The organism is Flavobacterium cyclinae, assembly GCF_021172145.1.
Taxonomy (GTDB): Bacteria; Bacteroidota; Bacteroidia; order Flavobacteriales; family Flavobacteriaceae; genus Flavobacterium; species Flavobacterium cyclinae.
The window spans coordinates 402,767-460,437 of the sequence record NZ_CP089095.1 but is presented as its reverse complement, the minus strand read 5'-3'; the positions used below and the strand labels follow the sequence as shown (position 1 = coordinate 460,437).

Annotated in this window: 47 protein-coding genes (2 of these 47 running past the window's edge); 9 read left to right on the top strand and 38 right to left on the bottom strand. The window is 31.4% G+C overall.

What is annotated here, in order from left to right:
• The 5 genes from uppS to murI form a co-directional block, all read left to right on the top strand.
• A protein-coding gene (gene uppS, locus LOS86_RS02185; RefSeq protein ID WP_231843028.1) for an undecaprenyl pyrophosphate synthase crosses the window boundary here: on the top strand, positions 1 to 343 show its 3' portion. Its footprint begins 401 nt before the window's first position; only the last 343 of its 744 coding nucleotides appear in the window; the start codon falls outside the window, past its left edge; the stop codon is at positions 341 to 343.
• Positions 273 to 2,966 (top strand): outer membrane protein assembly factor BamA, encoded by a 2,694-nt coding sequence (gene bamA, locus LOS86_RS02180; RefSeq protein ID WP_231843027.1) that lies wholly within the window; start codon positions 273 to 275, stop codon positions 2,964 to 2,966. The genes uppS and bamA overlap by 71 nt, the downstream gene beginning before the upstream one ends.
• Before the next feature lie 108 nt (positions 2,967 to 3,074).
• The gene (locus LOS86_RS02175; protein ID WP_231843026.1) at positions 3,075 to 4,121 is read left to right on the top strand and encodes an OmpH/Skp family outer membrane protein; all 1,047 of its coding nucleotides are present in this window, start codon (positions 3,075 to 3,077) and stop codon (positions 4,119 to 4,121) included.
• A gap of 24 nt (positions 4,122 to 4,145) precedes the next feature.
• Positions 4,146 to 4,649 (top strand): OmpH/Skp family outer membrane protein, encoded by a 504-nt coding sequence (locus LOS86_RS02170; protein WP_231843025.1) that lies wholly within the window; start codon positions 4,146 to 4,148, stop codon positions 4,647 to 4,649.
• A 76-nt stretch (positions 4,650 to 4,725) separates the two neighbouring features.
• Positions 4,726 to 5,505 (top strand): glutamate racemase, encoded by a 780-nt coding sequence (gene murI, locus LOS86_RS02165; protein ID WP_231843024.1) that lies wholly within the window; start codon positions 4,726 to 4,728, stop codon positions 5,503 to 5,505.
• Position 5,506: 1 nt separating this feature from the next.
• Here the strand turns inward: murI and LOS86_RS02160 are convergent, their stop codons facing one another.
• Complete coding sequence (locus LOS86_RS02160) at positions 5,507 to 6,022, bottom strand: gamma carbonic anhydrase family protein (RefSeq protein ID WP_231843023.1); 516 nt, start codon at positions 6,020 to 6,022, stop codon at positions 5,507 to 5,509.
• Positions 6,023 to 6,084: 62 nt separating this feature from the next.
• Positions 6,085 to 7,086 (bottom strand): PorP/SprF family type IX secretion system membrane protein, encoded by a 1,002-nt coding sequence (locus LOS86_RS02155; RefSeq protein ID WP_231843022.1) that lies wholly within the window; start codon positions 7,084 to 7,086, stop codon positions 6,085 to 6,087.
• A 321-nt stretch (positions 7,087 to 7,407) separates the two neighbouring features.
• Between LOS86_RS02155 and LOS86_RS02150 the strand changes: the two genes are divergently transcribed.
• Positions 7,408 to 8,307: a NifU family protein gene (locus LOS86_RS02150; protein ID WP_231843021.1), complete on the top strand. Its 900-nt coding sequence runs from the start codon at positions 7,408 to 7,410 to the stop codon at positions 8,305 to 8,307.
• A gap of 71 nt (positions 8,308 to 8,378) precedes the next feature.
• Here LOS86_RS02150 and LOS86_RS02145 read toward each other — a convergent pair whose 3' ends face one another.
• Positions 8,379 to 10,625: an inorganic phosphate transporter gene (locus tag LOS86_RS02145; protein ID WP_231843020.1), complete on the bottom strand. Its 2,247-nt coding sequence runs from the start codon at positions 10,623 to 10,625 to the stop codon at positions 8,379 to 8,381.
• A 228-nt stretch (positions 10,626 to 10,853) separates the two neighbouring features.
• Here LOS86_RS02145 and LOS86_RS02140 point away from each other — a divergent pair, with 228 nt between their 5' ends.
• The gene (locus LOS86_RS02140) at positions 10,854 to 11,672 is read left to right on the top strand and encodes a mechanosensitive ion channel family protein (RefSeq protein WP_231843019.1); all 819 of its coding nucleotides are present in this window, start codon (positions 10,854 to 10,856) and stop codon (positions 11,670 to 11,672) included.
• A 4-nt stretch (positions 11,673 to 11,676) separates the two neighbouring features.
• On the opposite strand, the gene tsaB is transcribed toward LOS86_RS02140, so the two are convergent.
• The 3 genes from tsaB to LOS86_RS02125 all read right to left on the bottom strand — a co-directional run bounded on the left by tsaB (position 11,677) and on the right by LOS86_RS02125 (position 15,092).
• Positions 11,677 to 12,336 carry a tRNA (adenosine(37)-N6)-threonylcarbamoyltransferase complex dimerization subunit type 1 TsaB gene (tsaB, locus tag LOS86_RS02135; RefSeq protein ID WP_231843018.1) on the bottom strand — a complete coding sequence of 220 codons (660 nt, stop codon included), beginning with the start codon at positions 12,334 to 12,336 and terminating at the stop codon, positions 11,677 to 11,679.
• A gap of 98 nt (positions 12,337 to 12,434) precedes the next feature.
• Positions 12,435 to 13,748 (bottom strand): efflux RND transporter periplasmic adaptor subunit, encoded by a 1,314-nt coding sequence (locus tag LOS86_RS02130; protein WP_231843017.1) that lies wholly within the window; start codon positions 13,746 to 13,748, stop codon positions 12,435 to 12,437.
• A gap of 21 nt (positions 13,749 to 13,769) precedes the next feature.
• A complete protein-coding gene (locus tag LOS86_RS02125) occupies positions 13,770 to 15,092 on the bottom strand; it encodes a TolC family protein (protein WP_231843016.1) in 1,323 nt (440 codons plus the stop codon).
• A gap of 102 nt (positions 15,093 to 15,194) precedes the next feature.
• Here LOS86_RS02125 and LOS86_RS02120 point away from each other — a divergent pair, with 102 nt between their 5' ends.
• Entirely contained in the window at positions 15,195 to 16,586 is a 1,392-nt protein-coding gene (locus tag LOS86_RS02120; protein WP_231843015.1) for a DUF4403 family protein, read from the top strand.
• Between the two features lie 35 nt (positions 16,587 to 16,621).
• Here the strand turns inward: LOS86_RS02120 and LOS86_RS02115 are convergent, their stop codons facing one another.
• The 30 genes from LOS86_RS02115 to LOS86_RS01970 all read right to left on the bottom strand — a co-directional run bounded on the left by LOS86_RS02115 (position 16,622) and on the right by LOS86_RS01970 (position 52,987).
• The gene (locus LOS86_RS02115; protein WP_508349247.1) at positions 16,622 to 16,900 is read right to left on the bottom strand and encodes a CAMCR motif-containing small membrane protein; all 279 of its coding nucleotides are present in this window, start codon (positions 16,898 to 16,900) and stop codon (positions 16,622 to 16,624) included.
• On the bottom strand, positions 16,890 to 17,429 hold the full coding sequence (locus LOS86_RS02110) for a DUF420 domain-containing protein (RefSeq protein ID WP_231843013.1): 540 nt from the start codon (positions 17,427 to 17,429) through the stop codon (positions 16,890 to 16,892). The genes LOS86_RS02115 and LOS86_RS02110 overlap by 11 nt, the downstream gene beginning before the upstream one ends.
• A gap of 110 nt (positions 17,430 to 17,539) precedes the next feature.
• On the bottom strand, positions 17,540 to 18,166 hold the full coding sequence (locus LOS86_RS02105) for an SCO family protein (RefSeq protein WP_231843012.1): 627 nt from the start codon (positions 18,164 to 18,166) through the stop codon (positions 17,540 to 17,542).
• Between the two features lie 6 nt (positions 18,167 to 18,172).
• Entirely contained in the window at positions 18,173 to 18,874 is a 702-nt protein-coding gene (locus LOS86_RS02100; protein ID WP_231843011.1) for a hypothetical protein, read from the bottom strand.
• A 76-nt stretch (positions 18,875 to 18,950) separates the two neighbouring features.
• On the bottom strand, positions 18,951 to 19,301 hold the full coding sequence (locus LOS86_RS02095; protein WP_231843010.1) for a cytochrome C oxidase subunit IV family protein: 351 nt from the start codon (positions 19,299 to 19,301) through the stop codon (positions 18,951 to 18,953).
• Between the two features lie 19 nt (positions 19,302 to 19,320).
• Complete coding sequence (locus tag LOS86_RS02090) at positions 19,321 to 20,301, bottom strand: cytochrome c oxidase subunit 3 (protein ID WP_231843009.1); 981 nt, start codon at positions 20,299 to 20,301, stop codon at positions 19,321 to 19,323.
• Between the two features lie 45 nt (positions 20,302 to 20,346).
• Entirely contained in the window at positions 20,347 to 20,934 is a 588-nt protein-coding gene (locus tag LOS86_RS02085) for a cytochrome c oxidase subunit 3 (RefSeq protein ID WP_231843008.1), read from the bottom strand.
• A gap of 2 nt (positions 20,935 to 20,936) precedes the next feature.
• A complete protein-coding gene (cyoE, locus tag LOS86_RS02080) occupies positions 20,937 to 21,839 on the bottom strand; it encodes a heme o synthase (RefSeq protein ID WP_231843007.1) in 903 nt (300 codons plus the stop codon).
• Positions 21,840 to 21,929: 90 nt separating this feature from the next.
• The gene (gene remB, locus LOS86_RS02075; RefSeq protein ID WP_231843006.1) at positions 21,930 to 24,035 is read right to left on the bottom strand and encodes a gliding motility outer membrane protein RemB; all 2,106 of its coding nucleotides are present in this window, start codon (positions 24,033 to 24,035) and stop codon (positions 21,930 to 21,932) included.
• Positions 24,036 to 24,046: 11 nt separating this feature from the next.
• The gene (gene deoC / locus LOS86_RS02070; RefSeq protein ID WP_231843005.1) at positions 24,047 to 24,790 is read right to left on the bottom strand and encodes a deoxyribose-phosphate aldolase; all 744 of its coding nucleotides are present in this window, start codon (positions 24,788 to 24,790) and stop codon (positions 24,047 to 24,049) included.
• Positions 24,791 to 24,864: 74 nt separating this feature from the next.
• Entirely contained in the window at positions 24,865 to 25,623 is a 759-nt protein-coding gene (locus LOS86_RS02065) for an energy transducer TonB (RefSeq protein WP_231843004.1), read from the bottom strand.
• 90 nt (positions 25,624 to 25,713) lie between these two features.
• Positions 25,714 to 26,448, bottom strand: coding sequence for an energy transducer TonB (locus LOS86_RS02060; protein WP_231843003.1), 735 nt, complete (start codon positions 26,446 to 26,448; stop codon positions 25,714 to 25,716).
• A 44-nt stretch (positions 26,449 to 26,492) separates the two neighbouring features.
• Positions 26,493 to 26,876, bottom strand: coding sequence for a VanZ family protein (locus LOS86_RS02055; protein ID WP_231843002.1), 384 nt, complete (start codon positions 26,874 to 26,876; stop codon positions 26,493 to 26,495).
• Complete coding sequence (gcvH, locus tag LOS86_RS02050; RefSeq protein ID WP_231843001.1) at positions 26,845 to 27,225, bottom strand: glycine cleavage system protein GcvH; 381 nt, start codon at positions 27,223 to 27,225, stop codon at positions 26,845 to 26,847. Before gcvH ends, LOS86_RS02055 begins: the two co-directional genes overlap by 32 nt.
• Positions 27,226 to 27,356: 131 nt before the next feature.
• Entirely contained in the window at positions 27,357 to 34,517 is a 7,161-nt protein-coding gene (sov, locus tag LOS86_RS02045) for a T9SS outer membrane translocon Sov/SprA (RefSeq protein WP_231843897.1), read from the bottom strand.
• Positions 34,518 to 34,580: 63 nt separating this feature from the next.
• Positions 34,581 to 35,162, bottom strand: a complete 582-nt coding sequence (gene ruvA, locus LOS86_RS02040; RefSeq protein WP_231843000.1) for a Holliday junction branch migration protein RuvA — start codon at positions 35,160 to 35,162, stop codon at positions 34,581 to 34,583.
• An 11-nt stretch (positions 35,163 to 35,173) separates the two neighbouring features.
• On the bottom strand, positions 35,174 to 37,456 hold the full coding sequence (locus LOS86_RS02035; protein WP_231842999.1) for an NADP-dependent malic enzyme: 2,283 nt from the start codon (positions 37,454 to 37,456) through the stop codon (positions 35,174 to 35,176).
• A 316-nt stretch (positions 37,457 to 37,772) separates the two neighbouring features.
• A complete protein-coding gene (locus LOS86_RS02030; RefSeq protein WP_231842998.1) occupies positions 37,773 to 38,150 on the bottom strand; it encodes a hypothetical protein in 378 nt (125 codons plus the stop codon).
• A 50-nt stretch (positions 38,151 to 38,200) separates the two neighbouring features.
• Positions 38,201 to 39,082, bottom strand: coding sequence for a DUF808 domain-containing protein (locus LOS86_RS02025; protein WP_231842997.1), 882 nt, complete (start codon positions 39,080 to 39,082; stop codon positions 38,201 to 38,203).
• A gap of 79 nt (positions 39,083 to 39,161) precedes the next feature.
• On the bottom strand, positions 39,162 to 40,106 hold the full coding sequence (gene queG / locus LOS86_RS02020; protein ID WP_231842996.1) for a tRNA epoxyqueuosine(34) reductase QueG: 945 nt from the start codon (positions 40,104 to 40,106) through the stop codon (positions 39,162 to 39,164).
• Position 40,107: 1 nt separating this feature from the next.
• A complete protein-coding gene (locus LOS86_RS02015) occupies positions 40,108 to 40,461 on the bottom strand; it encodes a four helix bundle protein (RefSeq protein ID WP_153207430.1) in 354 nt (117 codons plus the stop codon).
• A 58-nt stretch (positions 40,462 to 40,519) separates the two neighbouring features.
• Positions 40,520 to 41,542 carry a Holliday junction branch migration DNA helicase RuvB gene (ruvB, locus tag LOS86_RS02010; protein ID WP_231842995.1) on the bottom strand — a complete coding sequence of 341 codons (1,023 nt, stop codon included), beginning with the start codon at positions 41,540 to 41,542 and terminating at the stop codon, positions 40,520 to 40,522.
• Between the two features lie 71 nt (positions 41,543 to 41,613).
• Entirely contained in the window at positions 41,614 to 43,380 is a 1,767-nt protein-coding gene (locus LOS86_RS02005) for a cytochrome c oxidase subunit I (protein WP_231842994.1), read from the bottom strand.
• A gap of 32 nt (positions 43,381 to 43,412) precedes the next feature.
• Positions 43,413 to 44,564 carry a cytochrome c oxidase subunit II gene (locus LOS86_RS02000; RefSeq protein WP_231842993.1) on the bottom strand — a complete coding sequence of 384 codons (1,152 nt, stop codon included), beginning with the start codon at positions 44,562 to 44,564 and terminating at the stop codon, positions 43,413 to 43,415.
• 19 nt (positions 44,565 to 44,583) lie between these two features.
• Positions 44,584 to 46,095 (bottom strand): quinol:cytochrome C oxidoreductase, encoded by a 1,512-nt coding sequence (locus LOS86_RS01995; RefSeq protein ID WP_231842992.1) that lies wholly within the window; start codon positions 46,093 to 46,095, stop codon positions 44,584 to 44,586.
• Positions 46,096 to 46,122: 27 nt separating this feature from the next.
• Entirely contained in the window at positions 46,123 to 46,668 is a 546-nt protein-coding gene (locus LOS86_RS01990; protein WP_231842991.1) for a c-type cytochrome, read from the bottom strand.
• A gap of 9 nt (positions 46,669 to 46,677) precedes the next feature.
• Positions 46,678 to 47,202, bottom strand: a complete 525-nt coding sequence (locus LOS86_RS01985; RefSeq protein ID WP_231842990.1) for a DUF3341 domain-containing protein — start codon at positions 47,200 to 47,202, stop codon at positions 46,678 to 46,680.
• Between the two features lie 4 nt (positions 47,203 to 47,206).
• Complete coding sequence (nrfD, locus tag LOS86_RS01980) at positions 47,207 to 48,616, bottom strand: NrfD/PsrC family molybdoenzyme membrane anchor subunit (protein ID WP_231842989.1); 1,410 nt, start codon at positions 48,614 to 48,616, stop codon at positions 47,207 to 47,209.
• Positions 48,617 to 48,646: 30 nt separating this feature from the next.
• Positions 48,647 to 51,682 carry a TAT-variant-translocated molybdopterin oxidoreductase gene (locus LOS86_RS01975; protein WP_231842988.1) on the bottom strand — a complete coding sequence of 1,012 codons (3,036 nt, stop codon included), beginning with the start codon at positions 51,680 to 51,682 and terminating at the stop codon, positions 48,647 to 48,649.
• A gap of 33 nt (positions 51,683 to 51,715) precedes the next feature.
• Positions 51,716 to 52,987: a c-type cytochrome gene (locus LOS86_RS01970; protein WP_231842987.1), complete on the bottom strand. Its 1,272-nt coding sequence runs from the start codon at positions 52,985 to 52,987 to the stop codon at positions 51,716 to 51,718.
• Positions 52,988 to 53,203: 216 nt separating this feature from the next.
• Here LOS86_RS01970 and LOS86_RS01965 point away from each other — a divergent pair, with 216 nt between their 5' ends.
• Entirely contained in the window at positions 53,204 to 53,593 is a 390-nt protein-coding gene (locus tag LOS86_RS01965; RefSeq protein WP_231842986.1) for an SPOR domain-containing protein, read from the top strand.
• A 54-nt stretch (positions 53,594 to 53,647) separates the two neighbouring features.
• On the opposite strand, the gene infB is transcribed toward LOS86_RS01965, so the two are convergent.
• Positions 53,648 to 56,443 (bottom strand): translation initiation factor IF-2, encoded by a 2,796-nt coding sequence (gene infB / locus LOS86_RS01960; protein WP_231842985.1) that lies wholly within the window; start codon positions 56,441 to 56,443, stop codon positions 53,648 to 53,650.
• 49 nt (positions 56,444 to 56,492) lie between these two features.
• Positions 56,493 to 57,671: the 3' portion of a transcription termination factor NusA gene (gene nusA / locus LOS86_RS01955; RefSeq protein WP_231842984.1), read on the bottom strand. The gene runs 63 nt beyond the window's last position; only the last 1,179 of its 1,242 coding nucleotides appear in the window; its start codon lies off the right edge, out of view; the stop codon is at positions 56,493 to 56,495.

The window sequence follows — 57,671 nt, the reverse complement described above, 5'->3', positions numbered from 1 at the left end:
AACTTTAGCATTAAGTTATGGTGCAAGAGAAGAGTTAATTCAAGCTGTTAAAAAAATAACGAACAAAGTTAAAAATAATATAATTTCTGAAGAGGCTATTGACGAATCAATTATTAATCAGCATCTTTACACACACAATTTACCTGATGTAGATTTAGTAATTAGAACGAGTGGTGAACACAGGATAAGTAATTTTCTATTATGGCAAATAGCTTACGCTGAGTTTTATTTTACTGAAGTACTATGGCCCGATTTTTCAGAAAACCATTTGTATGAAGCAATTATTAGTTATCAAAAAAGAGAACGCAGATTTGGAAAAACAAGCGAACAAATTATACCTTAAAAAAATGTTTAAAAAAGGATTACAATTATTTTCAATAGTAACATTATTATTTACTACTTCTTTATTTGCACAAGAAACTAAATTAGAAAGTGGAAAACCCTATATACTTGCTAAAATTGATGTAACTGGAAAGATTAGTTATAACGAACAAACGATTACCACTTTTACAGGATTAGAAAAAGGTCAAGAAATTATTGTTCCTGGTGAAGATATTAGTAATGCAATCAAAAAATTATGGAAGTTAGGTTTGTTTTCTGACGTTAATTTTTATGTGAATAAAATTGAAGGTGATAGTATCTTTTTAGAACTAAACATGAACGAATTACCTAAATTATCCGATGTTAAAATACAAGGAGTTAAAAAAGGTAAAATTGAAGAACTAATTAAAGAAACCGATTTAAAAAAAGGTAAAATTGTAAATGAAAATTTAATTACTACCACAAAAAATTATATCGAGAATAAATATAAAAAAGACGGTTTTTATCAAACTAAAGTTGCTATAAACATTATACCTGATAGTTTAGACACTGAGGTAAAAATGGTAGTAAATATTGATAAAGGAAGTAAAGTAAAAGTAAAAAGCATAGTATTTGAAGGAAATAATCAATTGAGTGATTCAAAACTTAAAAAAACCTTTAAAAACACGAAACAAAGAAATCCAATTCGAATTTTCAAGAAGTCTAAATATATCAAAGAAAAGTACAAAGAAGATTTAGCTAAAGTAATTGAAAAATATAAAGAAAAAGGAAATAGAGATGCTAGAATTATTTCTGATTCTGTAATTTATGATAAAAAATCAAACACTATTTCTATTAAAGTAAAACTAGAAGAAGGAAGAAAATATTATTTTGGAGATATTCGTTATTTAGGAAATACTGTTTATACAGAACGTCAACTAAATTCTATATTAGGAATTAAAAAAGGAGATGTTTATAATGGAACCATTCTTCAAAAAAGGATAGCTGATCAAACAAAACCTGACGGTGAAGATTTAACTAATTTGTATCAAAATAACGGATATTTATTCTCTAGCATTAACCCAGTTGAGGTAAGAACAGAAAATGATACTATTGATTTTGAAATTAGAATTACAGAAGGTCCTATCGCTTATTTCAATAAAATTACAGTTGTAGGAAATGACAAAACAAACGACCATGTAATTTACAGAGAGTTAAGAACAAAACCTGGTCAAAAATACAGTAAAGAAGACTTAATTCGTTCGATACGTGAAATTGGCCAATTAGGATTCTTTGACCCAGAAGCTATTAAACCCGATTTTAAAAACGTTGACCCACAAGCCGGAACGGTTGACATTGAATACAACGTAGTTGAAAAAGGATCAAGCCAAGTAGAATTACAAGGTGGTTATGGTGGAGGTGGATTTATTGGAACGTTAGGTTTATCGTTCAATAATTTCTCTGCTCGAAAAATGTTTAAGAAAGATGCTTATAAACCACTTCCTATGGGAGATGGACAAAGAATGTCGTTACGTTTACAAGGAAGTTCCTTTTTCCAAACCTATAGTTTATCTTTCTCAGAACCTTGGTTTGGAGGTAAAAAACCAGTAAGTTTTTCAACCTCTTTATCACACAGTAAGCAATTCTTATTTAATTCAAGAACACGTGATGTAACTAGAAGTCAAAGTTTCAATATTACATCTTTATCAGTAGGACTTGCAAAGAGATTAACTGTACCAGATGATTATTTTGTTTTATCTCAAGCGTTATCATTCCAATATTATGACTTGAATAACTATAATACAGGATTATTTACATTTGGAGATGGTGCTTCAAGAAACTTAGCTTACACAATTGGATTATCTAGAAATAGTAAAGGGGTTAACCCAATATTCCCAACTGTTGGTTCAGAATTTAGTATTTCTGGTAAATTTACATTACCATACTCATTATTCAATGGTGTAGATTATGGAAACTTAGAAAATCTTGCTGAAAACAAAGTTAGAGCTACTGAAGCTGGAGAAGCTCCAGACGGTTCAAATTATCCTGCTGGAAGTTACCTAAATAGTGAAGGATACCCAGTAACGGATCCTGCAGACGCTGCTGTTGATCGTGGAAAAGTAGACCAACAAAAATTTAATTGGTTGGAATATTACAAAATCAAGTTTAAAGCAGACAATTATAATAGAATCTACGAAAAATTAGTATTACGTACCAATGCAGAATTTGGATTCATGGGAGCTTACAACTCAGAAAGAGGTTTAGTACCTTTTGAAAGATTCTTCCTTGGAGGTGATGGTTTAGCTAACTTTGCTTTAGACGGTAGAGAAGTAATCCAATTAAGAGGATATCCAAATAACTCTTTGTCTTCTCAAGATGGAGGTACTATTTATAATAAATTCTCATTAGAATTACGTTATCCAATTACTTTAAATCAATCTGCATCTATTTATGCGTTAAGTTTCTTAGAAGCGGGTGCGGCATTTGATACTTTCAAAGAATACAACCCATTTAAACTACAACGTTCAGCTGGTTTTGGTATTCGTGTATTTATGCCTGCATTTGGATTATTAGGTATTGACTTTGCTCATGGTTTTGATGCTATTCCAGGTGAAACAGTTAAAAGTGGTTGGCAAACGCATTTTATTATTGGACAACAATTTTAAGGTTTGTTAGTACTTTTTTGTTACATTCGTAAAAATATTTTTCAATTTTATACGTTTAACAAGCATCAAAGTAGAATCAGTAATAAGATTCAGGAACAAAAAACAAATTTGAAGATGAAAAAAATATTAATATTACTTGCACTATTTTCATTTACTTCTCAAGCACAAACGGCTAGAGGAGTTAAAATTGGATATATAGACATGGAGTATATCTTAGAAAAAGTTCCAGATTATGCAGAAGCTAACAATCAATTAGAACAAAAAGCTCAAAAATGGAAGCAAGAAATTGAGGTTAAAAGAACGGAAATAGACAAACTTAAAGATGCTTTAAAAACAGAAAGAGTTTTATTAACTAAAGAATTAATTGAAGAACGAGAAGAAGAAATTGCCTATTTAGAAAAAGAACTTCTTGAATATCAAGAAAAGCGTTTTGGACCAAAAGGTGATTTAATAGTTCAAAAAACAGTATTAATTAAACCTATACAAGACCAAATTTTTACTATAGTTCAAGATGTTGCTGAACAAAGAAAATATGATTTCATTTTTGATAAGTCTTCAGATTTAACTATGTTATTTGCAGCTCAAAAATATGATATTAGCGATTTTGTAATTAAAAAATTAGCTGCTTCTCAAAAAAGAGAAGAAATGACTAAAAAGCAATTAAAAGCACAAGAAGCTAAAGATGCATTAGAAGAATCTCTTGAAGAAAATCCAGCTTACACAGAACGTCAAAGAATTTTAGATGAGAAAAAAGCAGCTAGAGAAAAATTAATTGAAGAACGCAAATTAGCTAACGAACAAAAGAAAGCAGAAGCTGCTGAAAAAAGAAAAAAATTACTTGAAGAAAGAGATGCTAAAAAAAATGGCACAGTAATTGAAAAAGACTCTAAAGAAACTGAAAACAAATCAGAAGTAAAAGAGGAAAATAAAGATAATGTTACTGATGAATCAAAAGCCAAAGAAGAAAATGTAGAAGGAGAAAAAAAATTAACTCCTGCTGAAATTAGACAAAAAGCTATTGATGAAAGAAATAAAAAATTAGAAGAAAGAAAAAAAGCATTAGAAGAAAAAAAGAAAAAAGCTGCAGAAGCTAAAGAAGCTGCTAAAAAAGCTAAAGAACAAAAAACAGAAACAGAAACAGAGAATAAAAATTAAATAACTTAAATTTTAAAATTAAAAATGAAACATTTAAAAAAATTAGCAATTGCAATCGTACTTTTCATTGGAACTCAAGTTTCAGCTCAAACAAAAGTAGCTCATATAGACTTACAAGCATTAATGACTGCTATGCCTGAAATGAAAACGGCTCAAGAGCAAATGAAAAAAATTCAAGAGACCTATGATAAAGATTACAAAAACATGGTAGCTGAATATCAAACTAAATTACAAAAGTATGAGCAAGAAGCTCCAACAGCTGGTGATGCTTTAAACGAAACTCGTTCTAAAGAAATGCAAGATATGGGAGCTCGTATTCAACAATTCCAACAAACAGCTCAAAAAGAATTAGGTCAAAAAGAAATGGACTTATATAAACCTATCATGGAAAAAGCACAAAACGCAATTAAAAAAGTAGCTAAAGAAAAAGGCTTCAACTATGTGTTAGATGCTACAACTGGAAGCGGATTATTAGTGGCTGATGGTGTTGATATTTTAGCAGATGTAAAAAAATCTTTAGGGTTTTAATCTAACAAAACTTTATAAAAATTAAAAACTACTTAATCTCATATGAGATTAAGTAGTTTTTTTTATTTTTGTTTACATGATACAAAATAACGCAATAGGATTATTTGATTCGGGAATTGGTGGAACTTCTATTTGGAAAGAGGTTCATTCGTTATTGCCAAATGAAAATACGATCTATCTTGCGGATAGCATTAATGCTCCTTACGGATTAAAAACAAAAGAAGAGATTATTGCTTTAAGTTGTAAAAACACTGAACTACTATTAGAATTAAACTGTAAAATTATAATTGTAGCTTGTAATACTGCTACAACTAATGCCATACAAGAATTGCGAGCAAAGTATAAAGTTCCTTTCATTGGAATTGAACCTGCAATAAAACCTGCGGCCTTGCAATCAAAAACTCAAACCATTGGCATATTAGCTACAAAAGGAACGCTAAACAGCGAATTATTCCATAAAAGTGTAGCAAATCATCCCGATGTGAAAATTATTGAACAAATAGGACATGGCTTAGTTCAACTAATCGAAAATGGCGACATTAATTCCCCAGAAATGGAAGAACTTTTAAAAAGTTACCTAACCCCTATGATTGAAAAAAATATTGATTTTTTAGTATTAGGTTGTAGCCATTATCCTTATTTAATTCCGCAAATTAAAAAAATAATTCCAGAACACGTTCAAATAATTGATTCTGGTGAAGCCGTAGCAAAACAAACGCTAAATATTTTAAAACAAAATAATTTGCTTAATAATGCTAATGAAAAAAGCTCGCAAATTTTTTATACAAATAGCGAGCCTGAAGTCATAGAAACTATATTAAACCATCAAGAAAAGGTGATTTTTAAAAATTTTTAAATTAATCTTCTTTAAACCAACCCGAGTACATTACGTAATTATTTGATATACGCTGAATTTCACCAGCAAAATCACTTTGGTCAATATCTTTTACTTTTTTTGCAGGTACACCAGCATAAATACAACCAGATTCAACTATAGTGTTCTGAGTAATTACGGAGCCAGCCGCTACTATAGAATTACTTTCTATAACACAATTATCCATAACAATAGCGCCCATACCTATTAATACATTGTCTTTGATGGTACATCCATGCACAATCGCATTATGACCTATAGAAACGTTATTCCCAATTATTGTTGGATGCTTTTGATAGGTACAATGAATAACAGCGCCATCTTGTATATTTACTTTATCGCCAATGGTAATAAAATTAACATCACCCCTTACCACGGCATTAAACCACACACTACAATTAGCTCCAAAAGTAACATCACCTACAATTGTTGCATTTTCAGCCACATAACAATCTTCTGGGATTTGTGGAAATTTCCCATTTACTTCTTTAATTAACATATAAATCGTATTAAAAAAAATGTCCCGATAAATCGGGACACAAATATAATTGAAAATAGTTTTTAATTAACAGCAGGACAATTACAATCCCAAGCTTTATCCTTACAAAATACGTTAATACCTAACGTAATTTGGTGGAAACCTCCATTATCAAATTTAACATCACCCATAATATGAGAATACGTATAGGAGAACATAAATTTATCATAATTTAATCCTACAATTGGAGTAATCCATTGTAATTTTTGATCTTGTAATCCACCACTTGTGTCGCTATATTGAGCTCCATCAAAACTTCTTCTATAAGATAATCCACCCCATAATTTTCCGAAATCTAATTGTTTGTAAACTTTTAAGTTTAAGTCAATTGATTTTTCTTTAGTTTCTGATACATATTGAAACATAAATGATGGCTCGAACAATAAATTATCTTCATTACCAAAAACAGCACCTGCACTCCATAAATATTTACTTAAATTGTCAGATTCTATATCTCTGGTATATAATTCTCTTCTGCTTGCCATGAAGTTCTTAATTGTAAAGTGCGTAAAGAAATCCATATAGTGATAAGAAACACCTAAATCAATATTAAAATAAGCATCTTTTTGAACAACACCTTGAACTATTACTGGGTCAAAACCTCTATAATCTCTACCATCAATTGAACTTTGAACAAAAGCAGTACTTAAACCAAAAGATAATTGATTTAAATCTAATGTACCTCTAGAAAATCTTAAATGATGCGCATAAGTAAGTTTTGCTCCTCTTTGTGAGTGATATCCATTTTTATCATTAAACAAAATCATACCAAAACCAGAAATTCCATCTTGATCTAAAGCCGTATTAAAACTTACCGTTTGAAGTGCTGGAGCATCTTCTTGCCCAAACCATTGTTGACGACCCGTTAATCTAATTTTACCACAATTAGCCGCACCAGCCATTGAAGGATGAATTAAATAATAATTATCAGACAAATAATCTGAATATACAGCAATACCTTCTTGGGCAAAAGAAAATTGTGCTAGTAAAAATGCTAAAATAAAATAACTCTTTTTAAAATTCATTGTAGTTAAGTTTAATGAAAACATGCTTTCGTTCTATTTGTACTTCAAGGATTTTGAAAGTAAAAACAGATTCATAAAAAACAATAAAAAAATTATTTTTTACTACGAACTTGCCAAAGATATAAATTTTTAAGTTTCTTTTACATTTCAAATAAAATATTCTTAAGTTAAAATTACTTTTTTTTTAAGCAATTGATATAATTAAGCTTCTAATTATGAAATATTAATCAAAAACTAATAAAAAGTTAAAACTAAAAGAGTCTAAATAAAAGAAACCAGATGTCTTTCTAACTTTGTATCTTTGCAAAAAATAAAAGTCTTATGCAAGTTATCGCAACCAAAATAACACAAAATCCTGCCATAGTAAAGTTTGAATTGGACGAAATTATTGTGAGAACACAAAATTTTGAATTCAAAAACATTGATGAAACACAAAATTCTCCTTTGGCTAAACAATTATTCTATTTGCCATTTGTTAAAACGGTTTATATCTCTGGAAATTTTATTGCTATTGAAAAATTTTCGATTGTTGAATGGGAAGACGTTCAAGATGATGTAGCCAATCAAATAAATGATTTTATTAACAACGGAGGAACAATCATTCAGGTTGAAGAAAACAAAACGAAAAAACAACCCATTACGGTTTATGCTGAAACAACACCAAACCCTTCAGTATTGAAATTTGTTTGCAATAAACTTTTAACAAAAACCGCTTTAGAGTGCAAAAATATTGATGAAACAAATGCATCTCCACTAGCAAAAGAATTGTTTAAATTCCCATTTGTTAAAGAAGTATTTATTGATGAAAATTATATTTCAGTTACTAAATTCGCTGTTACAGAATGGGATGAAATCACATTAGAACTTAGAACATTTATCAAAGAATACATAGAAAACGGAAATCTGGTAATTGACGAAACTGCTATTGTAACGACAGAAATTCATCAAAAACAACAAGAAGCCTACTTTGATGCTCTTGATGTTACTTCGCAACAAATTATTAATATAATTGAAGAATATGTAAAACCAGCTGTTCAAAGCGATGGAGGTAATATTATGTTTGAATCTTTTGATCCTACCGAAAAAAGAGTAAAAGTTGTTTTACAAGGAGCTTGTAGCGGATGCCCGTCTTCAACATTTACTTTAAAAAACGGAATTGAAAACATGTTAAAAGACATGCTAAAAGATGAAGCAATCAAAGTTGAAGCAATCAACGGATAATTGACAAACTAACCACAATATAAATGCCCCAAAAAGATTAATCTTTTTGGGGCATTTTCAATATATCTATATTACTTTTTATTTTGCTGATTAAATTCTTTAAACAATTCTAATAAATTCATAATTGATTTAATTAAATCGTTTGTTTCTAGCAGTAAAGCAAAATACAATTTACTATTTTTCGGACTCGTTTCTGTAGTTCTAATTCGGTTTATTTGTTTTGATATTAATTCAGAAACCGTTTCTAAAAATGCATTTTTCTCCTTTAAAATATCATCCAATTTAGAAAAATCTTCTGTTTTAAAACTCTCTTCTAAACGAATAAATAATTCTTGTAATTGAGTATCTACAGTTTTAAGATCTCGAATTTGATTGAACTTTAATTTTTTATGATTGTTATTTACATGTGAATAACTATTAGAAGTAATAAATTCAATAGATTGAACCATATCCTGTAAATAACCTAAAATTAAAATATAAAATTTACTCGCTTCTACTGAATTATCATCTAGATTTTTAATAAAATAAAACACATTGCTTCTAAGCTCGTCAATTTCTTTTTCTAACTTTTTTAATGCCTTTTTATTTTCTTTAAGATTATTTAAATCTTGAAGTCCTAGATTATCAATAACATTAGAATATAGTGAACTTGTTTTTCTTAATACTTTTGAAATTTGAGAAGAACTTTCTACTATCATTTCTTTAATAGTACCCACATCTTCTTTTCTAAGACTTTTAATTTCTTCTTGTTCCTGTACTTTTAATTTGTGTTTTCTAGCACTTCTGTATAGTAAAATAGCTAACATAAGAACCAATCCTACAAAAGCAAATACTTCTCCAATTTTTAAAATGTAAGCAATTACAAAAGACATTATAAAAGCAACAATTGCAGTAAAAAACCAACCTCCAATAACATTAAACACTCCTGCAATTCTGTAAACAGCACTTTCTCTATCCCAGGCTCTATCTGCAAATGACGATCCCATTGCCACCATAAAAGTTACATAAGTAGTAGACAATGGCAATTTTAAAGAAGTTCCTATAGAAATTAAAATACTTGCTACCATTAAATTAACAGAAGCTCTTACCATATCAAAAGCAGGCTCCTCATCGGCATTTTTATATTTTTTTTCTACTTTTTCAAAACGTTTATCAATATGAATTTGAATACTTTTTGGTAAAAAATAATTAATTCCTTCACCAATGTATACTCCAGTTCTAACAATAAATCTTGAAGCTGAATTTGGAGAAAACTTCTCTACACCATCACCTTGTCTAGAAAGGTTTACCCCAGTTTCAATAACACTTCTTGCTTTTTTTGATGTCCATAAAGTGATTACCATTACCACTCCAGCAAATAAAAGAAAGTAAAAGGGCGCTACAATATTATCATTAGCTAAATCACCCATCATAAAAGTATCTCCTGAAACTCCTGCAGCATCAAAAATTTCATACGAATTAAAAGCAGCAATAGGCACACCAATAAAATTAACCAAATCATTACCAGCAAAAGCTAATGCAAGTGCAAAAGTTCCAATAATAATAATTACTCTTAAAATATTAACTTTGAACAAGCTAGTTAATACTTGGGATAAAATAGTAAAAAACACAAAATTGAAACCTAAAATCAATAATTGGTTATCTTTTATCCAAGAATATTGCTCTTTTGATATAAAAGAAACTCCTTTTAAACCTTTAATTAAAATAAAAAATGTGATGGCAGTGATGGCTAATCCACCAAAAATAGAACCAAAATATTTTAATTTTTTTTCGTAATGAAAAGTGAAGATTAATCTTGAAATATATTGTACAAAACTACCAATACTAAATGACAGCACTACCGACAATAAAATACTGTATACAATTTCAGATGCTTTTTTCGTATTGATATAAGCTCCTAAATGATCTAAAGTTTCTTCTGTAGTGTAAATTTTATAAATAGCTAAACAAACTGCTGCACCTAGTAATTCAAAAATAATAGAAACCGTTGTTGAAGTAGGCAATCCCATCGAATTAAAAACATCTAACAATAGAATATCAGATATCATTACCGCTAGGAAAATGATCATTACATCATTAAAACTAAACATGCTAGGAACAAAAATACCACTTCGAGCAATTTCCATCATTCCGCTAGAAAACAAAGCCCCAACTAAAACTCCTAAACTAGCAACAATCATTGTTGTTTTAAAAGAAATTGCTTTAGAACCAATTGCAGAATTTAAAAAATTTACGGCATCATTACTAACCCCAACCACTAAATCGATTATGGCTAAAACACCTAAAACAATTAACATTATGATATAAATCTGCTCCATTCTAATACAAATTAATTTTTATGCAAAATTCCTTTAAGATTTTCAATCCTATGTTAATTTAATGTTATCAATTTTATTTTTAAGAAAATAATTTAAATTAAAAAAATAGCGAATTCTATTGATAATTAAAGAAGTTGAAATCCTATTTTAAGGTAGTATTAACGCAATTTATTATTTAAAAAACTTAATTTTGATATTTGAAATTTAGTACCAATTAAAGAAACAATTATGACAGCCATTGAAATTGAAAATTATTTTGAAACCATTAAGAAATTAATCTTAGAATATTCGCCAAAATTTGTTGTTGCTATCGTTATTTTACTTGTGGGATTGTGGGCTACTAGTCTCATTACAAAAGCAGCAAAAAAAATTATGCTAAAAAGAAATGTTGAAGTGACGTTATCAACCTTTATTGGGAATTTAATTTTTTGGACACTTCGCATTCTTCTTTTTGTAACAGTAATTTCAAAGCTTGGAATCGAAACCTCTTCATTTGTTGCAATTTTAGGAGCTGCAGGTTTAGCAATTGGTTTATCATTACAAGGTTCTCTTTCCAATTTTGCAGGAGGAATTCTAATCATTTTATTTAAACCCTTTCGCTTAGGTGATTTTATTGAAGCTCAAGGTGTCTTAGGAACAGTAAAAGACATTAAAATATTTTCAACTGTCATTACATCTCCAGACAACAAACAAATAGTGATTCCAAATGCCTCGTTATCAAATGGTGTTATAACTAATTATACCGCAAATGGATTTAGAAGAGTAGATTTAATTATTTCTGTAGATTACAATACCGACTTGCAATTAGCTAAAAAAACCATCGATAAAGTTTTAAAATCTATCCCAGAAATTTTAAAAGAACCAGAAGCAACAATTCAATTAAATGAATTAGCGGCTAGTTCAATTGATTTTTCTGTAAGACCTTACACATTAACTGAAAACTATTTAAAAGTGAAATCAGAAGTTTTGGAAAAAATAAAAATCGAATTTGATATTGCTGGAATAGAAATTCCATATCCACATCAAGTTGAAATTCACAAAGAGTAAAAAATTATTTTACTAGTACAAAATCTTTAAGATAATAAGGTTCAAAATAAGCGACATCTACAAAGTCGCTTTTTTTGTATTTATCAAATGACAACTCACACATTTCTTTAGAAGATGGAAATATAACTTCTGAATGAAATACAAATTTATCTGCTAGTAAAGTATTTTTAAATTTTTCTGTTCCATCTCCAACCAAATGAATTGTATCTAAAATATCTTGATACGATTTTTCATCAATAATTTCGGCTTGAGTTGAGCGAATTTGATGGTGATTTTTATCATAGATAGCTGTAAAAACTTCCATTCTACGAGCATCTATCATTGGAATAATTATTCCGTCTTCTATTTGAATTTGTTTTGCTAAAAGTTGAAGTGTATCTATGGCTATTAACGGAATATTTAAGGCATAACAAAATCCTTTTGCTGAAGAAACTCCTATACGCAATCCTGTATAGGAACCCGGTCCTTGGCTAACAGCAATTGCAGACAAATCATAAAATTGCAATTGATTTTCATTCAGTAATTCTTCTATAAAAACATGTAATTTTTCTGCATGAGAAAAATGCTGTTCTGCAATTTCTTTACTTGCAATTAATGCTCCTTCTTTTGCTAACGCTACTGAACAATTTTTAGTAGCTGTTTCTAAATTCAGAATGATCGCCATTTTTAGATTTTTGAATTGCAAAGTTAAGAAGATAATACCGTAAAAAAAATAAGGCACAGTTTCCTATGCCTTATCTACCCAAATAACTAATAAGAAATCTATTTCTTACTTTCTTTTTTATCTTTTGCAGATTCAACTTTTACTTTATCATTAGAAACTAAATCTTTTGAAACGGTAGTATAAGGACCCGTTATAATTTCCTCTCCAGATTTTAATCCTGAAATAATTTCAATATTCGTATCATCTTGAATTCCTGTTTTTACAACTCTCAATTTAGCTTTATCGCCAACTTTCACAAAAACACATTCAAATTTTTTATCGTTTTTAGGAGCAGTACCTTTTTGTTCTTTTTCTTGCTTTTCTAATTCAGCAACAACATCTTTTTTTACAGAAGTTGTATCATCTTTAATTACAACAGCACTAATTGGAACTGCAATGATATTTTCTTTACGTTTTGTAATAATATCAACAGTTGCAGTCATACCAGGTCTAAAAGGTGAATAATTTTCAGGTTTCCCTTCTAATAAATCCTGATATGATTCTTTTAAAATTCTGACTTTTACTTTAAAATTAGTAACTTGATCAGCGGTTAAAGCTGTACTAGCAGAATTTGAAATACTAGTTACAATCCCTTTAAATTCTCTTTTTAAATATGCATCTACTTCAATATTTGCAGAATCTCCAATGTTAACTTTTACAATATCATTTTCATTAACATCAACTTCTACTTCCATGTTATTTAAGTTAGCAATTCTTAAAATTTCAGTTCCTGCCATTTGTTGCGTTCCTAAAACACGTTCTCCTAATTCTACATTTAACAAAGAAATTGTTCCATCTGCTGGTGCATAAATAGTAGTTCTTCTTAAATTATCATTTGCTTCTGTAACTGTTGCCGATGCACTTTGTACTTGATAATAAGCAGATTGTTTATTAGCTACTGCCACTTCATAAGTAGAAACAATTCTATCCCATTCTGATTTTGAGATAATGCCTTTTTCAAATAATTTTTTATTTCTATCGTAGTTCGCTTTAGCTTCTTTAACTTGAGCTTCCGCCTGACTCAATCCGGCTTTAGTTGTTGACATAGAAGCAACCGAACGATTAACTCCTGATTCGTAAATATCTGGATTAATTTTAACTAATAAATCGCCTTTTTTAACTTGTTGCCCCTCTTTTATAGGCAAAGCAATAATTTCACCTGAAACTTCAGAAGATAATTTTACTTCAATTTCTGGCTGAATTTTTCCTGTTGCAGAAACCGTTTCTACGATTGTAGTTTGAGTCACTTTTGACAATTCAACAACTTTTGAGTCATCATTATTTCCAATAACGCCTCCTTTTTTAAGTCCAACTAACAACAAAATCAATCCAACTGCGCTTCCTGATAAAATGTATATGGTTTTCTTTGACATGACTATATATTTATATTTTAACTATTGTTTTTTTACTAAAGGAATTCCGAAATAGAATTCTAAAATTTTGGTTCTAAAAAGGTAATCGTATTTTGTCCTTAAGACTTCTGATTGTGCGTTTTCAAAAGCTAAAGTAGACTGAGAAAAATCAAAAGAATTCATTAACCCCACTTCAAAACGTTCCTTAGAAAAATTAAATGATTGTTTTCTTGCTTCTAAAGTTTTCTGAGCCGCTTCATATGATTTTTTAGCATTTATAACATCATTATAAGCTTGGTAAACATTTCGTTCTAAATCTAATTCTGCTTGTTTCAATTGAAATTCAGAACGTTCTTGATTTATTTTAGCTCGTTGTACTCTTCCTCTTGTAGCAAAACCATTTAATATTGGCACGCTTAATTGCAATCCTACTCCTGTTCCATCAAACAATGTTAATTGATCTATAAAATTATAGGGAGTACTTTCTGCCCAACGAGTATTGTAACCAAAGAAACCAGACAATGTTGGCAAATAGGAAGATCTTGATAAGGATACATCTTTTTTAGCAACTTCTAAATTAGCCATTGCAATTTTTACATCATTAACTGATTCTTTTGCTTTTTCAAGAATTGCTTCTTGCGATTCATTGGTAATATTTGTCATTGGCAAATCAATTACTTCATCAGAAATATCGAAATTAGCAAAATCTTCAATTAATAAGGTTTGACATAACCCAATTTTCGCAATTAACAATGTGTTTTCTGTAGCAACAATTTGCTGCTCTTGAGTTGCATCTGTCGCTTGAAGTTCAAAAATATCTCCAGCTGGAAGCAATCCTGCATCAATCAACTCTTGTGTTCTTTTAATATTTTCTTTAGTAATTAGATTTTGATTTTTTTGAACTTTCAATTGCTCTTTATTAAATAAAATCTGTAAATAAGAATTAGCTACAGACAAAGCAATATCATCTTTCATTTTATCCAAACGATACGAATTAGCAATTTTGTTCAATTTTGCTCTTTGTAATGTTTTCCAATTAGCTAGTCCATTAAATAACATTACTCCAGAATTTGCAGATGCAGAAAACGATTTAAACGTTTGATTTTGGAATTGATTCGTTACAGGGTTAATACTTGCTCCGGTGTTTATACTATAATTTGCATTTCCACTTAAACTTGGTAAAAATCCTCCTACAGCTTCAAGTTTATCAATATCAGATGATTTCAAATCCAATTCAGACTGTTTTACAGAAATGTTATTTTGAATGGCATAATCTACACATTCTTCCAAAGTCCATTTTTTACTTTGAGCCGAAAGTTGAAAACCTATCAACAATAGAAAAAAAACTATTTTTTTTGTTGTCATTGTATGTGCTTTAATTCTCATTTCTTATAAGACCTAATTTTTGATATTTTGTTACAGTATATCATTTAAAATTTTACTTTTGCTGCGAAAATTCAAATCATCATGAAAACTATTTTTGCTGCAATTGCTTTATTTTTTATAACGCTCCTTAACGTTTCTTGTGGGACTACAAAAAAGATAGAAGCCTTAAAACCAGCACCATCTAACAACAATCCTGTAGTTTTTAAGAATAAAGTTTCATTTATTTCAATGCCAATAGAAATTACATTAAAAGATTTAGAACAACAACTAAATAAAAATGTAACTGGTTTAATTTATAACGACACTATTTTAAGTGACGATAAAACCGAAATGAAAATTTGGAAAACAGCTCCTATTAAACTGAGTGAAAAAAACGGAAATATCGTATCTAGTATTCCATTGAAAATTTGGGCTAAATTCAAATACGGAACCGATTTCATGGGTTTAAATGATACTAGAGAAATTAACTTGAATGGAACAATCATTTTAAACAGTAAAACTCATTTAACAAACTGGAAATTAACAACAACATCAAAAATTGATGATTTTGAGTGGAACGAAAGTCCAAATATTATTGTTGCTGGAAAAAAAGTACCTATTACATACATCATTAATCCAACATTAAGTCTTTTTAAAACTAAAATTTCAAAAAAAATTGATGAAGCAATAGATAAAACTTGTGATTTTAAACCTCAAGTTTTAGATGCTTTAGACAAATTAAGTAATCCTATTTTAACAAGTGAGTCTTATGAAACTTGGTTTAAAATGGTTCCCATTGAATTATATGTTACCCAAGCTAGATTAACACAAACCAAAATCATGTTGAATATGGGATTAAAATGCAACATGCAAACCATGGTGGGACAAAAGCCTAAAAACGGATTTGATGCTTCTAAAATCATATTAAAACCTGTTGAAAGAATTCCAGACCAAACTACGGTTTCGGTTGTTGCGGTATCAACTTACGAAAGTGCTAGTAAAATTGTAACCAAAAATTTTCAAGGGCAAGAATTTGCCTCTGGAAGTAGAAAAATCACGGTTCAAAAAGTAGATTTATGGCAAAAAGATGGTAAAATGATTATTGCATTGGATATTTTAGGAAGTATCAATGGAACTATATACTTGTCTGGAATTCCAAATTACAATCCTATTACTAAGGAAATCTATTTTGACCAAATGGATTATGTACTAAACACTAAAGGAATTTTAACTAAATCGGCTAACTGGCTTTTACAAGGAACTATTTTGAAAAAAATTCAAGAAAATTGCCGCTATTCAATTAAAGGGAATTTAGAAGAAGGAAAAGAAAACATGAAACCCTATTTGAATAATTATTCCCCAATGAAAGGTGTTTTTGTAAACGGTACTATAAACGATTTTGAATTTGAAAAAGTAGAACTTACAGATAAAGCAATTATTGCTTTTATAACTACTTCTGGTAAAATGGATATTAAAATAGATGGCTTAGAGTAAAAAAACAAAAAGTCGTTTCAATTGAAACGACTTTTTTATATGTCTTTTTTCTTACCGTATTTAAGTCGATAAATGGCGTAACCTAAAACTCCTACTAATATGTATGGAATTGCCATCAAATACACAATACCATCGTTTACTGCTTCTGCTTTTACACTACCTTCCTCACTTTCAAGCGCAGCTCTACACATAGCACATTGAGCTTCAGCTATGAAAGGCAAAAGTAAAAAGGTTAAAGTAAAAAGTATTTTATTGAATACTTCCTGCTTTCGTTTTTTTACTTTTAACTTTTCTCTTTTCACTTTATGATGCATAATAAGGAGAAATCATTAAATAAACAATTACACCTGTAACCGCAACATACAACCAAATAGGAAAAGTAATTTTTGCAATTTTTTTATGTTTATCGAAACGTTGTGATAAAGCTTTCACATAAGTAGTCAAAACCAATGGAATAATGATAATAGATAATAATATATGAGTAACTAATATAAAATAATATACATATTTTACGAATCCTTCTCCCCCAAATTTAGTAGAATCAGAAGTCATATGATAAGCAACGTACATTCCTAAAAATGCTATCGAACACGCAATGGCTACTTTCATTAAATTCTCATGCAGTTTTCTATTTCCTTTTTTTATAGCAATTACAGCTGCTACTAATACTATAGCTGTTAAACCATTAATTGCGGCATAAATTGGTGGTAGAAACGATAATGGCTTAACATCAAAACCCAATTTTCTTAAGTTTATTCCAAAAAGTATGGCAACCACTGCTGGAATAGCAACAGACAAAACCACAATTAACTTATTGTACTTTGTTTCTAAATTATTTTCCATTTTTTTTATTTTTAATCCTATGAGCTAAACCAGGAAATTATATCATCATTTTATGAGGTATAAACTCAATTAAGTTTTGAATATTATTCTTAAAATTGAATTATTAACTTCTATTCTTCTAATAATTTTTTAATATCTTCTTTAATAGCTTCAACACCGGCAGCATCTAAACCATCGTAATATAAAATAGGATTTCCTTGAGCATCCTTTCTACATCTTATATTTCCATCTTTATCAATTAATGCAAATAAACCCGAATGTTCAAAACCACCTGCCACTTTACTATTTTCGCCAGCGTATAAATTAAAACCTTTATTTGCTAAACTGTAAATATACGCTTTATCTCCTGTTAAAAAATGCCAATTATAATGTTTAACTCCCAATAAATCTGCATGCTCTTTTAAAACTTGAGGCGTATCTTTTTCAGGATCAATAGTAATTGAAGCTAAACCAAAATTTGGATTTCCATAAAACTCATCTTGTAATTGAAGCATACTTTGATTCATTTTAGGACAAATTGTAGGGCAAGTTGAAAAGAAAAATTCAACTACATATACTTTTCCTAAATAGTCTTTATCAGAGATCGATTTGTTATTTTGGTCTGTTAATTTGAATTCTGGAACCGGACCGATTTCAACTAAATCAGATTTTTGAAACTTAGATACAATTTTTGGTATAGCCCAAATCCCGAAAATCAAAACGATAAATGAAATTCCTATATACGATTTATTTTTCATGACAAATTACTTTTGGTTTTCTATGTTTTTTTTGATGTTATCACGAAATGCGTCTTTTCTTTCGTTTTTATTCTTTTTTAAAGCCAAACGATATTCGCGCAAAATAATTTTAACATCATCTGTCATTTCGTTATGTAAATCGGCAGCAGAAATGGTGTTATAACTTTCTTTATACTCTTCCTCTCCTTTTTTGTTTTTACCTTTTCTTCCACGATGATTCAAATCTTTATCTACAATAATTACTGCAGGAGTCCCTTTATTTTCATCTAATTGCCCCATTAATTTATAACTATCGTAAAACTCTTGTATATTCTCTGGAGATGAAAACACAAATCGCCATCCATTCATATCACCTGTAATTGGAGCTAATTCATCTATAATTTGTTGGCATTTTTGCTCATTTCCAGTAGGAACAACCATAATCATTTGAAAATCTTTAAAGCCTTTATACTTATTGTATATTTTCTGATTCAGATTAAAGAAATTTCCCCTATTTTCAATTACTTTATTTCCAACAAAGCCTAAAACTGTAATCTTTCCTTTCATAACTTGTTTAGTACCATCTAAACTAGTCCAATCTGAGGGTATATCTTGATTATTCTTAGAAATAGTAGGCAAAAACAATGAATTATGAGAAGCAGTAGAGAATACCAAATAAATTGCGATTGGTAAAATAAAAAGTGAGATTAAAACAATTTTATTCTTCATTTATAGTATTAATTTTCAATAAACAAAAGTAAAAAAAATCCCGATGAAAATCGGGATTATATAATAGAAACAAGTGTTAAAATATCCACTTTAAATGTCCTGTTTTATAAACGTCGTAAACGTAGTCACCTTCTACTAACAAGATGAAAGATAAATATAAAATTAAGAAAACTACTGTCCAAACAATAGATCTTCTAAACCATTTTTTTTCACCTTCCATGTGCATGAAAGCCCAAGTAATATAATAGGCCTTTACAATAGTTAAAATAATGAACAACCAGTTAAGTAAATTCATTCCTAAAACATTTGTGAAATGTAATGATTTTGGTTTATAGATACCGAATAAAACCTCTACGATAGTAATTACAGATAGTATTCCAAAAACTATCCAAATTCTTTTTGTATTTGATTCGTGTGCGTGTGCCATGATATACTTTTATTATAAATTATACTAAATAGAAGAAAGTAAATACAAATACCCACACTAAATCGACAAAGTGCCAGTACAATCCAACTTTTTCAACCATTTCGTAGCTTTTTCTTTTTTCATAAGTACCTAATAACACATTAAAGAAAATAATGATATTAATTAATACTCCTGTAAATACGTGGAAACCGTGAAAACCCGTGATGAAGAAGAAGAAATTAGCAAATAACTTATGTCCGTATTCATTTCTAACTAAGTTAGCTCCTTCAACAACATATTTTGCATCTTCTAATCTTTTTAAAGATTCTTCTCTTGATAAAACTGTTTTATGTTTTTTATCATTTAAGAACTCAGAACGAATAACGATAGACTCATCTGCTTTGAAACCTTCAACTACTTCATTTAATGAGTAAGTTGGCAATGCAGCTTCACTCATGAACCACATACCGTTATTTCTATTTAATTGCTCTCTAGCTTCAGGTAATGTTGCTGCAAAATCAGCTAAAGCTACTCTTTTAAAAGTACCATCTTTTTGCTCTTGAACAAATTGCAAAATAGAACCTCCTTTAGTTTCAACTGCACCATACTCTCCTTTGATGAAATTTTTCCATTCCCAAGCTTGAGATCCTAAGAAGATAAAACCACCAATAATAGTTAAGAACATGTAAAAAGCAACTTTTGTTTTTTTCATGTGGTGACCTGCATCTACAGCTAATACCATAGTTACAGATGAGAAGATTAAGATAAAAGTCATTAATGCCACATAATACATAGGTGCATTTACACCGTGTAAAAATGGAAAGTGGTTAAAAACTTCATCGGCGATTGGCCAAGTTTCAATAAATTTAAATCTTGAAAAACCATACGCGGCTAAGAAACCAGAAAAAGTTAATGCATCTGATAAGATGAAAAACCACATCATCATTTTACCATAGGTTGCTCCTAATGGTCCTGGACCTCCGTCTAAAGCGTGTTCGTCTGAAATAACTGTCGCTCCCATAAATTTTTTAATTGTTAAAAAGTTCCCAAATTTATTATTTTTTTTCTATTTGAAAAAATAGAAAAATAAAAACAAATAAACCCAAATAAAATCCATAAAGTGCCAATACATCGCACTTAGCTCTATACCAAGGGTTTGAGCAGGATTATACTTTTGTTTATAATGATTATAAATTACTGTAAAAAGTGAAATTAACCCTCCAAAAAGATGCGCAACATGCACAATAACAAAAGCATACAAAAAAGAAACACTAACTGTACTTGATGGTCCAGTAGGTACTAATTGCATACTATATAACTCTGAAAATCCATTAAATTGAAAAAACACAAATAAGATTCCTAAAACTAATGTAGTAATTAAGAAAATCATACCTGTAGAATTTGAACCTTTCTCAATTGACTTTTTAGCAAAATAATACGTAAGACTACTTAGAATAATGATGATTGTACTGATAATTAATGAATTTGGCATGTTAAAATCAGCTATCCAATCTGGTCTTTTTTTACTCACGATAAAACCACTTGTCAAACCAGCAAAAATCATACAAATGCTAATCATTCCAAACCATAGCAACATTTTGTATGTTTTACCTTTACGAGCTTGTTCTTCTTCTAATGTCATTCTATTTTCCATAACTATCGTAAAAATTTATCTATAACATATATTATTTGTAACAACGAAATATAAGAAACACTAATAATCATTAGTTTTCTAGCTGCTTTTGCATCCATCTCCTTATACAGTTTTACCGCATAAAATAACATCCACAAACCTAATAAAACTACTAATGCAGTAGAAATTTTAGACAACATTAATTTACCAGTAAATCCAAAAACCGGAATCACAGATGCTAAAATCATCCAAATTGTATATAAAATAGTTTGTAAAGCCGTTTTTTTATCGCGCTTTCCTGTTGGCAACATGAAAAATCCTGCTTTTTCATAATCTTCATATAAAAACCAACCAATTGCCCAAAAATGAGGAAACTGCCAAAAGAATTGTATAATAAATAACGTTCCAGCCTCAATTCCAAAATGCCCTGTTGCTGCAACCCATCCTAACATAAAAGGAATAGCGCCAGGAAAAGCTCCTACAAATACCGAAAGAGGTGTTACTGTTTTTAATGGCGTATATAAACTCACGTACATGAAAATAGATATTGCCCCAAACATAGCCGTCTTTGGATTTACATTGTATAAAATAGCTAATCCTAAAAGGGTTAATATACAACCTAAAATAAAAGCATTTTGTTTAGTAATTCGACCAGAAGGCAACGGACGATTTTTAGTACGATCCATTTTAGCATCTAATTCAATTTCAATGATTTGATTGAAAACATTAGAAGCGCCCACCATACAATACCCTCCAATAATTAAAAGCAACAATACCAACCATTGAAAAGGTTGCTCTTCATCAAACCCTAACAAATAACCTGCAATAGTAGAAACCACAACACTTATAGATAAGCGTGCTTTTGTAATTTCTACAAAGTCTTTGTATAACGATTTTTGAATTTGAGGTTGTGTATTTGTGTCCACTTTTGTTTTTTTCGCTGTGAAATTGCGTGCAAAGATACGATATGAAATTTAGAATTTAGAATTTAGAATTTAGAAAATTCGTTAATTCTACTAATAATCAAAATACCAGTTAAATAAATCGCTTCTTAGCCCAATTGAAAACCAAGTTGTATTTGATTTAATAGTTGTAGCTGTTTCAGCTGTAGGGTCGAAATTTCTAAATAGTACATTTCCAAAAACCTTTAGATTATAAGCTGGATTTACTAAATAACCCACTTGCAAATCAGCAATCATAACAGTTGTTTTATTTCCTTGTGCAATTGAAACTCCGGTGTCGTATGGGCGATTTTCATCGTAATCTAAATAAATATTTCCACCATAATTAAAATTATCGGTTCCGTTGTTAAAATCAAATCCACGTTGGCCGTAAATCAACTTCGCATCTGCAAAATATCTTCCTTTATAATAACGAGCAATTGCGATGAATTCTCTGAAATTTGCACCCCATATATGTCCCATACTTTGATTGTTATGACCGTAATTCGTAATCGGATTACTATGTGAATATACATAAGGACGCACTTGATTATACTCAACTTGAAGTAATAAATTTTTCACTTTAAAAGCATCGTAATATTTTGCTCCAATTTGATATGCAAATTTATTTCTCCAACTTTGATTACTAGCTTTTACATCTCCAATAGCAAATTCATCAATTAAAAACTGCCCATAGAAATTTACACTATTGTTCCACTTATATTTAGAAGCTAAACCTAATAATGCATTTCCGGTTTTAGATGAAGATCCAAATTCAACGGTTCTATAAAATATTAATGGATTTACAAAGTTGAAATCAAAACCACGTTGGTTTGTATCAGTCCAAACTACATTTTCAAAGAAACCTAAATTCCATCTTTTGGTTACATTTAAACTTAAATAATGACTTGCCATATATTTAGTTCCATAGGTTCCATCAATGGTTGCCTCATCTCTTACGTCTTTCAACCACATGTAAGTATTGGTATATTTTATTTTCCAAAAAGTGGTATTGATTTTAAAAAAAGGATACGGACTAGTTCCGTCACTTTGCAATAACGAACGATAACCATCACCTAAAAAATTTCTTCCATAACCTAATTGAAGATCGATAAATTGATTTGGCTTATATTTAATATTAGCTTCCGCCAATGGAAAATCAAAGGCATCTTCTTTAAATTGTTTTGCAATTCCAATTCCTGGAATAATTGCAGGATTACCTCCAGAAGGACGAATACTAACCGCATAAGCATTATAGTAATCCGCAAAACGACCTTGACTTTCATAAATTGAAGTGGTAAATGTTAATTGCGATCCTAATCCCCCATTTACTATAACTCCTCTAGTATTAACGAAAGTACTTGAAGCTTGACTTTCTGTATCTTTACCTACTCTGAAATCAAAAATAGGATTTAATGTGAACCAATAATTATCTCCTTGAATAGCTACTAAATTCTCATTCCATAATTTTCTTCCCCACCAAGAAGATTTTTGTTTTGTAAATGATTGATTTGCAGTTTCAAAATCATAATATTTTGCTACTTCATCATAAGAATATGGCTTAGATGCTGTATGGTTATTACTTCCTACTTGATTCAACAAAGCTTCAAAAACTCCGTAATTTTGATGTGAAAACTGAACAATTCCAGAACTTTTAAATTGAGGATTTTCGAAAGGTTTTATTTTAATTTCATCATATTCAGACAATTCCTTTTTGTTATCAATTAATTTAGAATTTGTTTTGGCAAGCTTTGCTTCTTGTTCTTCTAATTCACTCTTAGAAGGAATCAAAGGAATATTAATTTTTATTGAATACTTAGAATATATTGGACTTCCTCCAAAAGTTGCTGGTTTAATTTTAGGTAACGAACCAAAAACACGATTTGACTCATTCTTTAATGATTCATGTGCAGCTTCTGTATATAAAACTTTAAAATTACCAATAGTATCAACTTCAAAAACAGTAATAACCACTCCTTTGTAGTTTTGATCTATAAGCTCTTTAGGCACTTTAAAATTGGAATAAAAATAATCTTGAATAGTGTTATGAAAACAAGTTTCTTGTTGCTTTCCTACAAAATTTTCACATTCCGGAAACAAAGGAAATTGTTCATTAGTTGCTGTTTGAGCAGCGGATACAATACTAAAAAGTAAAATAATAAAATAATATATTTTTTTCATTCAATTTCTATTTAATAATCACTGTTTGAAATTTCTCCATTTGCAATGGCTTTAGCAGCAGAAGTACCAATACGCTTAACACCTAATTGAATCATTTCAACAGCTTCTTCGTAAGTACGCACTCCACCAGCAGCTTTTACTGGTAATGGACATGAATTTTCTAACATTAATTTTATTGTTGGGACAGTTGCTCCGTTTGGAACTCCTTCTGGAGTATTGTAAAATCCTGTAGAGGACTTCACAAATACTTTTTCGTATTCTTTTTCACTAAAATTAGCAATTACAATATTTTTTATTAATGCCGATAATTGTACAATTTGATGATTATCAAGAGCTGCAACTTCAATAATCCATTTTACAATTTTATTGTTTTCTAAGCCTAATTTTGTTCCTTGTAATACTTGTTCTTTCACAATATCTAATTCACCTCTTTTAAAAGCTTCATAGTTTACAACATAATCTAAATCATCAACACCATTGATAATAGCTTCATTTGCCTCACGCAACTTATCATCTAAAGTTCCATCACCTAGAGGAAAATCAATTACAGTTCCAATGGTTACTTTAGAATTAGATTCTTGAATCATTTTTTTTGCCAAAGCAACTTTATCAGGGCGTATCATGATTAGTTTAAAATCGTAATCAATAGCTTCTTGAATGCATTTTTTTACCACTTCAGTATTCTCTTCTTCAGTGATATTAGCCTGAGCCGCTGTTTTAAGATAGGTAGAATCTAAATATTGCTTTATGTTCATTTTACAAAGAATTTCAAAGTGTAAAAATAAAAAAATCCCATCGAAATGGGACTTTTTATCACAATATTATTTTATTATCGAATTTTAAACACAACTGGAACCGAATATTTTATTCTTACTGCCTTTTTACCTTGCTTAGCCGGTATTAATTTAGGCAATTTTCTTACTGCCTTTTCTGCTGCTTTTTGCATTTCAAAAGAGGCTCTTTTATTATTTAATGCAACAACGTTAGAAATCATACCGTTTTCATCTATAACAAACTCCACTTGAGCTACTCCTTGTTTTCCATCTTCTAAATCTTCTTCAGGATAGACTAAATGTTTAACAATAGCTTTGGCAAGTTGTTCATCAAAACAAGCTTTTTGTTCTGCTCTACTTAATCCTTTACAAGCAGGAAACATTGGCAATTCTTCTACGGAAAAAACTGTAGGCTCTGCTATTTTTTCTCCTCCTTCAACTTCTTTAGGAATTTCTGTAGAAAGCGTAGTAGCATTATTTTGATTTTCATTAGAATTATCTTGATTTTCTACTGCTAATTCCACTTCATTCTTCATTGGTTCTTCTTTTGTTGCTTCAAATTCATGAGTAACTTTAACAACTTTTGTTGCCACTGGTTTAGCAATTTCCACTTTTTTTGTTTGAGGTGCTGGATTATAGTAATAGGTAGGCTCATTAAAAATATCACTTGAAGCAATACCATCAATTGGTTTTGATACATTTTTAAAATTAAACTCTAGCACTAAAAGTACAATAAACATAGTAGCAATTAAACCCACTTGAAAATAGATAAAACTATTTTTAGTTCTTTTCGGAAATTCAACATTAGCTTTCATAATTATATAGATTAATAGTTAACAGTATGTTAATTAACCTATACAATTTATATGCCAAAAAAAATCCCAACTTTAAAGTTGGGATTGATATTATTGTAATCTAAAGGTTATTGGCTGACTGTATTTAACTTTAACAGGTTTACCTCTTTGCATACCAGGTTTAAACTTTGGTAATTTTTCAATTACACGTTTAGCTTCTTTCTCTAAAAGCTCACCACCTTTAGGACCTCTTACTTGAACATTAGTAATACTACCATCTTTATCAATTACAAACAAGACAGAAACTCTTCCTTGAATACCATCTTCTTGTGCTCTTTCTGGATATTGCTGATTCTTTTTAATATGTTTAGCCATTTGTTCCATAAAACAATCTAATCGCTTAGTTTTTTCAACTTTTTCACAACCAGGAAAAACAGGAACATCTTCAATTACAGCAAATGGTACTTCTTCATCAATTTCCTCTGCAGTACCACCTTCATCACCATATTGTGCGGCATTATTAACAACTACTGGTTTATTTTCATCTACCTCAGTAGTTTCAATTTTTTTATCTTCAATAACTTGTTTATTATCTACAATTTGAATAACCTCAGGTGCCGGTGGTGGTGGTGGTGGTAATTTTTGAACTGGAGGCATAGTTAAAATTGCCTCTTCATCTTGAACAAAATTATCTGTAATGTCTAATTTTTCAACCACTACTCTTGGATCTTCTGATTTAAGTTCAATACCCAAGTAAGTCATAAATAACACTGACGTAAGACCTATTAAAAAATATAAAGAACTATTTCTTTTAGGGTCAACATTAGGATTTTTCTTTATTTCCATAATTTTAGTTTTGAGATGCTAATATAATTAATATTAGAAATGTTTTAAAAATTTTTATTGTTTTTTTTATTTTTAACAATTCGCAAAAGGACTAAACCTGTAATTGCTCCTAAAGAATTAGCAATTGCATCATAAATATCAGCCTCTCTGTTTGTTGTTAATAACGCTTGTAATATCTCAATAATTATGCCATATATGATTACAAAAAGAATAATTAACAAATTATATTTTGTTTTTCTTTTATATAAAAGCAACAATACAGTTAAAATGGCATAAAAAACAAAATGAAAAAACTTATCGTTACTTGATATATTTATTTCTTTTGATATAGAATTTAAGCTTACTAAACTTAAAACTGCAATTAAAACAGCCCAAATTACAGCAAGATATAAATAATTACGCTCCGATAAGTGCTTTATAATCTTCACTTGACAAAAGCGTTTCTATTTCAGATGCGTCTGTAAATTTTACTTTTACCATCCAACCATCTCCATAAGGATCCGTATTTACTTTTTCAGGATCAGATTCTAAAGAATCATTAAATTCAATAATTTCACCAGATAATGGTAAAAACAAATCAGAAACGGTTTTAACAGCTTCAACTGTTCCAAAAACCTCGTCTTTACTTAATGTTTGATCAAGTGTTTCTACTTCAACATAAACAATATCTCCCAATTCTTTTTGAGCAAAATCTGTAATTCCTACAATTGCAATATCTCCTTCAACAGATACCCATTCGTGATCTTTAGTGTATTTTAAATTAGCTGGTATATTCATTTGTTATAATTTTTTGACGTACAAATGTAATTGTATTTATTGAAATGAGAAAAAGGTTTTTGTTATTTTTTGTGAAAAAAAATAACCTCTAACTTTTTATGCTAGAGGTTATTTTATTAGGATTTAATAAATTAATTACCAAAATTATATCGCAATGTAAATCCGCCTCTAATATTAGTTGTTGGAAAAGAAGTTGAAATTACTGCTTGAGAAAACTGATGATCATAAAAGAAAATAGCAGTTAAATTTTTACTAAAAGAATAATCTGCTGTTAATCGTACTGACCATAAATCTTGCCCTCCTCCTAATTGATTGTTATCATAATCCAAATAACGCACAATTGTATTGTTTTTTCTTAGTGAAAAATCTGCTTTAATATTGATATCACTTTTAATAATTCCTGCTGCATTGTCTGCTAATGAAGAATTAATGGTTACATCTTTAATTCTATATCCTAAACCAATTATATATTCGTTTCCACTAACTTCTGTAAGCAAGTTATTATCAAAACTCATATTCAACGTTCTGTCCTTTTTAAGTTCAGCTAATACTTTTATGGAGTTCTTCATTTCAAACTCAACTTTTACAAGCGGATTAAATTGTTCTGCAAGATTTACATTTGAAATAATTTTTGATGCAAAGAAGTTACCATTTGCATCAAGAGGTGCCGAATTTAAATTAGAACGAAATGCATTTACATTATAACTTGCTCTATATCCGTGTTGAATTGAAAATCTTTTAAAATTATCCTTAAACCATTTATAACGCATTAAACCTGTGTATTTAATAGTCCAGTTTGGTAAAGGCACATTTCGAAATACTCCAGTTGAAACTTTATCAGCACTTTGACCTGAATAAGCAGCTAAAAATGCCGGTAATAAAACTTGCTGACTGTTCTTTCCGTAACCTAAAGGATATCCTTCAGCATCCCTTAAGAATGAACTATTTCCATAGTAGCGCTCTGCTAATCTATCTGCTATTATTATTCGATTGTCTCTAAATTCTTGGAATGTTTTAGAAAAATTGACATCGCTTTGAGTAAATGCTGTAGATATTAATATTGTTGAAATATTAAAATTACCAAAATCATAAGGTGCTCTTGAATTATATTGACCTGCTGTTACATCAAACTGTTCTGAGAAATTATAAGCATAAGTTCTATCTGCCGTAAGATCTATTTTAAAATCAGGGAACACTTCCATTTGTGCTGTTACATTCAATTTCTTATTTTGAATTTGGGTAAAATTCTGATTGAATTCTGGGAAAGTTGTTAACCATCCGTTTCTTGCTGCTTCATAACGCACATCGGATTGACTACCAAATACAAACCCTAAAGTTGGTTTTGAAGACCCAAAAAATCCTAGACCTGGTAAATAACCTGGCAACACTGTTCCGTTATTTTCAGTATAATTAATTTGGATGTTTTTAACACTCGTTATCACTCCAATTAACCCGCTCATAAACACACCACGCTCTTGGGTAACATTTCCTTTAGGCGCTTTAATTTGTTGCCCAGGTTTTGGAGCATTATTTTTATCTTTAGTATTTGTAGTTACTTTTTTATTTCGCTTTGTCTTAGTTAAACCAATGTACTTATAAAACAAATCCATGTTCAAAGTTGTATTTAACTTATGTGAATTGGCATTTTGAATGGTATTCCCTAAGGCATAAACATTACCATCGGCTCCTGTTACTGATGAAAAAGCATCAGAAGAACGTTGCCAATTATAATCTCCCGTATAGGAATAAGTTGATTTTACAAAACTAAATAATGGAATCTTATTTATAGGTAAATCATAATTAACTACTAATTGTTGGTTATGTTGATTAGATTCTCCTACATTCCAATAATCATCCCAAATATCCAATCCATCTATTGGTAAATTATTTTCATCTAAATAATTACGAACAATATTATTAGATGAAGCCGTATAATTCAATCGTAGTGATTTTGTAATGTTATAATTAAATCCATAAGTATAATTGAAAAAATAATTTCTTCTATACAAATCTCCTAAACCAATTCCTTGTACATCAACTAATCTGAATCTTTGTCTATTAAATTGACGTATGATGTTTGAACTAAATGAAATATTACTTGGTAAATAATTGAAATTCAAATCGCTTAACATTTTATAATATCCACTCTTTTTGAAAGCTTTTGTATTTTTAAATGGTTCAACAGTCTTAGGCTTAAACGTATAAGCATAATCAACTGTAGTTCGATTTTGTTTATCAATTAAATTTTCAATTTCATAATCATGATGTTCTGTTTCATTTAACGAATAGGATAAAGTTAAATTTTCAACATCATAAAAATGGGTTTTCTTTTCTGGATTTTTTTCTTTTTTAACCCCAATTAAATTGAAACTTGTTCTCTTAGTATAATCAATTGCTCTTTCTTCAATATTAGATCTTTGAATAGGATCTGAAGTAATATCTAACAATTGATTTAACTCAATATCTTGATAAAAAGGATCATATTTTGGAGTAATCGTTTCTTCTCCAACCGCATAATTAAAAGGTAAATTAATTCCCCATTTTTTTGGTAGTAACTTACCTAAATTAACATTCGTAACAATATCATATTGAAAGACATCTTCTCTACTTCTTTCATTTGGACCTTGCTCTAGTGCACCAAAACCAATAGTACCCACTCTAGTTGTAGCCGATACATTAGCAAAATCAGCTAAATTCGTATCTAAATTAGCTACTGCAGCATAACCTCCTTTATTATCCATATCAGACATACGAAGTTCATTAAACCAAACTTCTCCTCTTTTTGTACTGCCTGATTTATTCTTAATACCAATCATTAAAGTTCTCACTAATCCAAAGTTTGGATTACCTTTAATTCCAAGAGTCAATCTGTTATTTGAAGAACCTATAGCCTCTTCTTCAATAAAACCTATTCCATTTAGATCAATTGAAATAGAAGGGTCACTTTGAAGAGCTAATATTTTTAACTTGGTTAATAGGTCTAAAGAAATTTCAATTTCATTTTCACTTGGCCAAATATCGTCAGGCGATGAAGCACCAAATGATGTAACTTTTAATGGAATTTCCACCTGATAAAAGTTATCTGTAAAATCGTTACCAAAACGAATGAAAGCGATTAACTCGTCGTCTTGTAAATCTCCATTTTGGACTGCTTCAGCATGTAAAAACATTCTTAGTTTTTTAAACTGACGCATGTCGACATTTACATTTTTAAAAACGGCTCTAGCATCATCATTTTCTAATCCATTAGTAGTTCCTCCTAATTTATCATATACTCTTAATGAAAGCGATTGTTCATTTTGATTGATAATTGTGTTGTTGTTATACAATTGTTCTCTAACTACTCCCGGAGGCGTTACATAATTTATTGGACTTCTTTGACCATTTTCCTGAATATTTAAAGCTACAACATCAAAACCTGTATTTTCATCATCTGGATCTGGATCTAACTCGTCAAAATTACCTGTATATCTTCTCCATTCTCCTCTAACTAAATCCAGAGCTCCAAAACGAAGTGTGATCGCCTCTTTAAATCCGCTCATGTACATTCTCATGAAACGAATAGAACGAAAATCAGAAATAGGACCTACTTTATTAGCATCTGTAATTTCTAAAATTGGTATTTTAAATAAAATCCATCTTACTTTTCCAACTGAACCATTAGGCAAATCCACATTATTATCCGTTCTAAAATCGGCAATATAATTTTGACCTACTGGAACATCGGCATCACTATCACCATAAGCAATTAATGGAACTTCAAACTTAAAATAAGCATTAATTGTGTTCATCGTATTATCACGATTTACATCTTCTACATCAGGGAAAGTTGTATTACCTCTATTATCATTAGTTACATTTACAGGCGAATTTCCTTCAAAACCATTGTAATTTCTATAACGAGTAATGATATCCCCTGAATTTTGCAAATAAAATTGATAATTATCTGCTGCCGGGTCAGGATAAGATGCAAAATCAGGATACTTTGAAGCCTCCCCTAAATCGGTTAAACCATCAAAACCAGCATCTTGAACATTTCGATTAGCTTCATTTGTATCAAAAGCATAAATTAAAGATTGAGAAGCTGGCACTTGCCCCCAAGCTGTACTAACAACGGGTTGAGTTGCATCGGTTTCTGGTAGTCCATTTTCATATAATTTTCTACCATCTCTTAAAATATCTTCCGAAATTTCACCTAAATTGAATACTAATTTACCTGTATTTGTTGGGTCAGCTTTGTCTCCAGCATTTCCATAATATGGATCCATTACCCAAAACTGAATGTATTCTACATTTGATTGCTCAAAATTAGTCGAATTAATAGAACGCATAATTCCCGCCCAAGTATCAGGAGCTTCTAAGTCTGAAAATTGATTTGTTGCTGCTAAAGAAGGATTAAAATTATATGGTCCTCTGTCTTTTGGAAAATACGTTAAATCTAAGGTATTAATAACCGTTGACTGCCCTTGAGCAATATCGGTTACTGGATACAATTCGCGACTAAAAACACGACGAGTTGTATTGAATGACAAATCATTCTCATCAACTCCAGAAGGTGTTTGCGTATAAAAAACAGGATCTATAGAATACCAAGCTAATTTACTTCTTTTATATCCCACGGATAAATCGTCAGTACTTGGTTCTGCAGTAGTAGCTACACCATCATAATCACCTTCTAAAGGTACACTTGACAATGTCCATGCTTGAGGCGAACGCATATCAATCGTCGTTTGAGAACCTTCAAAATCGTCAATATATGTAGTTGCTTCGCCATTAAACTGATCAGCTTTAGAAGCGCCTGGTTTTAAATAAGCTATCTCACCTCTAAAAGAAAGATTTGAAGGAACGTCTGTATCAATATTTGGTAATTTATTTACTAATCGAGTTAAAAATGGAATTTCAGTTGAATAATTGGTATTGAAACCAAAAATGGTATTATTAACCGACTCTTGACCATAATTTGATTTGGTAGTAAATGGTCGCTCTGACATATTTAAAATCGTAGCACCCATTAAAAATTTATCATTGAATTTATGTTCCACATTTAAACCCCAAAATCTTCTAGTTTGTTGTCCGAAAACGGAGTTATTTTCAACAGAAACTTCAATTGGTGTATTTGAAGCTTGTAGTGATGGATCTAAAATTTGTACTTTACCCATTTGGTAATTAACGGTATAATCTACACCTTCTACCAAAACTCTACCTCCAGCAGTAACTACAACAGAACCTTGAGGTACATTGAATGCACCAATAGAAATTCCGTCTCCACCCATAGATTTAAAGCGACCTTTTAATTGGAATTTATTCTTAGCACTTTCTTGTAAAGCAGCAGCTTGAGTAGTTTTATACAAACTTCTGAAAACATATTTAGCTTGGTTACTATTGTAGGTTAACGGATCATCATAATTTTCAGCTAGTGCTGGTACGTCTAACTTTTCAAATAAATGTTTTCCAAATGGCTCAACAGTAGTAAAAATAATTTTTCCTCTTTGTGTATCCACAGTTAGACCAGGATAAAAATCAAAGAATCCATCACCTCCTTCTTGAGGGTCGTTTGTATAATTTAACTTATCTAAATTAAATACTTTTAGTAAAGGAGTTTGCTCTACATCAGAAGGCAATGCATCAATACCTGATTGCGTAATGTAATTTAAAGGAGAAGGATCTGTGTAAAGAATATTTAATTTAAAATCTTCTTGTTGCAATTGATAACCTCCCGGAATTTGGTAAATGTTTTTCATCATCAAATTCCAAGTTGGCATGGTATAATCAACACCTGAAACCTGGTATTTATCAATAGTTAAGTTACTTTTTAATAATTTTAAAACCAATGCTTGAGAATTTGGAACTCCTGTCCCACCCACATTTGTTGCGTCAACACCATCAGTACCAAATTCACCAACTTGATACACATCACCACCAATTGTATATTGATAAGCAACCGCTAATACTTCATCATTAGCTAGTCTTTGATTTAATGAAATATATCCCAATTGAGGATGAAAAGTATATTCAGAAGGGGTTAACTTTCTTGCATTTTCTAATTTTGCAAAATCTACTCCTTCAGATGCACCACCCACAATATTAAATCCATTAGAAGCTAAAGATACATCACGAATTGCACTATTCAAAAAGTTACTTCCAATGGCATTTGGATCATATTTATTATTGGAATTGTCAGAAGGTGAGTTTGCTGGCGCATTGTAAAAAGTAGGGTTAGCTACTAAATCGATATGAACCGTTTCTTGTGGTAATACTGTAGTAAGTGGCGCTTCACCTAAATCTTGAAGTGCTACAATATTTCTAAGATTATTTTCGGTAGTATTTACTCTATTTTGCTTGTTTGTAATCCAAACTTCAATTCTATTAATTTGAACACGTGAGTTAATCAGTGGAAAAGTTTCTAATGCTTTATCGTAATTATTTCTAAAATATTGAGAAAGGAAATAATGGCGATCTGCATCATAATCTAAAGCAAACAATTCAAAATCTTGTAGTGTTCCACCTCCTTGAGCTGTAACCGATTTTGTTTGAGATTTTTGCTCAGAAAAAACTCCTGTAAATGTTGTTTTCCCAAATTGCAATTGGGCTTTTACCCCAAACAAACTTTGAGCTCCTCTTACTAAAGAATTTGATAATGGAAAACTAACATTTCCCACCTCAATTTTTTTAATAATATCGTCTTCTGTTGGTGTATATTCTAATTTAATTAAATTCTGAAAGGCAAATGTTGATTGGGTATCATAATTTACATTTACATTCAATCTTGTACCCACTTTTCCTTGAAGACCAACACTAATTCGCTGATCAAAATCAAAGCTAGTTGTTCTTCTGTTTCTTGGAGAAAACGATGGGTTATCTTGTTTGGTAAAACGCACTCCTAAATCTAATTCAACAGAACCTGTAGGTTTTACATCAATCGTGTTACTTCCAAAAATACTTTCAAAAAACTTAGAATTTACATAATATCTTGGTAACAAATCTTTTTTTGCAGCTTCAGACCCTGATTTTTTTCCATCAATTGCAGCTGATTTCTCTTGATAATACTTACGCATTTGTTCACGCAAAACAAGTTCTTCATATTGTTTTGGTGTTAAAATCATGGGATAATTAATATTAAACCCATCTACCGAACTTGTATAAATATAACGATTAGAAACAGGATCGTAAGTGTATTTATCAACAATAGATTGTGGATTAGGCATAGAAAGTTTCCCTAAATCTACACCTGTTTTAACAGAATCTTTTTCTTCTTCATCTACTTGTGCTTGTAGTGAAAATGAAAAAAACATACATAATAATGCAAGACTGTATTGTAATTTATTAATTGTTTTTATAATTAAATTTTTCAAGATTTATAAATTTTTTAAAGCTTGTTTTATTAAGTTTTCTACAGAGGCATTTGGGATATCTCTTATAATTTTATCGATTACCTTTTCAGCTGTTTTTCTGGCAAAACCTAAAACTTCTAATGCAGATAACGCTTCATCTTTATTTGTATTGCTTTCAAGTACAGAAACTTCATCCAAATTATACACTTTTAACACTTTTTCTTTTAAATCAAGGATGATTCGCTGAGCAGTTTTTGCCCCAATACCTTTCATTGATTGAATAGTAGCCACATCATTTGATGCTATAGCTTGTATGATTTGGGCTGGTGCTAATGATGACAACATGGTTCTTGCTGTACTTGCTCCAACACCAGAAACCGATAGTAACAATTTAAATAGTTCTCTTTCTTGTTTTTCTACAAATCCAAATAAACTATGCGAATCCTCTTTTACTTGAAGAAATGTATATAATTTCAAATTCTCAGCATCTGGAATTAATGAAAAAGTATGCAACGAGATATTAATATGATATCCCACACCATTACAGTCAATTACAACTTCTGTTGGTGTTTTTTCAACTAATCTTCCTTGAATGTGAGCTATCATATTACTTTAACTTATTTGTTTTGCTTTCTACTTTTTTCTTGTGCATCAACAACTGCTACTGCAGCCATGTTTACCATTTCTTCTACACTTGCACCTAATTGAAATACGTGAACTGGCTTATCTAAACCTAAAATAATTGGTCCAATAGATTCTGACTTGTTTAATTCTTTCAATAATTTATAGGTAATGTTTGCCGAATCTAAGTTAGGAAAAATTAATGTATTTACTTTTTTATTAACCAATTTAGAGAATGGAAACTTACTTTTTAATAATTCAGGATTTAAAGCAAAATCCGTTTGAATTTCTCCATCCACAATTAAATCTGGGAAATTTTCGTGAAGATAAGCAACTGCCTGACTAATTTTTGTAGCTCCTTCATTATGAGAAGAACCAAAATTAGAATACGAAACCATTGCAATTACAGGTTCAATACCAAACATTCTAACCGTTTTAGCTGTCATTAATGCAATTCTAGCTAAATCATCAGCAGATGGATTTGGATTTATCGCAGTATCTGATAAGAAAATAGGACCTCTTGAGGTCATCATCATATTGGTTGTAGCAATTTTTGAAACACCAGGGGCTTTATCAATTAATTGCATTACAGGTTTAATCGTTGAAGGATAACTTCTTGAATGCCCTGTAACCATAGCATCTGCTTCACCTGTATTTACCATCATTAAACCAAAATAATTACGCTCTCGCATCCATTTTTCTGCTTCATATAACGTAACTCCTTTTCGCTTTCTAGTTTCCCAAAAATGATGTGCATATTCTAATCTTTTTGCTTCTGACTCTTTTGTTTTTGGGTCAAAAATTTGAACATCAGCATCAAATCCTATTTCTTCTTTTAATTCTAAAATTATTTCTTTATTTCCTAATAAAATTGGGAAACCAATACCTTCTTCATGAACAATTTGGGCTGCTTTTAACACATCAATTTGATCAGCTTCAGCGAAAATAATACGTTTTGGATTGGTTCTTGCTCTATTGGTCAACAAACGAATCATTTTATTATCAGAACCCATTCGTTCTAACAATTCATCTTTGTATTTATCCCAATCGGTAATTGGAGCCGTTGCTACACCTGAATCCATAGCAGCTTTGGCTACGGCTGGAGGAACTGCTGCAATTAACCTTGGATCAAAAGGTTTTGGAATAATATAATCGCGACCAAACGTTAATTTAGTTTCGCCATACGCAATATTTACTTGCTCCGGAACCGATTCTTTAGCTAATTCTGCTAATGCGATAACAGCAGCTTTTTTCATTTCCTCATTAATTTTCGTAGCTCTAACATCTAGAGCCCCTCTAAAAATAAATGGGAAACCTAATACATTATTCACTTGGTTAGGATGATCAGAACGACCTGTTGCCATAATGATATCTTTACGCGTATCAATAGCTAAATTATAATTGATTTCAGGCGTAGGATTTGCCATTGCAAAAACAATTGGATTATCTGCCATAGACAATAACATTTCAGGCGTAACGATATCTCCAGAAGACAATCCGATAAATACATCAGCACCTTTCATAGCATGGGCTAAATCGTCATAATGCTTATCGGTTGCGTATCGGCGTTGCATATCGGTAACTCTTGGATCGTCTTTTCGTAATGCTCCTTTACTATTGAACATCACAACATTTTCAGGTTTCACACCAAAAGAAACATATAAATTAGCACAAGCAATAGCAGCCGAACCCGCCCCAGAAATAACCATTTTCACTTCATCCATTTTCTTTCCTGCTAACTCTACTGCATTCAATAAAGCGGCTGATGAAATGATAGCAGTTCCGTGTTGGTCATCGTGCATAACTGGAATATTCAACTCTTCTACCAATCGTCTTTCAATTTCGAAAGATTCTGGTGCTTTGATGTCTTCTAGGTTAATTCCTCCGAAAGTTGGAGCAATATTTTTTACTGTAGCAATGAATTCTTCGATGTCTTTTGTTCCCACTTCGATATCAAATACATCGATATCAGCGAAGATTTTGAACAACAAACCTTTTCCTTCCATTACCGGTTTTGAAGCTTCTGGACCAATATCTCCTAAACCTAAAACAGCGGTTCCGTTTGAGATTACATCTACTAAATTTCCTTTTGCGGTATATTTATAAACGTTATTAACGTCTTTTTCAATTTCTAAACAAGGTTCTGCTACTCCTGGAGAATAGGCTAAAGCTAAATCTCTTTGTGTTGCATATTTTTTGGTAGGTACTACCTGAATTTTTCCGGGTGTTGGTTTTGCGTGATATAATAAGGCTTCTCTACGTTTACTATCTTTATGCATGGTTTTTTATTTTACTAACTTACAAATATAGTAGTATGCGCATAAAATGAGAAATTATTTTAGCATTCTTTTGAAAAAATATTTTAGTTAAAACAGTAAGTTTAACCCTAAAAATTAATCCTCAAAAATGCACAACACTTAAAAGAAAGACACTGTTTTTAGGCAATATATAACTTAAGGCTTTCTTTTCTTACTAATAAAAAAGGGATTTTTGAATTTTATATCAACAATATTAATTCTGTAAATTTTTGCTAACAATTCTTAGTATTTACTTTTAAACTTAAATTTCTGAATAGTTTTAAACTCGTTTAAATCATTACTCATTTGACATATTTGCAATATCTTCTCTTGAAAAACCTGCTTTTAGTATTAATGCTGTGTCTGTAATTTTCTCATCAAGGTAAATTCTACATATTTCTGGGTTTTTAGAAGAATAAACTACTTTATAAAATTCACCTTCTTTTATTGAATTAATACTTACAGGAGAATCTGAAAAAACCTTTTTACCACTGACATTAAATCTATAATCTATTCCAGGTCTTTTTGACGCGCCTTTTAGATTAGTTACTTTACCAATTGTAGAAATACCAAATTTTTTAATTTCATTATCATAATTTTCTCCTTTATAAATAATATAAAGAATCCAAATTAAAACTAAAATAAATACACTGTAATTAAAATGTTTTTTTGTCATGATTTTTTCATTTCCATATTTAACGCATTAGAAATCATCGATAACGCATTCTATTTTTTAACCAAACCCTTCACCTTTTTAAAAACTGTCATCAATAAAACAGCTATAAATCCAAAAGCAATTCCAACGCCAAATTCAGCTATTGTTGATGGAATACTTTGTGGAATTAAATGATGTATATATTCGATATTATGAATAAAAATTCCTCCCGAAACTAAAAGAAGTGCGATAGTTCCAACTACAGCAAGAAACTTAATGACTAATGGTAGCGCTTTAATTAAAACCCCACCAAAAGAAGATAAAAATCCTTTATCGTTACCTTTTCGCATCAAATAAAATCCAGCGTCATCCATTCTTACAATTAAAGCTACGATTCCGTAAACTCCAATAGTAGCTAAAACAGCTACAATACTAACACTTATGATTTGGGCAATAAGATCATGTTGTTTTTCCATTGCCGTTCCTAGAGCGATAATGACAATTTCAAGAGATAAAATAAAATCCGTTTTAATTGCTGAACTTACTTTTGCTTTTTCTGAATTTTCGTCATCTTCTTCTAATTTACTTTCAATAATTACATCTTCGCTTTTTTTAGCGCGATGAAAAAAGTATTCAATAATTTTTTCAACTCCTTCGTAGGCTAAATAAAACCCTCCAATAATTAAAGCCGCTTTAATGGCTGGCGGATACAACCAATTCAAAACAAAAACAACTGGAAGAATAATCAATTTATTGATAAATGAACCTTTTGTAATTGCCCACAACACCGGAATTTCTCTTGAAGCTAAAAACCCTGTAGCTTTTTCGGCATTAACTGCTAAGTCATCACCTAAAATTCCAGCTGTTTTTTTGGTTGCCAGTTTACTAGTCATTGCCACATCGTCCATCAATGCCGCTATATCGTCTAATATTGCAAAAAATCCTGAAGCCATAATTTTATATTTTCCTTTTTAATAACGCTCAAAACTACATCAAAGTTTTCTTTTGGAAACTATTTTTTGTTATGAATTATTACCCTTTATTCTTTAAAAAATTGATATTACGAAGTAAACCTTCATATTTGGTTCGTTTTACAGCTGAATTTTTAAATACTTTCTGAAAAGTATCAAGAGTAATTTCTTCCCAATCTGATTTTGAGAAATTTAAAATCTCCGAGTTTGTATTAAAAAGTGGTTCATTATGTGGTTTTGAAAATCGGTTCCAAGGACAAACATCTTGGCAAACATCGCAACCAAACATCCAATCATCAAATTTACCTTTCATTTCTTGAGGTAAATTATCTTTCAATTCAATAGTAAAATAAGAAATACATTTGCTTCCATCAACCACATAAGGCGCTACTATAGCTTCCGTAGGACAAGCGTCTAAACAAGCGGTACAAGTTCCGCAATGATCGGTTGTTGGTGTGTCGTATTCTAATTCCAAATCGACAATTAATTCGGCTATGAAATAAAACGAACCCACTTTTTGGGTGATGAGATTGCTATTTTTTCCTACCCAACCTAAGCCACTTTTTGCTGCCCAAGCTTTATCTAAAACCGGTGCTGAATCCACAAAAGCTCTTCCTGACACTTCTCCAATTTCAGTCTGTATGAAAAGTAATAATTCTTTTAATTTTCCTTTTATAACATGATGATAATCTTGTCCGTAGGCGTATTTTGAAATCTTATAGGAATCCTTATTTTGATGTTCGGAAGGATAATAATTCAACAATAACGAAATCACACTTTTTGCTCCATCCACCAAAAGTGCTGGATTCAAACGTTTGTCAAAATGATTTTCCATATAGCTCATTTCACCGTGCATTTGATTGTTGAGCCAAATTTCTAAACGAGGCGCTTCTTCTTCCAAAAAACCAGCTCTTGAAATACCGCAAGACAAAAAGCCGAGTCTTTTGGATTCGGATTTTATAATCTTTGAATAGTTGGAAGATGGAAGCCGGAAGTTGGAAGACATACTACGATAATTTATTTCTAAAAGCAATCATCATATTCATCAAATTATATGAATCCTGATAAAATTTATCAAAATCTACTTCACTAATATATGCTCTCCTTTTTGCTTTGTGCAAACAAGTCACAACTTCTGCTAAAGAGCGAATTGCATATCCTAAAAACCTTCTAAACTCAGGATTACTTTGCTCAATTGAACCTTCAGAAATATTTAAAGCTATCGAATCAACCGCACGATTGATTTGGGAAGTCAAATTATATATTTCACTTTTAGGAAAGTTTTGAGAAATTTTGAAAATGTCTTCACCAAAACTCATTGCATTTTGCCAAATAATTAATTTTTCAAACTTAAAACTCATAAAAATATCTTTTAAAACGAAATAAAACTTCCAACTTCAAGCTTCCATCTTCCAGCTCTTAAAAAAGTCCTCCTTGAATATTGTTTTTAATTTTCCCTAAATGCTTGTACGCTTTTTCGGTTACTTCTCTTCCTCGTGGGGTTCTAATTATAAAACCTTCTTGAATCAAAAATGGTTCGTATACTTCTTCAATGGTTTCGCCACTTTCGGAAACAGCTGTTGCCAGTGTGGTCAATCCAACTGGACCTCCTTTGAATTTATCGATAATTGTAGATAAAATTTTATTATCCATCTCATCCAATCCATGAGCATCAACATTTAATGCTTTCAATGCAAATCTTGCTATTTCGATATCAATTTTACCATTTCCTTTAATTTGAGCAAAATCTCTCACACGACGCAATAAAGCATTAGCAATACGAGGTGTTCCTCTACTTCTTCCAGCAATTTCAATTGCAGCTTCCATTGTAATTGGCATTTTTAAAATAGAAGCACTTCTTTGCACAATGGTAGTTAATAGTTCGGTATTGTAATATTGTAAACGACTTTGAATTCCAAAACGAGCACGCATAGGCGCAGTTAATAATCCCGAACGAGTTGTTGCTCCAACTAAAGTAAACGGATTCAAATTGATTTGAACGGTTCTAGCATTAGGCCCAGATTCTATCATGATATCAATCTTGAAATCTTCCATTGCCGAATACAAATATTCTTCAACAATTGGACTTAAACGATGGATTTCGTCAATAAAGAGAACGTCACGTTCTTCAAGATTCGTTAATAATCCAGCTAAATCACCAGGCTTATCTAAAACGGGGCCTGAAGTGATTTTAATTCCTACTCCTAATTCATTTGCTAAAATATTTGCCAAAGTTGTTTTTCCTAAACCAGGAGGTCCATGAAACAACGTGTGATCTAATGCTTCTTTACGCAAATTTGCAGCTTGAACAAAAACAGTCAAATTTTCTAAAACTTGATCTTGTCCTGTAAAGTCATCAAAACTTAGAGGTCGTAACGCTTTTTCGATATCAATATCTTGCGGAGAATACGATTCTTTATTGGGATTCAAATTATCATTCATATAACAAAGATAGTAAAGTTATAAAATAAAAAACCTCTCAAAAAGAGAGGTTTTTATACTATTTTAAAATCTTAATGATGTAATTGTTCTTCACCGTCTTTCATTGGTGTAACCTGAGGAACAAAATCTTCATCATGACCTGGTTTACTATAATCATATGGCCATCTGTGTACTTCAGGAATTTCACCTGGCCAGTTACCGTGAATGTGCTCAACTGGAGTAGTCCATTCTAAAGTATTCGATTTCCAAGGGTTTTGAGTTGCTTTCTTTCCGTAGAAAATACTATAGAAGAAGTTCCAGAAAAATACAATTTGGAATGCTGCTCCTACAATAGCAAACATAGTAATTAACACGTTAACATCAGCTAATTCGTCAAATAATGGGAAAGCTGAATTTGTATAATAACGTCTTGGTAAACCAGCCATTCCAATAAAGTGCATTGGAAAGAAAACTCCGTAAGCACAGATAGCCGTTACCCAGAAGTGAACATAACCTAAGTTTTTATTCATCATTCTACCAAACATTTTAGGGAACCAGTGGTAAACACCAGCAAAGAATCCGTAAAGTGCAGAGATACCCATTACTAAATGGAAGTGAGCTACTACGAAATAAGTATCGTGAACGTTAATATCTAAAGTTGAATCTCCAAGAATAATTCCTGTTAAACCTCCTGTAATGAAAGTAGAAACCAATCCGATAGAGAATAACATTGCAGGGTTTAACTGTAAGTTACCTTTCCAAAGTGTAGTAATATAGTTAAATGCTTTTACTGCAGATGGAATTGCAATTAATAGTGTTGTAAAGGTAAATACAGAACCTAAGAAAGGATTCATACCTGATACGAACATGTGGTGACCCCATACAATTGTTGATAAGAAAGCAATTGCTAAGATAGAAGCAATCATGGCACGGTAACCGAAGATTGGTTTTCTAGAGTTTGTAGCAATAATTTCAGAAGTAATACCTAAAGCAGGTAATAATACAATGTAAACTTCAGGGTGACCTAAGAACCAAAATAAGTGTTCAAACAATACTGGAGAACCACCTTGGTAATGTAAAACTTCACCTTGAATGAAGATATCTGATAAGAAGAATGATGTTCCAAAACTTCTATCGAAAATTAATAATAATGCCGCAGAAAATAATACTGGGAATGAAACGATACCAATAATAGCTGTTACGAAGAAAGCCCAAACTGTTAAAGGCAATCTTGTCATTGTCATCCCCTTAGTTCTTAAGTTGATTACAGTTACAACATAATTCAAAGACCCCATTAATGAAGATGCAATGAAAATTGCCATAGAAGATAACCATAAAGTCATTCCTAAACCAGATCCAGGAATAGCTTGAGGTAAAGCACTTAAAGGAGGATAAATTGTCCAACCTGCAGATGCTGGTCCTGATTCAACAAATAAAGAACAAATCATGATAACACAAGAAACGAAGAACAACCAAAAAGAAAGCATGTTCATGAATCCTGAAGCCATATCACGTGCTCCAATTTGTAATGGAATTAACAAGTTACTAAATGTACCACTTAATCCAGCTGTAAGTACAAAGAATACCATTATTGTTCCGTGGATAGTTACCAATGCAAGATAAATATCATTTCGCATTACACCATCAGGTGCAAAATTATCTCCTAAGAATACTTTGAAAATTTCGAAAGATTCTTCAGGCCATGCAATTTGCATACGGAAGAATAAAGATAAAACAACTCCAACAATACCCATCAATAACCCTGAAATTAGGTATTGCTTTGCTATCATTTTGTGATCAAGACTAAAGATGTATTTAGTAATGAAAGTTTCTTTATGATGACCGTGTTCGTGTGACATACTAATTCTATTATATGTGATATAAAAATAACTTATTTAATAACTTGAGCTACAACTTTAGATGAATCTACAGCTACAACTGGTGCAGCTACTTCTACTGAAGCAGGTGCGTTAGCATCTTTCCATTGTTGAGCTAATGTTGGTTTTTCAGCTAACCATGCTTTGAAATCTTCTGGAGTATCCACAACGATTTTCATTTGCATGTTGTAATGAGAAGCTCCACAAATTTTATTACATAACAATAAGTAATCAAAAGTGTAAGGATCTAATGCTGTTCCACCTTCAGCAACAATTTTTTTACTGTTCTCAGTACGAATTTTATTGATTTTATCCACTTTTGCCATAATAGCAGCATCAGATCTCATATCTGCTGTAGTAACAGTTGGAGTGAATGAAAATTGAGTAACCATTCCCGGAACACAGTTCATTTGCGCTCTAAAATGTGGCATATAAGCTGAGTGTAGAACGTCTTGAGAACGCATTTTGAAAATTACTTTTTTACCAACTGGTAAATGTAATTCTGTAACCACTTTATCATCTTGAGCAGCTGGATCAGCTAAATCAACACCTAAAGTATTAATACCTTCAATTAATCTAACGTTAGCTTTACCTAATGTTTTATCATCTCCAGCATAACGAGCTTCCCAACCAAATTGTTTCGCATATAATTCAATCACAATTGCATCTTGTTTATCTTCTTCATCAACAAACATAATGTTATTCCAAGTGAATAAACCATACATAATTAAACCTGCTAAAACAATAACTGGGATAATTGTCCAAACTGCTTCTAATTTATTGTTATCAGCAAAATAAAGTGCTTTTTGACCTTCTTTACCTCTATATTTGAAAGCAAAGTAATGTAATAAGAACTGAGTAATAGTTTGAACAAAGAAAATGATTGCCAAAGAAATGAACATTAAATTATCATAATCTGGACCATGTTCTGAAGCTGGAGTACCTAATACTAAATCACCCCAAGCATATAATGAATAGATTGTAAATACATAAATGAAACCTACAAAGGCAAACATTAAATAACCATTTACACTATTATCTTTATCATTAGCAATTTCGTCACTAGAAGAAGAACCGCCAATTTGGGTTAAATCAAAAATTTTAGTCAATTGCCATACAGCGATACCTACTAGAACTAAAATTATAAATACCAAGAAACTTGTCATTTTTATTTCTTTTTAACTATTAATAATGAAAATGTTTACTTTCCTCAATTAAAGGATTTCCTTTTGGAACTAATGGAGCCTTAGTTAAAGCATTGAATACAACGAAAATGAATAAACCTAAGAAGAACAATAAAGCTCCGATTTCAGGAATACCAATAAACCATTGATCACCAACTGTAGCAGGCATAATCATATTGAAGAAATCAATATAATGACCACATAAAATTACAATACCTGCCATTACAACAATCCAAGTCAAACGTTTGAAATCTGTATTGATTAAGATCAATAATGGGAAGATAAAGTTCATTGCTAACATTCCGAAGAATGGTAATTTATAGTGTTCTATACGAGTTACAAAATAAGTAACCTCTTCTGGAATATTTGAATACCAAATCAACATAAATTGAGAGAACCATAAATAAGTCCAGAAAATACTGATACCAAACATAAATTTAGCTAAGTCATGGATATGACTAGTATTCACGTGTTCTAAATATCCTTTTGATTTTAAGTATAATGTTACCATAGCAATTACAGTAATACCACTTACAAAGAAACTTGCAAAAACATACCACCCAAATAATGTACTGTACCAGTGAGGATCAACTGACATTACCCAGTCCCAAGACATGATAGATTCAGATACTATAAAGAATACTAAGAAGGCAGCAGCCATTTTAAAATTTTTCTTGTAGAACGTGTTATCTGAAGCTTCATCTTGTGCTAATGAATTTTTTCTAGAGAAAAAACGATATAAATTCCAAACAATTAAAAAGAATGCAGCTCTACCTAAGAAGAAAGGTACATTTAAATAACCTGATTTTAAATCAATAAGTTTATCATATTTTACACTTGTTTTGTCTAAAACTTCTGGATCCATCCATACAAATAAATGATTAAAATGTAAACCAGCAGCAACTAACAAAATAAAGAAAATAATAGAACCTGGTAATAAGTAAGCTGTGATACCTTCCATAACTCTAAATAAAATTGGAGACCAACCTGCTTGAGCAGCATATTGGATAGCATAGAATGCTAAAACTCCTACAGAGATTAACATGAAAAATATACAAGCTACATATAAAGCAGCCCAAGGTTTATTTTTTAATTGGTGAAGAACGTGTTCTAAATGTGCTTTGTGATCATCATGAGAATGAACATCTGCATTAGCATGTTCTTCATGATTATTACCATGAGCATCAGCTACAGCAGGTGCAGCAACATCAGCATGATTAGTTGAATCAGCTACAGCATGTGCTTCTGTATGTGTTGAATCTACAGCATGAGTATCATCAGCTTTTACTGAATCACTTACAACATGAGCTTCAGTATTGTGAACTTCTGCAGCATGAGGAGCTACTTTTTCAGAGTGAGAAGCCTCGTGACCATGATGACTATCTGCAGCTAATATTTTTTCTACATCCTCAATTGTTTTAGGAGAGGCCATGAAACCAATTCCAATACCAATTGCACCTAAAACCATTAGGATTAATGAAAAAGTTTTTAATTTACTTGAAAACGTGTACATATCTATTATTTTCAAAAAGTATTAATATTATAATCCAGATTTAAGTTTTAAAACGTAATCGGTTACTTGCCATCTTTCTTCTTGAGAAAGTTGATTAGCATGAGAACCCATAGAATTTAATCCATAAGTAATTACGTGAAAAACACTTCCTTCTGTAATTTCTCTATCTTTATAACTTGGAACTCCAAGGAATTTTTCTTTCAATACTAAATTTCCTTTACCGTCACCTTTTTCACCATGACAAATTGCACAGTAAATATTGAACAATTCTTTACCTTTTTCAGGATTTATAGCAACTGAATCTAAAGGAGATTGTAATGACGCTTTTGCTAAAGCATAACCTTCTGGTGTATTTGGAATTTCATATGGTACAAATCCTCTTTTCACACTACCTGGAGCAGGTAATTGTGCCTCAACACCACCTTTAAACACATCATGTTCAGAATACGTTTCATATGAAACTGCCTCATACATGTTAGGAAAAAACTGATAGTTAGGCTTTGCTTTATCGAAACATGAAGTTGCCATAAAAGACAATCCTACTACTGCTACTATTTTATATAAACTTTTCATAACTATCTATTAATGCTTTTCTACAACTTTAACTTCAACAGCTCCAGTACTTGTAAAGAAAGAAACTAATTCTTCTTCGTTTCCATGAACACCAACTTCCATTAAGAAATGGTCATCTGTAGTTCTTACATCTGGATTTTCAGCTTTTTTGAATGGCCATAATTTACTTCTCATATAAAAAGTGATTACCATTAAGTGAGCAGCAAAGAAAACAGTACCTTCAAACATAATAGGCACGAATGCAGGCATATTATCAATGTAGCTGAAACTTGGTTTTCCTCCAATATCTTGTGGCCAATCATTAATCATTATATAATTCATCAAAGCCGTATAAATTGAAAGACCAACTAATCCGTAGATGAATGCACAAATTGCAATTCTTGTTGGCGCTAACCCCATTGCTTTGTCCAATCCGTGAACTGGAAAAGGTGTATAAATTTCTTCAATATGATGATGAGCTGCTCTTGTTTGTTTTACAGCATCCATTAAAACATCATCATCATTATATATAGCGTGTATTACTTTATTACTCATAATATTAATGATTATCTGAATGATTATGACCGTGTTTTTCTCTCTCTGCCTTATAATTATCTCCAGATGATTTTAAGATAGTCTTAACCTCTGCTTGAGCAATTACAGGGAAACTTCTAGAATACAATAAGAATAATACAAAGAAGAATCCGATTGTTCCTATGTAAATACCAGCATCAACAAAAGTTGGTTGGAACATTGTCCATGAAGATGGTAAATAATCTCTATGTAATGAAGTTACGATAATTACAAAACGCTCAAACCACATTCCTACGTTTACTACAATAGATATGATGAAAGACGCCATGATGTTTGTTCTAATTTTCTTAGACCACATAACTTGTGGAGAAATTACGTTACAAGTCATCATCAACCAATATGACCACCAGTAAGGACCTGTTGCTCTGTTTAAGAACGCATATTGTTCGTATTCTACACCAGAGTACCAAGCTACGAATAACTCAGTAATATATGCAATACCAACAATAGAACCTGTAATCATGATTACGATGTTCATTAATTCAATATGTTGAATTGTAATATAATCTTCTAAGTTAGAAACTTTTCTCATGATGATAAGTAATGTATTTACCATTGCGAATCCTGAGAAAATTGCACCTGCTACGAAGTAAGGAGGTAAGATTGTTGTATGCCATCCTGGAATTACAGAAGTAGCAAAGTCAAATGATACAATTGTGTGTACTGAAAGTACAAGAGGGGTTGCTAAACCAGCTAATACAAGAGAAACCTCTTCAAAACGTTGCCAATCTTTAGCTCTACCCGACCATCCAAAAGATAATGTTGAATAAATTCTTTTTGTAAAAGGAGTTACAGCTCTATCACGTAACATTGCAAAGTCAGGTAATAATCCAGTCCACCAGAAAACTAATGAAACTGATAAATACGTAGAAATTGCGAATACGTCCCATAATAATGGAGAGTTAAAGTTAACCCATAATGATCCGAATTGATTTGGAATTGGCAATACCCAGTATCCTAACCATGGACGACCCATGTGAATAATTGGGAATAAACCTGCTTGCATTACTGAGAAAATCGTCATAGCTTCTGCAGAACGGTTAATAGCCATTCTCCATTTTTGACGGAATAATAATAATACGGCAGAGATAAGAGTTCCAGCGTGACCAATACCAACCCACCAAACGAAATTGGTGATATCCCAAGCCCAACCTACTGTTTTATTTAATCCCCATGTTCCAATTCCAGTGGAAACAGTATAAATCATACAACCTAATCCCCATAGGAAAGCGGCTAATGCAATTAAAAATACTGTCCACCATTGTTTGTTAGCTCTACCTTCTACAGGTTTAGCAACATCTACCGTTACGTCGTGGTAAGATTTACTTCCTACTACTAAAGGTTTTCTAATGGGTGCTTCGTAATGAGACGACATAATCCTTTATATTGATTCTTTAATTAATACTTATTTATCGTTTCTAACTTTCACGTGGTACATCACGTTTGGTTTTGTTCCAATGTGCTCTAATAAATGATACATTCTATCAGATTCTACTAATTTAGCAACATCTGATGCAGGATCATTAATGTCTCCAAATTTCATAGCACCACTTGTACAAGCTGCAGAACAAGCAGTTTGGAATTCATCCTTACCTACTGGTCTACCTTCGCGTTTCGCTTTTAACTTAACTGCTTGAGTCATTTGGATACACATAGAACATTTTTCCATAACTCCACGAGAACGTACATTTACATCTGGATTAATAACCATACGACCTAAATCATCATTCATATGATAATCAAACTCGCTGTTTTTGTTATATAAGAACCAGTTGAAACGTCTAACTTTATATGGACAGTTATTTGCACAGTAACGAGTACCAACACATCTGTTGTATGCCATGTGGTTTTGACCTTCTCTACCATGAGAAGTAGCAGCTACCGGACAAACTGTCTCACAAGGAGCGTGATTACAGTGTTGACACATTACTGGTTGGAATGCTACTTGTGGATTTTCAGAAGGATCTTCCATTCCAGTGAAAGTATCAATTGAATTCATTAAACCTGATGTAGATTCTTTTAATTCAACATCTCCAGCAAAAGTTTCTTTAGATGAGTAATATCTATCGATACGTAACCAATGCATATCTCTACTTCTTCTTACTTCAGATTTACCTACCACTGGCACATTATTTTCAGCGTGACATGCAATAACACATGCTCCACAACCTGTACAAGCATTTAAATCGATAGATAAATTAAAGTGGTGACCTGTAGAACGATCAAAAGAATCCCATAAATCAACTTCTGTAGCAGCTGTTGGTTTGTGATCTAATGACACCATTGGAATTGGATTCCAAATTTCTGCTTTTTGAGTATTGAAAACTTCTAATGTAGTTTCTTTGATAATATCACCTCTACCCATTAATGTTTTCTGTAACTGAACACAAGCAAATTCATGTTCACCATTTGCAACAGTAATTGTAGCAGATTGATTAGAATTTAAGTTAGCATATAAAGCATAAGCGTTTAAACCAACTTGCATTTCTTCTTTTAAACCTAATTTTTTACCATAACCAAAAGCTAAACCTAAAGTTCCTTTAGCTTGTCCAGGTTGAATAATAACTGGTACATTTTCTAAAGTAGCGTTACCTACTTTGATAGTTGCATAACTTCCGTTTAAACCACCGTTAGCAACATTCCAGTTTTTAAAACCTTTCTCATCAGCATCAGCTTTTGACATTGTAACATAGTTGTCCCAAGATACTCTTGTAATTGGATCTGGGAATTCTTGTAACCATGGGTTGTTAGCTTGTTGACCATCTCCCATTCCAACTTTAGAATATAAAACTAAATCGAAATTAGAAGATTTTGCTTGTGCTAAAGCTGAAGCTGCCGAAGCAAAATCAGCAGAAGCTGCAGATAATGGACTTGCTACAGAAGCAACAAAACCATCATGAACTGCTTGATTCCATGATTTTCCAGCTAAAGAACCAGCAGAAAAAGACTTCAAGAAATCATAATAAGCAACTGTATTGTCTGTCCAAGTTAATAAAGCTTCTTGGAACTGTTTTGTATTGAATAAAGGACGAATCGTAGGTTGCATGATGCTGTAATTACTTCTCGTAATTGTAACATCACCCCAAGACTCTAAATAATGTGGAGCAGCAGCAGCAATCGTAGTTAAACTTGAAGTTTCATCTTCTTTCATTGAGAAAGCAACAGAAAGTTTAACAGATTTTAAAGCAGCAACAAACTCTTTTGAATCAGCTAAAGTATAAGCTGGATTTACACCGCTCATAATTAATGTATGAACTTTTCCTGCTTTCATATCAGCCACTAACTGAGCAACAGCTTTTGCATCACCTTTTCTAGTTAAGATAGCATCAGATGGATTGAAAGCTTCAGATTGTAAAGCATTATTTATAGCTAAAACCACTAATTGTGCATTTACATCATCTAATCCAGTTACAACTACACCTTTATTTTTAGCATCTTTTAATTGTTTAGCCACTTTAGCAACTTGAGCATTTTTAGGTTGTGCTCCATTTACTACTGCATAATATAAATCAGCTAATGCTTGTTTTTGTTGTGCAACTGTCATTGGAATTCTAACATCTGCATTAGCTCCTGCTAAAGACATGTTAGCTTCAATTTGAATATGTTTAGACATCATTCCGTTTTTAGGAATACGACCTTGAGCATATCCTGCATCAAAACCTCCACCTTGCCAATCTCCTAAGAAATCTGCACCAACAGAAACGATAACATCCGATTTTGAAAAATCATAATTTGCTAAAGCTCTAACACCATAAACCGCTTGAAAAGCGTCTAAAGCATTTGATTCAGAAACTGCATCATAAACAACATGTTTCGTTGTTGGATATTTAGCAACTAAAGAAGCAATTAAAGCATCAGTTGAAGGACTTGCCATAGTGTTTGTTAACACCACTACATTTCCACCTTTTGCTTTAGCCTCTTCTAAACTAGCTTTAACTTTAGTGTTTACATCAGCCCAAGTTGCGTCTTTACCAGCAATTTTAGGTTGTTTTAAACGTAAACTATCATATAATGAAAGAACAGAAGCATGAACTCTTGCATTAGCTCCAGTTTTTGCTCCTTCTAAATTATTGTTCTCTACTTTAATAGGACGACCCTCACGAGTTTTGATTAAAATATTAGCAAAATCAAAACCATCAGCCATTGTTGTTGCATAATAGTCTGCAACACCAGGAATAATTTCTTCTGGTTGAACTACGTAAGGAATTGACTTTACAACAGGACCTTCACAAGCTGCTAATGAAGCTGCAGCAGTGCTAAATCCAACATATTTTAAAAAGTCACGACGAGTAGTTGACGAAGCTGATAAAGTTTCTTTATCACCTAAGAATTGGTCAACCGGAATTGGTTCCACAAACTCGTTGTTTCTTAGCGTCTCAACAATAGAGCTATTTTCGTTTAGCTCCTCAACACTTTTCCAGTATTTTTTGTTTGATGCCATTGTATAGTATATTAGCTTCTTAAATTATTTTTATTAATAGTGACATTTACCACATTCTAAACCTCCCATTTGAGCAGCAGTTAACTGAGATACTCCGTATTTTTTAGAAAGTTCTTCATGAATTTTTTTGTAGTAAGCATTATCTTCTACTTTCACATTTGTTTCTCTGTGACAGTTGATACACCATCCCATTGTTAATGGAGCATGTTGTTTCATGATTTCCATTTCCTCAACTGGACCATGACAAGTTTGACACTCAACTCCAGCAACTGAAACGTGTTGTGAGTGATTGAAATATACGTGATCAGGTAAATTATGAATTCTCACCCATTTAACTGGTTTCGTTTTTCCTGTATATTTTTGTAACGATTTATCCCATCCTACAGCTTCATATAAAGCAGCGATTTGTTTATCATAGAATTCTTTAGAATGCTCTTCAGTAGCAGTTGTCTCAGCAACCTCACTAATGTTTTTATGACAGTTCATACAAACATTTAATGAAGGAATATTTGAATGCTTACTAACTCTTGCTGCAGAGTGACAATATTTACAATCGATACCATTATCACCAGCATGAATTCTGTGTGAGTAATGAATTGGTTGTACAGGCTCATACCCTTGATCAACACCAATTTGCATCATCCATCCGTACGCAAAATAAGCTGAAACCAATAATAACAAGATTGCAGAAACTAACACTAAAAATTGATTTTTTGCATAAGCTCTGAAGATGTTCATTATTGAACGGTCTTTTTGTTGCAACTCTAAGCCTTTAGCACCAGCAATCTTAGTTAACATATTATTCACTAAGAACAACATTACCACTAACATCATCATTACTAAAGAAAGTACTCCTAATATAACATTATTAGAAACACCAGAGTCAGCATTTGCAGCACCAGCAACAGCAGCACCAGGAGCTACAACTGGAGCTTCTGGTTTAGGTTCTGAAGTATATGCTAAAATATTGTCAATATCTTCATTTGACAATTGTGGAAATGCAGTCATCGGAACTTTGTTATTTTCCTCAAAAACTTTTACAGCTTGCGCATCTCCTGACTTGATTAATTCTCCACTATTTTTAATCCATTTGTACAACCATTCTTTGTCATACTTAGCAGCTACACCACGAAGTGCAGGACCCGTAGCTTTTGCATCTAATTTATGACAAGCAGCACAATTGGTATTAAATAATTCTTTACCTTTTGCTGCATCCTGAGCGAATGCTGATAAAGAAGTTACTAGCACGAATGCTAAACCGAAGAAAATCTTTGAAAACGATTTATGGTTCCCCACCTTTTTCATATTTAAAATGATTATCGACTTAATTGGTATACTTTTAGATATAAGATTATCTAAAAACAACACGTTATTTTTTCAAAACTCCGACAAAAATACAATATTCGAACTATTATTAAAACCTTAATTTTATCTTAAAATGTAATTTATATTTGTTCTAAATAATATTAAAGCAACTTAATCTCGTCTTAAATTGTATTTTTGTATTAAAATCATTTCAATATGAAAAAAACAACTAAACATAACTCATTGTACTTCTTTATTGTATCATCTCTTTTTTGCTTAACAATAAATGGGCAAGAATTAAAAAACAACATTTCTGTTGATCCAAAAATTGATAATTTGTTAAAAGAAAAAAGAAAATTAAACGCTAATTTGTTTTTGAATGAATGCTATAAAATTCAGATTTTTCATGGAAGCAGTGAAGATTCAAAAAAGAAATTAGATGAATTTAAAAAAGAATTCAAGGATTTAGACGGAACTATAATTTTTAATAGTCCTAATTATAAAGTATGGATAGGGAATTTCAAAACAAGAATAGATGTAGAAAGAGAAATGGTAGAAATCAGAAAAAAATATCCAAATGCATTAATTATAAAACCTTCTAATTAATTATAAATAAAAAGCCATTCAAATGAATGGCTTTTTTATAAATTGCAAATAATATTATTTCAATTTTTTCTTTACTTCTACTTCGTGGAATCCTTCAATTAAATCATACTCACGAATATCGTTGTAATTTTTAATTTGCATACCGCAATCGTATCCTTTAGAAACTTCTTTCACATCGTCTTTGAAACGTTTTAAAGTAGCCAATTCACCAGTGTAAATAACAACTCCTTCTCTAATTAAACGAATCTTAGAATTTCTGAAGATTTTACCATCAGTAACCATACATCCAGCAATAGTTCCTACTTTAGATACTTTAAACAATTCTCTAATTTCTGCAGTACCAGTAATCTCCTCTTTCATTTCTGGAGACAACATTCCTTCCATAGCATCTTTTAAGTCATCAATTGCATCGTAAATAATTGAGTAGTTACGAATATCGATTTCTTCTTTTTCTGCTAATTGTTTTGCATTCCCTTGAGGACGAACGTTAAATCCAATAATAATCGCATCAGAAGCAGAAGCTAACAATACGTCAGATTCCGTAATTGCTCCAACTCCTTTATGAATAATGTTAATTTGAATTTCTTCTGTAGATAATTTAGAAAATGAATCCGATAATGCTTCCACAGAACCATCCACGTCTCCTTTAAGGATAATATTCAATTCTTTAAATTGTCCTAATGCAATACGACGACCGATTTCGGCAAGCGTAATATGTTTTTGAGTACGAACTGATTGCTCACGTTGTAATTGAGTACGTTTAGCAGCAATTTGTTTTGCTTCTCTTTCGTCTTCATAAACATTGAACTTATCACCCGCTGTTGGAGCTCCATCTAAACCTAAAACAGATACTGGAGTTGATGGTCCAGCTGATTTAATTTGGTGACCTCTTTCGTCAAACATGGCTCTAATTTTACCATGATTTTTTCCTGCTAAAACATAATCTCCAACTTTCAAAGTTCCTGCTTGAACTAAAATAGTTGAAACATAACCTCTACCTTTATCCAACTGAGCTTCCACTACAGTTCCTAAAGCTGGTTTATTTGGATTGGCTTTCAATTCTAAAATTTCAGCCTCTAACAATACTTTTTCTAATAATTCAGGAACTCCTTGACCAAATTTAGCCGAAATATCTTGAGATTGATATTTACCACCCCAGTCTTCAACTAATAAGTTCATACCTGCTAATTGCTCTTTAATTTTCTCAGGATTTGCCGTTGGCTTATCCACTTTATTGATAGCAAAAATCATTGGCACTCCTGCAGCTTGTGCGTGACTAATTGCCTCTTTTGTTTGTGGCATGATTTCATCATCAGCAGCTACTACAATAATAGCAATATCGGTAACTTGAGCACCACGAGCACGCATCGCTGTAAACGCTTCGTGACCTGGTGTATCTAAGAACGTGATTTTTTCACCATTCTCTAGAACCACTCCGTAAGCACCAATATGTTGCGTAATTCCTCCAGATTCACCAGCAATTACGTTAGCTTTACGAATGTAATCTAATAACGATGTTTTACCGTGGTCAACGTGACCCATCACCGTTACAATAGGTGCTCTGTGAACTAAATCTTCTGGATTATCTTCTACAACAACTGCTGCTTCTTCGATATCAGTAGTAATAAATTCTACTTCATACCCAAATTCATCCGCTACAATTGATAAAGTTTCTGCATCTAAACGTTGGTTCATGGTAACCATGATACCTAATGACATACAAGTTCCGATTACCTTAGTAATTGGCACATCCATTAATGAAGCGATTTCTCCAACAGTAACAAATTCAGTTACTTTTAAAGTTTTACTTCCTTCTTCTTGTGCTTGTAATTCATCATCTACACGCTGACGGTGAGAATCTCTTTTATCTCTACGGTATTTTGCCGATTTCGATTTATTACCTTTTCCTTGAAGTCTTTCAAGCGTTTCTTTAATTTGGTTTTTAACGTCTTCTTCAGAAGGCTCTACCTTTTGAATAATTGGTTTTTTACCCTTATTGAAACCACCCGCTCCACCTTTAATAAATTCTTTCTTAGGCCCTCCAGCAGCATTACTTGCCCCAGGAGCCCCAGGTGTTCCTGGTTTAACAATACGCTTACGTTTGTTTTTATTGTTTGCCGCATTAGCACCACCAGCATTTTGAGCTTGTGGAGTTCCAGGTTTTTTGAAATCTTTCTTAGGATCTTCTTTTTTCTTTTTAGGTTTTTCAAATTGAGATAAATCAATTTTTTGACCTGTAAAAGTAGCTCCAGACAATTTTTGATATTGTGTTTCGATTTTTTCCTCAACTGCTTCATCAGATGAAGTTTCAGATTTAGCCTCTACTTCTTTAACCGGTTTAACTATTTCAGGTTTTTTAACCACTTGTGGTTCTTCTTTAACTTCAGCCTTTACAGGTTCTGAAACTTTTTCTTCCACTACCTTTTCAACTGCCTCAACAGGTTTTTCTTCAGAAATAGCTTTTTCAGATTTAACTTCTGGTTTTTTAGGATCTAAATCGATTTTACCAATAGCTTTTGGCCCAGATAAAACAGCTTTAGCTTTGATAATCTCTTGTCTTTGACGTTCTTCTTCTTGTAAACGCTTTGCTTCTTGTTCTTTTTCAAGTTCACGCTTAAGCGCCTCTTTCTCTTTTCTTTTTTCTTCACTTACTTCAAGAGAGGCAACCTTATTCCCTTTGTCAGCAGAAAATTGACCGCATAAGACTTTGTATTCCTCTTGTGATATTTTAGCATTTGGACTCGACTCAATTTCATGACCCTTTTCTTTTAAAAAATCCACAGCTCTATCAAGAGAAATATTTAACTCCCTTAAAACTTTGTTTATTCTTATTACTCTTTCTTCAGACATATAATCTTTTTAAAATTCTTTGTTTGTTGTTGTGTTGTTGACAAAAGAATTATCCTTCAAATTCTTCTTTCAAAATATTGATTACATCTAAAATGGTTTCTTCTTCAAGATCTGTTCTTCTCACTAAATCAGCAACATCTTGATTCAATACACTTCTTGCAGTATCTAAACCAATTTTTTCGAACTCTTCAATAACCCATCCTTCGATTTCGTCTGAGAATTCTCTTAATTCAACATCATCTTCTTCTTCAGCAATTCCTTCACGGATTACATCAATTTCATAACCTGTTAATAAACTAGCTAATTTAATATTGTTTCCTCCTCTACCAATTGCTTTAGAAACTTCTTCAATTTTCAAGAAAACTTCAGCCGTTTTAGCTTCTTCATTAATTTTAACTGAAGATACTTTAGCAGGACTTAAAGCTCTAGTAATATATAATTGTGCGTTAGTTGTATAATTGATTACATCAATATTCTCATTTCCTAACTCACGAACAATTCCGTGAATACGCGATCCTTTCATACCCACACAAGCACCAACTGGATCAATTCTATCATCATAAGAATCTACTGCAACTTTTGCTTTTTCTCCTGGTATACGAACCACTTTTTTGATAGTAATTAAACCATCAAATACTTCAGGAATTTCTTGTTCAAATAATTTCTCAAGGAATTCTGGAGCTGTTCTCGACATGATAATTTGAGGTTTATTTCCTTTCAACTCTACATTTTCAATAACACCTCTAACATTATCTCCTTTTTTGAAATAATCGTTTGGAATTTGTTTTTCTTTAGGTAAAACAATCTCATTTCCTTCATCATCCATCAAAATTACAGCTTTTGGACGTACATGATGCACTTCTGCTGTATAAATATCACCTACTAAATCTTTAAATTGTTTATAAAGATTAGTATTATCGTGCTCATGGATTTTAGAAATCAAATTTTGGCGTAATGACAAAATAGCTCTTCTACCTAATTGAATTAACTTCACTTCTTCTGAAACATCTTCACCTACTTCAAAATCAGGCTCAATTCGTCTAGCTTCAGATAAAGAAATTTCAGAATTTGGATCTTCTACTTCACCATCTTCAACTACAACACGATTTCTCCATATTTCCATATCTCCTTTATCAGGATTAATGATGATATCAAAATTATCGTCTGATCCGTATTTCTTTTTTAATGCATTTCTAAATACATCCTCTAAAATTGCCATTAGTGTAAC

Excerpts from the sequence above, each read along its gene's own strand:
- infB (WP_231842985.1), bottom strand. The coding sequence starts at position 56,443 with ATGTCTGAAGAAAGAGTAATAAGAATAAACAAAGTTTTAAGGGAGTTA.
- LOS86_RS02030 (WP_231842998.1), bottom strand. The coding sequence starts at position 38,150 with ATGACAAAAAAACATTTTAATTACAGTGTATTTATTTTAGTTTTAATT.
- LOS86_RS02065 (WP_231843004.1), bottom strand. The coding sequence starts at position 25,623 with ATGAAAGCTAATGTTGAATTTCCGAAAAGAACTAAAAATAGTTTTATC.
- LOS86_RS01995 (WP_231842992.1), bottom strand. The coding sequence starts at position 46,095 with ATGTACACGTTTTCAAGTAAATTAAAAACTTTTTCATTAATCCTAATG.
- LOS86_RS02100 (WP_231843011.1), bottom strand. The coding sequence starts at position 18,874 with ATGAAGAATAAAATTGTTTTAATCTCACTTTTTATTTTACCAATCGCA.
- tsaB (WP_231843018.1), bottom strand. The coding sequence starts at position 12,336 with ATGGCGATCATTCTGAATTTAGAAACAGCTACTAAAAATTGTTCAGTA.
- LOS86_RS02015 (WP_153207430.1), bottom strand. The coding sequence starts at position 40,461 with ATGAGTTTTAAGTTTGAAAAATTAATTATTTGGCAAAATGCAATGAGT.
- LOS86_RS02115 (WP_508349247.1), bottom strand. The coding sequence starts at position 16,900 with ATGCATCATAAAGTGAAAAGAGAAAAGTTAAAAGTAAAAAAACGAAAG.
- LOS86_RS02110 (WP_231843013.1), bottom strand. The coding sequence starts at position 17,429 with ATGGAAAATAATTTAGAAACAAAGTACAATAAGTTAATTGTGGTTTTG.
- LOS86_RS02025 (WP_231842997.1), bottom strand. The coding sequence starts at position 39,082 with ATGGCTTCAGGATTTTTTGCAATATTAGACGATATAGCGGCATTGATG.
- gcvH (WP_231843001.1), bottom strand. The coding sequence starts at position 27,225 with ATGAATATACCAGCTAATTTAAAATACACTAAAGATCACGAATGGGTA.
- ruvA (WP_231843000.1), bottom strand. The coding sequence starts at position 35,162 with ATGATAGCTCACATTCAAGGAAGATTAGTTGAAAAAACACCAACAGAA.
- LOS86_RS02160 (WP_231843023.1), bottom strand. The coding sequence starts at position 6,022 with ATGTTAATTAAAGAAGTAAATGGGAAATTTCCACAAATCCCAGAAGAT.
- LOS86_RS02150 (WP_231843021.1), top strand. The coding sequence starts at position 7,408 with ATGCAAGTTATCGCAACCAAAATAACACAAAATCCTGCCATAGTAAAG.
- murI (WP_231843024.1), top strand. The coding sequence starts at position 4,726 with ATGATACAAAATAACGCAATAGGATTATTTGATTCGGGAATTGGTGGA.
- sov (WP_231843897.1), bottom strand. The coding sequence starts at position 34,517 with ATGTTTTTTTCATTTTCACTACAAGCACAAGTAGATGAAGAAGAAAAA.
- deoC (WP_231843005.1), bottom strand. The coding sequence starts at position 24,790 with ATGAACATAAAGCAATATTTAGATTCTACCTATCTTAAAACAGCGGCT.
- remB (WP_231843006.1), bottom strand. The coding sequence starts at position 24,035 with ATGAAAAAAATATATTATTTTATTATTTTACTTTTTAGTATTGTATCC.
- LOS86_RS02140 (WP_231843019.1), top strand. The coding sequence starts at position 10,854 with ATGACAGCCATTGAAATTGAAAATTATTTTGAAACCATTAAGAAATTA.
- LOS86_RS02090 (WP_231843009.1), bottom strand. The coding sequence starts at position 20,301 with ATGGGAGCGACAGTTATTTCAGACGAACACGCTTTAGACGGAGGTCCA.
- LOS86_RS02170 (WP_231843025.1), top strand. The coding sequence starts at position 4,146 with ATGAAACATTTAAAAAAATTAGCAATTGCAATCGTACTTTTCATTGGA.
- ruvB (WP_231842995.1), bottom strand. The coding sequence starts at position 41,542 with ATGAATGATAATTTGAATCCCAATAAAGAATCGTATTCTCCGCAAGAT.
- LOS86_RS01990 (WP_231842991.1), bottom strand. The coding sequence starts at position 46,668 with ATGAAAAGTTTATATAAAATAGTAGCAGTAGTAGGATTGTCTTTTATG.
- LOS86_RS01965 (WP_231842986.1), top strand. The coding sequence starts at position 53,204 with ATGAAAAAAACAACTAAACATAACTCATTGTACTTCTTTATTGTATCA.
- LOS86_RS02060 (WP_231843003.1), bottom strand. The coding sequence starts at position 26,448 with ATGGAAATAAAGAAAAATCCTAATGTTGACCCTAAAAGAAATAGTTCT.
- LOS86_RS02085 (WP_231843008.1), bottom strand. The coding sequence starts at position 20,934 with ATGGAAAATAGAATGACATTAGAAGAAGAACAAGCTCGTAAAGGTAAA.
- LOS86_RS01975 (WP_231842988.1), bottom strand. The coding sequence starts at position 51,682 with ATGGCATCAAACAAAAAATACTGGAAAAGTGTTGAGGAGCTAAACGAA.
- LOS86_RS02035 (WP_231842999.1), bottom strand. The coding sequence starts at position 37,456 with ATGCATAAAGATAGTAAACGTAGAGAAGCCTTATTATATCACGCAAAA.
- LOS86_RS02145 (WP_231843020.1), bottom strand. The coding sequence starts at position 10,625 with ATGGAGCAGATTTATATCATAATGTTAATTGTTTTAGGTGTTTTAGCC.
- nrfD (WP_231842989.1), bottom strand. The coding sequence starts at position 48,616 with ATGTCGTCTCATTACGAAGCACCCATTAGAAAACCTTTAGTAGTAGGA.
- LOS86_RS02000 (WP_231842993.1), bottom strand. The coding sequence starts at position 44,564 with ATGACAAGTTTCTTGGTATTTATAATTTTAGTTCTAGTAGGTATCGCT.
- LOS86_RS01970 (WP_231842987.1), bottom strand. The coding sequence starts at position 52,987 with ATGAAAAAGGTGGGGAACCATAAATCGTTTTCAAAGATTTTCTTCGGT.
- LOS86_RS02005 (WP_231842994.1), bottom strand. The coding sequence starts at position 43,380 with ATGTCACACGAACACGGTCATCATAAAGAAACTTTCATTACTAAATAC.
- LOS86_RS02105 (WP_231843012.1), bottom strand. The coding sequence starts at position 18,166 with ATGAAAAATAAATCGTATATAGGAATTTCATTTATCGTTTTGATTTTC.
- LOS86_RS02095 (WP_231843010.1), bottom strand. The coding sequence starts at position 19,301 with ATGGCACACGCACACGAATCAAATACAAAAAGAATTTGGATAGTTTTT.
- LOS86_RS02120 (WP_231843015.1), top strand. The coding sequence starts at position 15,195 with ATGAAAACTATTTTTGCTGCAATTGCTTTATTTTTTATAACGCTCCTT.
- queG (WP_231842996.1), bottom strand. The coding sequence starts at position 40,106 with ATGTCTTCCAACTTCCGGCTTCCATCTTCCAACTATTCAAAGATTATA.
- LOS86_RS01985 (WP_231842990.1), bottom strand. The coding sequence starts at position 47,202 with ATGAGTAATAAAGTAATACACGCTATATATAATGATGATGATGTTTTA.
- LOS86_RS02125 (WP_231843016.1), bottom strand. The coding sequence starts at position 15,092 with ATGACAACAAAAAAAATAGTTTTTTTTCTATTGTTGATAGGTTTTCAA.
- LOS86_RS02155 (WP_231843022.1), bottom strand. The coding sequence starts at position 7,086 with ATGAATTTTAAAAAGAGTTATTTTATTTTAGCATTTTTACTAGCACAA.
- LOS86_RS02130 (WP_231843017.1), bottom strand. The coding sequence starts at position 13,748 with ATGTCAAAGAAAACCATATACATTTTATCAGGAAGCGCAGTTGGATTG.
- bamA (WP_231843027.1), top strand. The coding sequence starts at position 273 with ATGAAGCAATTATTAGTTATCAAAAAAGAGAACGCAGATTTGGAAAAA.